Origin of the sequence: Pectobacterium artocarpous, from assembly GCF_046159765.1 — a bacterium.
In the GTDB taxonomy this organism is placed as follows: Bacteria; Pseudomonadota; Gammaproteobacteria; order Enterobacterales; family Enterobacteriaceae; genus Pectobacterium.
Window position 1 is genome coordinate 1 of record NZ_JBJXVK010000031.1, and the last position, 45,071, is coordinate 45,071.

Consider the following 45,071-nt stretch of genomic DNA (forward strand, 5'->3'; position numbering starts at 1 on the left):
AATCAGTAGATCATAAAACTCTATGCCTGTCTTGTTTTCTGGGGATTCCTCAGCCCGCAGGGGCCGCTGCAAGCAGCGTTCAGATCTGCCCTGGGAAGATTTGCCAGTCACCCGAATCACTTACCTGAGTATGCTCATCGGGATTCCCTCGCTTGCCTCCTTCCTGAAACTCGAATTATTTAGGGTATAGATAAAATTAATATTGCGGATAAAACGAATAGTGAATGTCGCCGTTTGTCTGATGTGTGCCAGACAAACGGGACGAGCGTTATTGTTATTGCTTGATGAAAGGACGGGTCAGCAGACCAATCGGGCCGCTGACATACCAGCGTTTGTTGCCCTTGCTGCGGCGATCGCGTCCCAGAGACTGAGTCAGACGGTCAAGAATAATCGCCAGAATGACGATCCCGACACCGCCGACGGCAGCCAGACCCATATCCAGACGGCCAATACCGCGCAATACCATCTGACCCAGACCACCCACGGCGATCATCGAGGCAATCACCACCATCGACAGGGCTAACATCAGCGTCTGGTTAACCCCGGCCATGATGGTTGGCATGGCCAGCGGAAGCTGAACCTTAAACAACATTTGGCGCGGGCTGGCACCGAAGGATTCTGCGGCTTCGATCAAATCTGCGGGAACCTGACGAATCCCCAGAATGGTTAAGCGAATAATCGGCGGCAGGGCAAAGATAATGGTCACCACCACCCCCGGCACATTACCGATACCGAATAGCATGACGATAGGCACCAGATAGACGAACGCGGGCGTGGTCTGCATAGCATCCAGCAGCGGGCGAATAAACTTCGCGGCCCGTTCGCTACGCGCTAGCCAGATTCCTATCGGTAGACCGATGAGCACGCAGAAGAACAGTGCGGTGAGCACCAGAGCCAGCGTGATCATGGCCTGCGACCAGGCACCTATCGCACCAATGGCGATCAGCGACAGCAGAGTGGCGACACCCATGCCGAGGCTGGATATCTGCCAGGCAAGCAGCGAAAACACCAGAATGGCAATGGGGGCTGGCATCCCTAGCAGAAACTGTTGGAAGCCGCCCAGAATAAAGTCGACCGGAACGCGCACGCCCTGAAAAACAGGCCTGAAGTGCAGCACAAGCCAGTCGATACCGTGGGTGACCCAGTTGTCCAATGGGATCAGCGTGTCCTTAAACGGATCGAGCAGGTTGAAATGCTCGGGTGTCGCAGGGGCCGAATTGTTCAGCCAGTCACTACCTGATTGCGCAGCCTGATGGGCGGCATCGGCCGAACCATCAGGCGTCGGCGCGTTGCTCCAGGCATCAGCGCCATTAGTCGGTGTGTCCTGAGCAGGAGCGCTGGTGGACCACGGATCGCTCTGCGTGGTGCTGTCTGGCATCGCGCCGTCGTTCACCGATGTAGAATCAACTGGGGCATTCTGTGTACTGGTCGCCCACGGATCGTTTGGCGCAGCGCTAGTGCCTTGTTCAGTGGTCGTGCCTTGAGCGGCAGGCTGATTTTGTGTTGTGGTGGTGTCCCACAGATTTGAGGTTGATTTACTCATTGGTCACTCCTTCCTTATCCAGTGCCTGTAGCAACATTCCTTTGGAAATGATGCCAATGTACTCATGATTTTCGCCGATGACAGGGACGGCACAGGGAGCCTGTGCGACCTGAGAAATCAGCTCGTTGAGTGACATATCTGCGGGCACGGGAGCAGGTTCGGACAGTAACGCTTGTTCCAGCGGATGCTGTTCTTTCAGCGCCTGCTTCAGTGAATCAATCGAGACGACGCCAATAAAGCGTTTCCCACCTTCCAACACGTAACCGTAGTCACGGTCTTCATCCTGAAGGATTTTCAGCGCGGAACGCGGGCCCACGCCAGGCGTTTTACGAATCAAGGTGACCGGGCGACGACGGGCGATATCTTTGGCGCTAAACACGTGGCTGATATCGACACCGCGGAAAAAGGTGCGCACATAGTCATTGGCTGGGTTATTCAGAATTTCATCGGGGGTACCGACCTGAATCACTTCACCGCCGTGCATGATGGCAATTCGGTCACCGATGCGCATCGCTTCATCCAGATCGTGAGAGATAAAGACGATAGTGCGTTGATGACGGGACTGGAGTTTGATCAGCTCATCCTGCATTTCAGTACGGATCAGCGGATCAAGTGCGGAAAACGCCTCATCCATCAACAGGATATCGGGGTCGTTCGCTAAGGCGCGAGCTAGACCGACACGTTGGCGCATCCCGCCGGATAACTCATCCGGGTAAGAGGCGGCGTAGGCTTCAAGACCGACCTGCTGCAAAGCATCTAGGGCTTTTTGCTCACGTTCCGCTTTCGGCACGCCTGCGAGTTCCATGCCAAATGCGGTATTGCTGAGAATGTTCAGGTGCGGCATCAACGCAAAGGACTGGAACACCATACTGATCTTCTTGCGGCGTACGTCGCGCAGCGCGGTATCGGATATTTTAGAGATATCCTCACCGTCGATCAGCACCTGACCCCGAGTGGGTTCTATCAGACGATTGAGAAGGCGTACCATGGTGGATTTGCCGGAACCGGATAATCCCATGATGACAAATATCTCGCCTTCTTCAATGGCCAGACTGGCATCTTTTACCCCGACAGTAAGCCCTGTTTTTTCAAATACCTGATCTTTGCTCAGGCCTTTATCAATCAGTTTAAATGCTCTGTCTGGGTGCTCGCCAAATATCTTATAAAGATTCTTTACTTCAAGTTTAATTGCCATGAAATTATTGTTTTCCTGTGTCGTTTATAATTCTATAACGTAGCCCTGATAATGATTAAACATAATCTACCCTACCATACTCAGATTCTGAGACAACCCTTTATATCCGTCATACTTCAAGTTGCATGTGCGTTGGCGGCGTTCACTCACACGAATCACTTACCTGAGTAAGCTCATCGGGATGAAATGAGAGACATTCTGTCTCTCACTGGTGGCCAGTCGTTGGCAGGTCAAATTCGTTCCCGACGAATTGGTCCTTCTCGTGCCGCCTTCCTGAAACTTGAATTATTCAGGCTATATTGCCTCAGCGGTGGTGAGTATTTCCGGTAATCATAATACGATTATTTCTTCGTTATCCTAATGATTTATTTGATGTTTATGATTTCTTGATTTAGAGGGGATTCTTTTTATAACAGTGCGTTGTCTGTTGTTGTTGGTATGTTGAATGAGTGGTTGATATAACCTTTTCTGATTGTGGATGAGGCGCTATTTATAGTGATTTTCACTACTCGAATAATGGGATAAATAAATCACGATTTTTGGCTTATAGACACTCGAATAGGCCGACGTAAGTCCATTTTTTACTTATGATAACTGTCGGTATTTTATACAGTATAGCAAAGATATAATGGGGGAAATGATAGTGTTAATTTCCACCAATAAATGAGAGTGTTCTGAATAATATATTTGTCATTTTTGCATGGATAATGCCATTTGTAATTCGATGTGTTGAATTGTTTTGATAATTGCGAGGCAATGCCAGAAAGAAAAATAAGGGCATTGTCGAAAAATGGTATTTTGGGTATCGGCTCACCTAACTTTTGCTAAAGAAAAGCTAGCCATGGTTATTTGGGAATACCATGATTTCGACGACTATGCAGGGAACGGTGAGTTGCTTATGCGCCAGTTTATCGTTGGTGGCATGGTATTATATGCCATTGGCTTCCAAAAGCTCCAATCTATGGACGAATTGCTTAACAACGGATTATGAGAAACATAACATACCTGGCATTTCAAATGCCCCTGGCAGGCCTTTGGACGCTTGCTTTTGATTAAAGTTGAGAACCAAGAGCGTTTGGACGCTCACCAGCGTGTTGAGCTCAATTCCGGGCAAATTCTAAAGGTGATTACGTCGGTTGCTAGAGCAATTTTTGACCACTGCAATGTTTCCCTATTGGTCGCTTATTATTGGTGCGCCGCTCCCGATCTTTCGGGAAAAAGGGAAATTGATCTCACGGATTTATATGATGGCTTGCTGGGGTTGGCAGGGAAAAGCAGATTTAACATTCGTATCTCTGGTATGCGGTCATTTAATCGCCTTGGTTCAGACAGGAGAGGCTATGTCATCCTCACACGATATTACGACATTACGTCTTCAGGAACAGGCATTGTTCGCCTTGGGGAAAATATTGCAAATGACGGCGTGTGATGTGATAAGCGCAAACTGGCTTCAGGTGAATATGTGCTTATAGATGGCAAATATTATCTGGCGTCAGACGCACCTAACCAAGCCGATAAACCGATGACGGGTAACTGACACAAGCACATACGGACTTTGCTTGTGTCTTTTATCGTCTTCACTCGCTCATCAGACTGACGTGGGCGGCGACAATGCGCCAGCCTTCAGGCATTTTTACCCAGGTTTGCATTTGGCGGCCGATCTTCGTGCTGCCTGCGCGGGTAAATTCCGTGCTGGCGACGGCCATATCATGTCCGTAGGTGGTGATGACCGTATTACGTAAGTCTCTGTCCAGACCAGCAGAAGGACGGGCGAGGCGAAAGGCGCGGATTTCCTCGATCCCGTACAGGTTTTCTCCTGCGCCATAGCGCACCGTTTTTTCATCGTGCCAGAACAGTTCATCCAGTACTGCAATGTCATTACCGGTTAAGGCTTTTTCGTAGCGATAGAACGCTTCGGTCACGTCAGCCAGCACATCCGGCTGGTTAATATCCTCAGGTAACATATTTTCTTTCCTCATAAGGTATAGGTGATTCCCTGCTGCTCCAGCGCCCACGCCGCCCGCAGACACAAATCTTCGCGCCACGGTGCGGCAATAATCTGTACGCCGATTGGTAGGCCGCTAGCGGTTGTAACAGGCACCGTCACGACCGGTAGCCCGACGAAGGAGATCGGTTGTGTCAGCATGCCCATGTTGGCGCGGACGGGCAGATCGGTATCATTAATGCGCATGGTTTCCTGTCCAATGAGCGTGGCGGAGCAGGGCGTTGCTGGCGCGATCAGCAGGTCTGTGTGTTCAAACAATGCCAGCACCTGTTGACGAAAATAGTGACGGAAACGCTGGGCCTGCACATACCAGGCGGAGGGAATCATCGCGCCAGCCAGCAGGCGTTCGCGAGACAGCGGCTCGAAGCGTTCAGGATGAGTTTGCAAGGCGGGTAAATACTGATTTCCTCCTTCGCTGGCTGACAGAATAAAGGCGGCGCTGCGTGCTAGCGCGGCATCGGTTAGTGTCAGGTTGTCCTGTGCGCCCAGCGACTGTGCGATCTGACGAACGGCGGCGTTGGCCTCCTCGTTGGCCCACGTGGAGAAATAGCCATCCAGCACCGCGTAGCGCAATCCGTCGCTGCCTGCTTCTAATTGTGTGGTCGTCTGCTGCGTTTCGCGTTCGGCCTGAAAATGGTCTTTCTCATCGTAACCTTGTAATGCATCAAACACTAACGCCAGGTCGTCTACGCGGCGCGCCAAGGGGCCGATGTGGTCGAGGCTGGCGACAAACGGGTGGCTACCGTGGCGCGATAAACGGCCAAACGTCGGCTTTAGCCCGAAAATACCGCATAGCGATGATGGTACGCGGATTGAACCGTTGGTGTCGCTACCCAGCGTGAAGTTAACCAGTCCCGCCGCTACCGCGGCCGCCGATCCCCCAGACGACCCTCCGGCAATACGTTGTGTATCACGCGGGTTGTGCGTGGGGCCGTAATGGCTGTTTTCGGTGGTAAAGCCATAGGCATAGGCATCCATGTTTAACATGCCGGATAGCAGCGCGCCCTGACTGGCAAGCTGGCGGATGGCAAAAGCATCCTGTCCGGCGGGTGGGCGTTGACTGAAAAGCTCGGCGCCTGCCAGCGTGGTTTCACCGCTAACGTCAAACAGATTCTTTACGGCGTAAGGCACGCCGGCCAGCGCCGGTAAGGTTTCACCGCGTTGGCGGCACGCGTCGATGTGCTCAGCCTCTGCCAACATGCGTTCGCCGGTGACATGGGTGTAGGCATTGATGGTGGAGTTAGCCTGCTCAATTGCGTCCAGCGCCTGTTGTGCAAGCTCTCTGGCGGAGAGCGTGCCAGCCTGTAAACCTTGCTGAATCTGCCGGATAGATAGCGATGAGGACGCATGTGTGGCGTATAAACTCATAACGTATACACCCCGGCGATTTCCTGATGCTCATCAAGAGGAAAAGCCATCAGCGGTTGCGCCATGGCGTGGATGCGGCTGAACTGCACTAACAGCTCCTGATGTCGTTCCTGACTCAGTTGCAGCGCCAGCAACGCTTCCATGTGCTGAAGATAGGCGGCCAGCGTGTCGCTATCGATAGAGGTTGTCGTCATGGGGTGCTCTCCCGGTTGATTTATGATTAGAAGCCTGCCGCACTGCCGTTGCTGCGTGGATCGAAAGCACCTTCCAGCATGCCGTTGGTGTGCCGCACGATGGCACCGGCGTGGCCGACCGTTTCACTAAAGCTGCCCAATAGCTCGACGTCGTGGCCCAGTTGGCGCAGGGCATCGACGGTGGCGGGTTTAAAACGATCTTCGATCTTCAGGGTATCTGAGGCTTGTCCCCAGGTTCGGCCCAGCAGCCAGCGCGGGGCGGTAATCGCCTGTTGCAGCGGCAGTCCCTGCTGGACATGGCGGATAAAGAGGGCCGCCTGCGTCTGTGGCTGCCCATCTCCTCCCATAGAACCGTAGACCATCGTCCGGCCATCGGACAGACGTGCGGCGGCGGGGTTTAACGTATGAAAAGGCTGTTTACCTGGCTCCAATGCCAACAGGTGCGTGGGATCGAGGCTGAATGACGCACCGCGGTTCTGCCAGAGCACGCCGGTTCCCGGCAATACCACGCCGCTGCCAAATTCGTGGTAAATACTTTGAATGAAAGAGACGCACAGGCCGCTGCTATCGCATACCCCCATCCAGACGGTATCGCCGGGGCCCTTGCCTTCGCCCCACGGCGCGGCCTGGCGGGTATCGATCTGCCGCGCGAGTGCACCGAGCGCATCGTTTTCCAGCAGCGCCTGAACATCCTGCGTCATCATTCTGGGATCGGTAATGAAGCGGTCACGCAAACCAAACGCCAGCTTGGTCGACTCGACAATGCGGTGGATCGTCTGGCTATCGTTCAGATCTTCCATTTCTAAATGATCGGTCAGTCCGAGGATGGCGAGCGATACCAGACCTTGTGTTGGGGGCGCGAGATTATAGATATCGCCTTTACTGTGTTTCAGCACCAGCGGCGTTGTCCGTTTGGCGCGGTAATTCGCCAGATCATCAGCCGTTAGCGGCATACCGATCAGTGCCATCTGTGCCGACAACTGGGCGGCGACGGAACCGCGATAAAAACTGTCCAGCCCTTCAATGCTGAGCGTCGTCAGGGTATCGGCTAAATCCGGCTGCGTGAAGCGGCTGCCCGCGCGCGGGACATTCCCTTGTGGCATAAAGAGCTGGCTAAACGCTGGGAAATCGCTCAGTTCGTGATAGCGCTGGGTGAGCGCATCTTCCTGCGATTGCGTGACGGGAATACCGTCAGCCGCGTAGCGAATGGCGTCAGAAAGGAGACGAGCGAGCGGCAGCGGGGTACCGTCCATTTCTTGTGAATAGGTCAATTCTTGTGAATAGGCTAACGCTTCTTGCCAGCCGCCGACGGTGCCCGCGACCGTCAATGCGGCTTTAGGACCGCGATGCGGGATGCGCTTTTCACCTTGATAATATTCACGGCAGGCCAGCGACCCCGCTGCCCCGCTGGCATCAATGGCGACAGGTTCGCCGTGTGGCGGCACAATCAGCCAAAAGCCGTCGCCACCGATGCCATTCATATGGGGGTATACCACCGCAATCGTCGCTGCCGCCGCGACCATGGCTTCAATGGCATTTCCGCCTTCACGCAGAACTGCCAATGCGCTGGCGCTGGCTAAATGATGAGGTGCCACCGCCATGCCCAATGGGGCGGTATTGCTTTGCATCATTTTAAGATTCCTTTTTGTGTAAGGTAAGTGTGAGTTGCTCCATTAACCCTAGCTATAAGCAAACGGCGTTCCAGTTTTTCGGTGCGGTTAAAAGTCGGTATGCGTGGTCGGAGGGGGATCTGTATCATCCTGACAATCCTGTGCTATGTTCTGCGATATGAAACAAACGTTACAGCAAGCGCAATGGGTGAGAGACGATGATGCAAATAGATGAACGATTACGGGATCGCTACGGCGAACTTTCACCGCAGGAGCAGCGCGTCGCGGATTTCATTTTCGATCACTTTAACGACCTGATTAGCTATAACAGCGCCGAGCTGGCCCGGCTGAGCGGTGTCTCTAAAGCGACCGTCAGCCGTTTGTTCAAACGGTTGGGCTATCCCAGCTATCGTGATATGCGGGATGAACTCAGAACGCTGCGCCAGAGCGGGATGCCGCTGGCGGATAATCGTGATGCCGTGCAGGGTAATACACTGCTGGCGCGGCATTACAAACAGGAAATGGCAAACCTGACGCAGTGGATAAACCAGATCGACCCCGTGCAGTTCGGTGCCGTGATTCAGGCGTTGATGCAGGCGCAGCGCTTGTGTCTGATTGGCTTACGCAACAGTTATCCCGTAGCGCTGCACCTGCGCCAACAGTTGCTCCAGATCCGTCAACAGGTCACGCTGCTGGCGCAGCCCGGTCAGACGCTTTCCGAAGAACTGGTGGATCTCACTGCTCAGGATGTCGTGATTGTGGTGGCCTTTCGCCGCCGCCCTCGCCTGATTCAGCCTCTGCTGGCGCAGTTGCAAAAACGCGGTGTGCCTGTGCTGCTATTGTGTGAACCACAGGTCAGCGCGCTAATACCGTTGGTCAGTTGGTCATTATGCGTTCCGTTGGACAGCGTCTCAGCCTTCGACAGCTACGCGTCTGCCATGAGCCTGGTGAACGTGATCAGCAACGCACTACTGCATGAAATGCTGCGTGAAGGACGCCAGCGCATCCACCACATCGCGGAACTTTATGGTGAACTGGATGAGCTTGAGCAACGCTAATGGTGCGTCAGTGTGGTGCTTTTGCACTGTTGTGGTGCGCATTAATTGGTTGCTATATAGCCATGCAGATCGTTTCGGGCGTGATAGCACCGGATTATTTTTGTGACCTAGCGCCACGCCCGACATAGGGCAGCTCAAACGCCGTTTGCCCTATGAACCCAGGCTTTTTGCGAGGAATCACGTCGCTTCGCGGTACCTTCGGCGTTCATGCCCGCAACCCGGACCGCCAGCGACGCGCTCCCGACGCGGCGCTGACTTTCGCGGCGTCCATGCCGCTCATCCGGCGGTCATGCTCACCTCAGCGTAATTCTTGACGCGAATAACGTATAAAGACCATAAGGTTCAGCCCTGAGTATTACGCGCGATATTTTTCACCGATATCGCATATCCATCCCATGGTTTAAAAAACGCTCAGATTCCTCATCATCAATAGCACAAAAAGCGCAAATATAATCTGGCATGCTCCTTGCTTAATTTCTGTAACGATAGTTTCAATGATTGCTTTTAAAGAATCTTTCGTTTCAATTACACTAACCGGGGGCAGAGACGATGTTGATCAATAAACTGGGTATCAAAAAAGGGTTACTGGCGATGATGGGCGCGGCAATGTTACTGGTGCAGGCCAGTAGTGTGATGGCCGATCAATTGCAGGATATCGAGAAACGCGGCGTGCTGCGTGTCGCGGTGCCGCAGGATTTCCCGCCGTTTGGATCGGTAGGCACGGATCTGCAACCACAGGGGTATGACATCGACATCGCTCGCTATCTGGCGAAAGAGATGAAACTAAAGTTGCAACTGGTGCCCGTAACCAGTGCTAACCGTGTGCCGTATCTGCAAACCAATAAGGTCGATCTGGTAATTTCCAGTCTGGGCAAAAACGCCGAGCGTGAAAAAGTGATTGATTTCAGCCGTGCTTATGCGCCGTTCTTTCTGGGCGTATTCGGGCCGAAGGAGAGCACGCTGACCTCATCAGATGCGCTGGGCGGTAAAAGCATTGGCGTGACGCGTGGTGCGGTAGAAGACATGGTGCTGACGGATATCGCGCCGAAGGCTGCACAGATTAAGCGCTATGAAGATAACAACACGACGCTGTCGGCATACCTGTCCGGGCAGGTGGAATATGTTGCCACCGGTAACCTGGTGGTTGCCGCCATCGCTGAGCAGAACCCGACGAAAGCGCCAGTGGCGAAGTTTATGCTGAAAGACTCGCCGTGCTACATCGGACTGAAGAAAGACGAGCCTGCGCTGAAAGCAAAAGTCGATGCGCTGATCGAGCAGGCGTTGAAAGACGACACGCTCAATGGCCTGTCGGAAAAATGGCTGAAAGCGCCGCTGCCAGCCAGCATCAAAGCGTAACGGGAGCCTGCCATGACCTATCAGCTTAATTTTTCCGCCCTGTTGCCATTCTGGCCTGAACTGTTGGCGGGGTTGTGGGTCACCATTGAGCTGACGGTAATGGCAACCCTTGGCGGCATTGCTATCGGTATCTGTGGTGCGGCCTTGCGTAGCGGCAAACCCACCCTGCTGAGTCGGCTGTGGGGAGTCTACGTTGAGCTGATCCGCAATACGCCGTTTGTGGTTCAACTGTTCTTTATCGTCTTCGGCTTACCGAGCCTGGGCTGGAAGCTCACTGCCGGGCAGGCTGCGCTGTTGGCGATGTTGATTAACCTTGGCGCGTACAGCACGGAGATTATCCGGGCGGGGATTCAGGTGACGCCAAAAGGCCAGTGGGAAGCTGCCCGTGTGCTGGGACTGACGCGTGTGCAGACATTTCTGCGCGTGATTTTGCCACCTGCGCTCCAGCGGATTTATCCGGCGCTGGTCAGCCAGTGCATCATCGTCATGTTGGGGTCGTCGGTGGTATCGCAAGTGTCTTACGAGGAGCTGACGTTTGCCGCCAACCTGATTCAGTCCCGTACTTTTCTGAGTTTTGAAGTGTATCTGGCGACCACGCTGTGTTATCTGGCGCTGTCTGTCCTGATGCGGCAACTCTTGCTGCTGGCGGGACGGCGTTTCTTAGGGAGTCAGTCATAATGGCATTTACCGACTGGGATATTGTGCGCAACCTGCTGCTGGCGGCTCGCTGGACGCTGCTGCTGTCGCTGACGGCCTTCATCGGCGGCGCGTTGGTGACGTTTCCGCTCATGCTGTTGCGGTTGACCAAACGCAAGTGGCCGACGCGCTTTGTTCAGCTGTATTCCGAACTGTTTCAGGGAACACCACTGCTGATGCAGCTGTTCCTCGCCTTTTTCGGGCTGGCGCTGTTCGGTATTGATGTCAGCCCGTGGACGGCAGCCGCACTGGCGCTGACGCTATTCACCAGCGCTTTTCTGGTGGATATCTGGTGCGGCAGTGTGGAAGCGTTGCCGAAGGGACAATGGGAAGCCTCGCGCTGCCTCGGGCTGGATTTCGGCCAGACGCTCTATCGGGTGATTGCGCCGCAGGCAATGCGTATCGCCATCGCCCCTACAGTAGGATTTTCCGTACAGGTGATTAAAGGCACCGCGCTGGCGTCGATCATCGGGTTTGTTGAGCTGACCAAAGCGGGAACCATGCTGAATAACGTGACCTATCAGCCGTTTAAAGTGTTTGGATTGGTGGCGCTGGGCTACTTCCTGATGTGCTATCCGCTCTCTTACTACAGCCGCTATCTGGAGAAGAAATTCAATGCCGCTCATCACCATTAATCAGGTTCAAAAATATTACGGCCAGAACCATGTCCTGAAAGGGGTGGATCTGGATATCGAAATGGGCGAAGTCATTTCGATCATCGGGCGCAGTGGCTCCGGTAAGAGCACGCTCCTGCGCTGCATGAACGGTCTGGAAGGGTATCAGGACGGCAGTATCAAGCTGGGCGGGATGACTGTCACCGACAGGGATTCACAGGCGCGGGAAATCAGCCGCTCGGTCGGCATGGTGTTCCAGAACTTCAATCTGTTTCCGCATATGACGGCGCTGGAAAACGTGATGCTGGCACCGCGCCGCGTGCTGGGTAAAAGCGCGGCGGAATGTCAGGCGTTAGGCGAGCAGATGCTCAACAAGGTTGGGCTGGGAGAACGCCTTCACTACTATCCCGCGAATCTATCGGGCGGTCAGCAGCAGCGTGTCGCGATTGCTCGTGCACTGGCGATGAACCCGAAAGTCCTGCTGTGTGACGAAATTACCTCGGCACTCGATCCTGAATTGGTCGGCGAAGTGCTGAAAGTACTGGAACAGCTGGCCGCAGAGGGGATGACGCTGATTCTGGTGACGCATGAAATGAATTTTGCCCGTGAAGTGGGTGACCGCGTGGTGTTTATGCACCAGGGCACCATCTGGGAACAGGGCGACAGCAAAACGCTGTTTGCTAACCCGCAAACGCCGGAATTAAAACAGTTTATTGCCTCGGTTCGAGGACTGTCAGAAGCGTAATGAGCCTCTTTGAAAGGGGATGAGAAACAAGAATTTGGAGCCTATAACCATGAACAGCGAACTGTACGCGCAAATTAATCCTCCTCACCGCTTACTGATGGGGCCGGGGCCGATCAATGCTGATCCGCGCGTATTACGGGCAATGGCCAGCCAGTTGGTTGGCCAGTATGACCCCGCAATGACGAACTACATGAATCAGGTCATGGCGCTCTACCGTCAGCTTTTCCGCACGGCAAACCGCTGGACGATGCTGGTGGACGGCACCTCGCGTGCGGGGATCGAAGCGATTCTACTGTCGGCGATCCGCCCCGGTGACAAGGTGCTGGTGCCGGTGTTTGGTCGTTTCGGTCATCTGCTGTGTGAGATTGCCCGCCGCTGTCGGGCTGAGGTTCATACCATTGAGGTCCCTTGGGGCGACGTGTTCTCGCCAGACCAGATCGAAGAGGCGATCAAGGCGGTGCGCCCGCGTCTGTTGCTGACGGTACAGGGTGATACCTCGACCACCATGCTGCAACCGCTGGAAGAACTGGGCGAGATTTGCCGCCGTCACGGCGTGTTGTTTTATACCGATGCCACCGCCTCTTTCGGTGGTAACCCGCTGGAAACGGATCAATGGGGACTGGATGCGGTTTCCGCAGGGTTGCAGAAATGCCTCGGCGGGCCGTCCGGCAGTTCACCGATCACGCTGAGTCCGCAGATGGAGGCGATAATCCGCCGTCGTAAATGCATCGAACAGGGGATCCGAACGGATTCGCATCAGGACGGCGACGACGAAATGATCTATTCCAACTATTTCGATCTGGGCATGGTGATGGATTACTGGGGGCCGGAGCGCCTGAACCACCATACGGAAGCGACGAGTATGTTGTTCGCCGCACGTGAGTGCGCGCGGGTGATCCTTGAAGAAGGACTGGATCGCAGCATTGCCCGCCATGCGCTGCACGGTAATGCACTGGTGGCAGGGATTCAGGGAATGGGACTGGAAACTTTTGGCAATCTTAAACACAAAATGAATAACGTGCTGGGCGTAGTGATTCCTGACGGTGTTCACGGCGAGCAGGTACGTAAGCTGCTGCTGGAAGATTTCGCCATTGAGATCGGCACCTCGTTTGGCCCGCTTCAGGGCAAAATCTGGCGCATCGGTACGATGGGTTACAACGCGCGTAAAGACTGTGTGATGCAAACGCTGACGGCGCTGGAGGCGGTGCTGAATCGTCTGGGCTTCCGCACGGTACAGGGCGAGGCCTTACAGGCCGCGTGGAACAGCTACGCGGCAAATGAGGAGCGTGCATGAGTGAACCTCTACTCTCACCTGTTGCGGCACGAGCGGCGGCTGAACAGATTATGTTGCGCTGTGATGCGCTGGCAGAAATCAGCGAAACGCCCGGACAGTTGACCCGTGTTTATCTGTCGCTGGAGCACCTGCGTGCTAATGCGCTGGTAGGGGAATGGATGCGCGAAGCGGGCATGGCAGTCTGGCTGGATAGCGTGGGTAATATTTGTGGTCGCTATGATGGGCTGATACCGGATGCGCCAGCGCTGCTGCTTGGTTCACATCTGGATACGGTGCGCAATGCCGGACGATATGACGGCATGCTGGGCGTACTGACGGCGATTGAAGTGGTGCGTACGTTTCATCAGCAGGGTATCCGTTTGCCTGTCGCGCTGGAAATTATCGGTTTCGGCGATGAAGAAGGCACACGTTTCGGTATTACCCTGTTGGGGAGCCGAGGCTTGACCGGCACCTGGCCTGAAAGCTGGCTGGCGTGTCAGGATGCCGAAGGCACCAGCGTGGCGCAGGCGCTGACTATCGCTGGGCTTGACCCGCTTCAAATAGCGGAAGCGGCGCGCCCGGTGAGCGACATCGTCGCCTATCTGGAATTGCACATCGAACAGGGGCCGTGTCTGGAACAGCAGGATCTGGCGTTGGGGGTGGTTACCGCGATCAACGGTGCGCGGCGGCTCAACTGTACCTTCCTCGGTCTGGCAGGACATGCCGGCACGGTGCCGATGACGCAGCGACAGGATGCGCTGGCGGCGGCGGCGGACTGGATGGCGCAGGCTGAGCGGGTCACGCGGGAAAGCGATCCTCATCTGGTCGCGACGTTTGGCACGTTGCAGTGTTTACCGGGCGCGGCGAATGTCATTCCCGGTGAGGTGAGGATGACGCTGGATATTCGCGGGCCGGAGGATGCGCCGCTGGATGCGCTGCTGGAAAAACTCCTGACGTTAGGGCAGGCTGTTGCGCACCAGCGCGGCTGCCAATTCAGTGCCGAAGAATATTATCGTATCGCGGCAACCCGTTGCGATCCCACATTGCAGTCGGCATTAAACGATGCGGTCACGCAGGTTCAGGGGAAAACGCTGCTGCTACCCAGTGGCGCGGGCCACGATGCGATAGCCATCGCTGAACGTTGGCCGGTGGCGATGCTGTTTGTTCGCTGTCGCGGCGGCATCAGCCACCATCCCGATGAGTCCGTTACTACGGCGGATGTGGCGCTGGCGCTACAGGCATTCTGTCAGGCTGTACGCCAGCACGCGTCGGTACAGTAACAAATTCGCTACAACGTAAAGCGGTCAGCGTCGCGCCAGGCGGGGAAGGATTCCCGGTAGCTTTGTAGCACTTCCAGCGACAGTTCGGCGTCCAGACAGGCGGGCTGGTTGGGGGCAGCAGAGGCAAGGATTTCCCCTTGCGCGTTAATAATCAGGCTGTCGCCACGATAGCTGTGGCCGTTGCCGTCTGTGCCGACGCGGTTACAGCCTGCAACGTAGGCTTGATTCTCAATGGCACGTGCCGCCAGCAGCGTTTGCCAGTGTGCGGCGCGTGGTGCCGGCCAGTTGGCGACATACAGCGCCAGATCGTAGTCCTGTCGATTGCGCGACCAGACGGGGAAACGCAGGTCGTAACAGATCATCGGGCAGATGCGCCAGCCGCGCCACTCAAGAATGACGCGCTCCGTGCCCGCTTGATAGTGGTGGTGTTCATCCGCCATGCGGAACAGGTGGCGTTTATCGTAGTGATACACTTCGCCGTGCGGATCGACCAGCAGAAAACGGTTTACCGCGCCTTTTGGCGTGTTTACCGCGACGCTGCCGCCGATTAGCGCATTGGTTTTTTGCGCCCACTGGTGCAGCCATGTCTCTACTACTGCCTGATCCAGGCTACCTTTGGCGGCTTCCATGGCAAAGCCGGTGGTGAACATCTCCGGCAACACGATGACATCACGTCCGCTCATCTCCGCCAATAAAGTGTCGAAGTGGCGCAAATTGGCTTCCCCATCCCGCCAGACCAGCGGCTGTTGCAGTAATGAAATCGTTAAAGTCGACATAAACGCTCCGCAGCGGCATCCAACGTGGCTTCCTGTTTAGCAAAGCATAGTCGAATCAACGTGTGTGGAAATGGTTCGGCGCAAAAGACAGACAGGGGGATGGCGGCCACGCCAACGTGCTCGGTCAGCCAGCGGCAGAAGTTCACATCGTCCAGATCGGAAATCGCCCGATAGTCTGCCAGAAGGAAGTAGGTGCCTTCGCAGGGCAGAATCTCGAAACGGCTGCCTGCCAGCGCATTGATAAAGCGATCGCGTTTAGCGCGGTAAAAATCGGGCAGTTCACGCCAGTGTTGCGGCTGTTCACGCAGCATATCGGCGATGGCGAACTGGGCGGGCGTGTTCACGGAGAACGTCAGATACTGATGAACCTTCCGCACCTCTGCACTGATCAACGCTGGCGCGACACAGTAGCCGACTTTCCAGCCGGTCATATGGAAGGTTTTACCAAACGATGACACCGCGATAGCGCGCTGGCGCAGGGACGGATGTGCCAGCACGCTGGCGTGCCCTTCGTTGTCGAAACAGATGTGCTCGTAGACTTCATCGCTCAGCACGAAGATGTCACGCGCGGCAATCGCCTGCCACAGTTGTTCGAAATTAGCCTTCTGCCAGACGGTAGCGGACGGGTTGTGCGGCGTATTCAGAATCACCAGTCGGGTGCGATCGCTCAGCACATCGGCAAAATGTGACCAGTCCACGCGAAACGCAGGTGGCTGTAAGGCGATGCGCTTAAGTACCCCGCCCGCCAGCGTAACGGCAGGCGCATAGCTGTCATAGCTGGGATCGAAACAAATCACTTCATCGCCGGGGCGTACCAGCGCCGCAATGGCGGCAAACAGCGCTTCGGTTGCCCCCGCCGTGACGGTGACGTCGCTATCGGCATCCGGTTTCCAGCCATACAGTTCTGCGGTTTTTTCGGCAATCGCCTGACGCAGCGGTGCGACGCCGGTCATCGGTGCATATTGGTTGGCACCCTGACTGACGTGATACGCCAGCCGCTGCTGTAAATAGTCCGGGCCGTCAAAATCAGGGAAACCTTGTGATAGATTGATGGCCTGATGCTGTTGGGCCAGCGCACTCATCTGGGTAAAGATGGTGGTGCCCAGCGAAGGCAGTTTACTGTCGGGGATTAACGCGGCGCTCATGGCGGGTAGGACTCCTGCAAGCCTGTATTGCCTCGTAATATAACATGCTGCTAGTATTTGGCAATCAAGACGCTTGGACGTTTAAACGGCTAAATTCCGTTATGGACTAAGACATAACAGAATGGTCTATATCTCCAAAAATCATCCAGAAACGTTGTTAGAAAAATGGAGCAAAACAGGAAGCCTCATGACTGAAAATCAACAATTGACGGCGCTGCTTGCGGCCTGCCACTGGATAGGTGAGAAGGGCTGGTGTCCGGCAACGGGCGGTAATATGTCCGTACGCCTTGATGAAGCGCAGTGCCTGATTACCGAATCGGGTAAAGACAAGGGCAGCCTTCAGACAGAGGATTTCCTGCTGGTGGAAATTGCCACTAACCACGTGCCGAGCGGTCGCACACCGTCGGCGGAAACCGGGCTGCATACGCTGCTGTATCGCCGTGAACCGACGATTGGCGCGGTACTGCACACGCACTCGGTGAACGCCACGGTATTATCCCGTGTAGAGAAAGGCGCTGAACTGGTGTTGCACGGCTACGAAATGCAAAAGTCGCTGGCGGGGCAGACCACCCATTTGGATCGCGTAGCGATCCCAATCTTCGATAACGATCAGGATATTCCGGCGTTGGCACAGCGGGTTGCGGAGTACGCCAGCCACACGCCGTTACGTTACGGCTTTCTGGTGCGCGGCCACGGCCTTTACTGCTGGGGCGCCACGGTGAAAGAAGCACGTCGTCATCTGGAAGGGTTAGAGTTCCTGTTCCAGTGTGAATTGCAGCGTCGACTGCTGGAGGCGAAAGTATGATTAAGGCGATTGTGACCGATATTGAAGGCACCACCAGCGATATCCGTTTTGTGCACCGCGTGCTGTTTCCCTATGCGCGTGAACGTCTGGCAGACACGGTGCGGCAACACGACAGCGAGCCGGAGATCGCGCAAGCGCTGAACGCGTTGCGTCAGGAATTGGGTCAGCCGGAGGCGGGTAGCGATGCGTTGATCGCCGCGCTGAACCAGTTTATGGATGAAGATCGTAAATCCACCGCGCTGAAGCTGCTGCAAGGTATTATCTGGCGCACGGGCTACCGTAACGGTGATTTTCAGGGACATCTGTACCCTGACGTGGCCACGCAGCTTGCCGCATGGCAGCAGCAGGGAATTCGTCTGTATGTTTACTCGTCAGGTTCGGTAGAAGCGCAGCAGTTGCTGTTTGGCTACAGTAACGCGGGTGACCTGCGTCCGCTGTTCAGCGACTATTTTGATACCCGCGTCGGTATGAAGCGGGAGACCGGTTCTTATCGCACGATTGCGCAAGCCATCGGGCTGCCCGCCGAGCAACTGTTGTTCCTGTCGGATATTCGTCAGGAACTGGATGCCGCAGAGGAGGCTGGCTGGCACACCTGCCAGCTTATCCGTGATGATGCGGATAGCGTAAGCCGTCACCGTCAGGTGGCACGTTTTGACCAGATCGACTTACCGGAGTACGCACAATGAGTGGATTAACCATTTTTAGCGACAGCGATGCAGGCCAGCCGATTTGGCAAAGTCAGGATGCCGATGCGATTCAGAAACAACTGAACGAGATCGGCGTACGTTTTGAACGCTGGGAAGCCAGCCAGAAGCTGAGCGACGCGCCATCGTCTGAAGAAGTGCTGGCGGCCTACCAGCATGAAATCGATAAGCTGGTGGCAGAAAAAGGCTATCAGAGCTGGGACGTCATCAGCATGCGGTCGGATAATCCGCAGCGTGCTGAACTGCGCACCAAGTTTTTATCCGAGCATGTCCATCATGAAGACGAAGTGCGCTTTTTTGTGGAAGGCGCGGGGCTGTTTTGCCTGCACCTGAACGGCAAGATTTACCAGATCCTGTGTGAGAAGAACGATCTGCTGTCTGTACCCGCAGGCACGGCACATTGGTTTGATATGGGGCCAGAGCCGCACTTCACCGCCATCCGCCTGTTCGATAACCCAGAAGGGTGGATAGCGCATTTCACCGGCGATAAGATCGCCGATGCGTATCCGAAGCTGGAGCGGTAGCTCGTTTGTTGTAAACGAACGCTCTATGAATGAACGAGTATGTTTCGTGCGTTTCGACATTTGCCGCTGTATGTTGCATGTTACGAAACGCCCGACCCAGGGCGGCTCAATCGCCGTCGCCCTGGGAACCCTGGCTTTTGGCGAGAAATATGCCGCTGGCGCGGTCCCCTCGTCGCTAATGTTCTTCTGATGGACCGCCAGTGACGCGCTCCCGACGCGGCACTGGCTTTCGCCGCGTCCGTGCGGCTCATCCAGAAGCCCATCATCTCCTCGGCCTATTTACGCCAAGAAGAATCGCATCACTGGAACTTATTTTCCTATTTCAACGCCTCCTGAAAGATCCCTTCCTTGACGTCCTGTGGCGTGACCACGCCGGTGTCGAGTACCCAGCCGCTGATTAAGTCGGCGGGAGTGACGTCGAATGCTGGGTTGTAGACGGTGGCGTTCTGCGGTGCCCACTGGCAGTGGCCGAAGCTGCCGGAGACGCCAGTGACTTCGGCGGCGGCACGCTGTTCGATAGGGATGGCTCGACCATCTTGGCACGCGGGATCGTGCGTGGTGTGCGGTGCCGCGACGTAAAACGGAATCTGGTGATAGTGCGCCAGCACCGCGAGGCTATAGGTGCCGATCTTATTGGCGACATCGCCGTTGGCCGCAATGCGGTCTGCACCGACCCAAATTGCATCGACCTGACCCTGTGCCATCAGGCTGGCGGCCATCGAATCACAAATCAGTTGATAAGGAATACCCAGCTCGCCCAGCTCCCAGGCCGTGAGACGTCCGCCCTGCAAAAGCGGGCGTGTTTCATCGACCCACACGTGCTCGACTTTCCCCTGCTGATGTGCACGTAGCAGCACACCAATGGCGGTGCCGATGCCTGCCGTTGCTAGTCCACCTGTGTTGCAGTGGGTCAGCAAGCGGCTGTTGGGTTTCACCAGCGCAGCGCCGTGATCGGCAATGCGTTCACACAGGGCGCGATCTTCTTCTACCAGGCGCAAGGCTTCCTGCACCAACGCATCAACAAACTGTGGCTGTGCCAATGCCAGCTTCATGCGATCCAGATTGTTCATCAGGTTCACGGCGGTAGGGCGCGATGCCCGCAGCGTCTCCAGCGCCTGCGCCAGTTCGGTCTGCGATAATCCTTTCTCGGCCAACAGCGCGAGCAGCAGGCTGGCGGACAGGCCAATGAGCGGTGCGCCGCGTACCCGTAGCGTTTGGATATGTTCAACCAATGACGCGACATCTGGGCAAGGGCTCCAGCGTTTTTCTTGTGGTAGCGCCTGCTGGTCGAGGATCCACAGTTGGTTATCAACGATTTTCAGGCTAGTTGTGTTAAGTGTCTGCATAGGTCGTTAAATCCATGTTGCATCGATATTCTTATTCTGCCAAGATGCCAGATAGATGTATAGACGTCCGAACGTTTTTATGTCCGTATCTTTGGTTTTAGAATAGCTTTGATTACAGAATGGTTTTGATTTCAGAATAGCGAGGAGTTGGAATGTCTCTTTACCGCACTTTTACGGCGGATGACGCTGTTGAATATGCCCGCCAGTACGGCGGCGTCAGTCAGCCGCAAACGCTGGTAGCCGCAGAAGAGATCGGCGATGGCAATCTGAATCTGGTATTTAAAATTAAAGATGAAGCGGGCGTTAGCCGGGTGATTGTTAAACAGGCGCTGCCCTATGTGCGCTGTGTCGGGGAATCCTGGCCGCTGACGCTTGATCGCGCCCGCATTGAAGCCGAAACGCTGCTGACGCACGCGCGTTTTTGTCCGCAGCATACCGTGACCGTGCTCTATCACGATCCTGAACTGGCGGTGATGGTGCAGGAAGATCTCTCCGATCATCGTATCTGGCGTAGCGAGTTGGTTAAGGGCACGGATTATCCGCAGGCGGCGGCACAGTTGGGGGAATATCTGGCGCAGACGTTATTCCATACTTCTGATTTTCATCAGCATCCGCATGAGAAGAAAGCCGCAGTAAGTCAGTTCACCAACCCTGAGCTGTGTCAGATTACCGAAGATCTTTTCTTTACCGACCCTTATATCGATCACGAAAGAAACCAGTTTGACGCTGCGTTGACGCCGGATGTGCTGGCATTGCGTGACGATCGGGCGTTGAAACTGGCGGTTGCCGGGCTGAAACACCGCTTCCTGAGCAAGGCTGAGGCGCTGCTGCACGGTGACATTCACAGTGGATCGATCTTTGTGGCAGAAGGGCGCTTAAAGGCGATTGATGCTGAATTCGGTTTCTATGGGCCGATCGGTTTTGATGTCGGCACCGCAATCGGCAATCTGCTGCTGAATTATTGCGGTCTACCGGGGCTGCTGGCACCACGCGAGGCGGCGGCCGGGCGAGAACGGCGTTTGGAAGATATCCGTACGCTGTGGCACACCTTTTCCGCCCGTTTTCTGGCGCTGAGCGAAAATAACAGCCGCGATCCGGCGCTGGCGGAGTCGGGCTATGCCGCGCTGTTTTTACAGCGGGTCTGGCTGGATGCCGTTGGCTATTGTGGCACCGAATTGATTCGCCGCACGATTGGGCTGGCGCACGTCGCCGATCTGGACAGTATTCAGGAAACGGAAGCGCGTTTAGCGTGTCAGCGTCATGCGATTTCTCTGGGCAGAACGTTAGTGCTGGCGGCCCCGCATATTGCTGATGTGGATGCGCTGCTGGCGCGTGTGCGGCAGAGCGGTGCCTAGCTCGTTAACCGCTCCCGCCAACGAATCGGTGGGAGCGGCAAACAGACTATTTCTTCCCTTTATTCATCATGGCCTGCAAATTTGCGAAAGGATTATGGGTGGCAACGCCAACATCTTTCTGCGCATCTTCACCTGCAACGACGGTCGAACCGTACATATCCGCATCAGTATATTTTGAGTGCTCATGGTCGTGGCAGTAGAGGCACAGCATTTCCCAGTTACTGCCGTCTTCTGGATTATTGCTGTGATCGTGATCGATGTGGTGAACGGTGAGTTCACGCAGATTGGAATAGACGAATTCGCGTGAACAGCGACCACATACCCACGGGAAAAGTTTGAGCGCTTTTTCGCGGTAGCCACTTTCAAGTCTGGCATAGTTCTTGGGGATGTAAGCCATGTGTCAGGTTTCATGTAGAAGGAAAGATGATGTGGATTTTACAACTGATGTGCCTTTAAAGGAAAGAACAGGCCGGTATAACCGGCCTGATTCTGTTTATGCTGCTTCGGTTTTTCTTTCTGACTGCGCGACCGGTTTAGGTTTGTTGGCGGCCAGTGCGTCGAACGCAAAATCATCCACGTTGATTGAACGCAGGCGACTGGCTTCCGCTTTAGTCAGAATATCCGCCTCTTCTGCGGTAATCTGACCTTCGATCAGCGCCTGTTCTGCCAACTGATCCAATCGTATGAATGGCAGCGGTTTGTCGCTAGCCTTCGACAGGCGTTGGTAAATCGGCTCGGCGGCAATGATATCCAGCAATGCCTCTTCCAGCAGTCCAACTGGATTGTGCTCGCTGGCAACCAGATATTGGCCGCGTCCCAGACGGCTGCGCGTTTCCGATGGCGTTTGCAGAATCTTCGCGACCTCATGGTCGAGGCGGTCAGATGGCGCAGCGCAGCGCAGACCCAGCGGGAAGATAATAAAGGTCAGCAGCCCTGCCACGGCACGATTCGGGAAGTTACGCAGCAGATCGTCCAGTGCCTGCTCGGCCTGATGCAGACTGTCCTGAACGCCCCAGTGCACCAGCGGTAAATCTGCTTTCTGACGCCCTTCGTCCTCATAACGTTTCAGCGTTGCGGAAGCTAAATAGAGTTGGCTGAGAATATCCCCGAGACGCGCGGAGATACGCTCACGACGCTTCAGGCTGCCGCCCAATACTGCCATCGATACATCCGCTAGCAGCGCCAGGTTCGCGCTGAGTCGGTTGAGCTGTTGATAGTAGCGACGTGTTTTGTCATTGACTGGTGCACTGCTCAGGCGACCGTTAGTCAGCCCAAGCCAGAAGCTGCGCACTGTGTTGCTGCCGATGTGGCCGATGTGACCAATCAGCGAACGGTCAAAGCGTGATACGTCATTCTCCTGCGCGGCTGCCATTTCTTCCAGCACATAAGGGTGGCAGCGGATTGCACCTTGCCCGAAGATGATCATACTACGCGTCAGAATATTCGCCCCTTCCACGGTGATCGCAATCGGTGCGCCCTGATAGCTGCGCGCCAGGAAGTTGGACGGGCCAAGACAAATGCCTTTACCGCCGGCGATATCCATCGCATCCATCACGCTGCGCTGACCCCGGTGGGTACAGTGATATTTGACGATAGCGGAGAGCACCGCCGGTTTTTCACCCTGCATGATGCCGCTGGTAATCAGCGTTGCGGCGGCGTCCATGACATAAGCGTTACCCGCAATGCGTGCCAGCGGTTCTTCGATGCCTTCCATCTTACCGATGGAGATTTTGAACTGGCGGCGGATATGCGCGTAAGCACCGATGCCGAGGGCAATCGATTTTAGCCCGCCGGTAGAGTTGGAGGGCAGCGTAATGCCGCGTCCGACCGACAGGCACTCCATCAGCATACGCCAGCCCTGACCCGCCATCTTCGCGCCGCCGATGATGTAATCCAGCGGAACAAAAATGTTCTCACCTTGCGTCGGCCCGTTTTGGAACGGAACGTTCAATGGGAAATGGCGTCGGCCGATTTTAACGCCGTCGGTATCCGTCGGAATTAACGCACAGGTAATGCCCACGTCTTCTTCATTGCCTAACAGATGGTCGGGATCGTACAACTTAAAGGCTAGCCCTAGCACGGTGGCAACCGGCGCCAGCGTGATATAGCGTTTATTCCAGGTCAGGCGCATACCCAAAACCTGCTCGCCGTGCCAGTTGCCGTAGCAGACAATCCCAGTATCGGGAATCGAACCTGCATCGGAACCCGCTTCCGGACTGGTCAGCGCAAAACAAGGGACTTCCTGACCGCGTGCCAGACGTGGCAGATAGTGATCTTTTTGCGCCTCCGTACCGTAGTGTTGCAGCAGTTCGCCGGGGCCGAGCGAGTTAGGCACGCCGACGGTGATTGCCACAATACTGGAGACGCCCGCCAGTTTTTGCAGCACCTGCGCCTGTGCGTAGGCAGAGAACTCCAGCCCGCCGTATTGCTTCTTGATGATCATCGCAAAGAAGCGGTGTTCTTTTAAGTATTCCCACAGTTCCGGCGGAATATCGGCGCGTTCATGGGTGATTTCAAAGTCATTTGCCATCCGGCAGGCTTCCGCCACCGGCCCGTCGATAAATGCCTGTTCTTCGGCGCTCAACTGAGGGCGCGGGTAGTTATGCAGCTTTTTCCAGTCTGGCGCGCCGCGAAACAGATCGCCTTCCCACCAGGTTGTCCCGGCGTCGATCGCCTCTTTTTCCGTGTTCGACATCGGTGGCATGACTTTCTGGAACATGTGCAGCGCAGAAGCGGAAACCAACTTTTGCCGCAGAGAGGGAACCGTAATCGGAATCAGCAGAATCACGAGTGGAATCATCAGCCAGACAGGCCACAGCAACATGGCGGACATGGCTGCAAAGTAGGCCAGCAGGATGGCGCTGCCGAGCAGCAGGCTGAGACGATGGTAAAACATCGCGCCGATGATAATCAGTAGGAGGAGGATACTGACAGCAACCATAACGTGTCTCCAGCATTGTGATCGAATGGAAGGTTTTCACTCTTCACCAAGCGTTGCGTAATGGTGGGAAAGCGAGAACCGTTTCATCAGTGAAATAAGGCGTAAGAGGTCAATGTCATAAGAGGTCTGACCTGTTGCTTATATTCGTTGTAGTTTATCTGATTATTTTTATCAATTTGTTTACATCATAATTACAACTCACTTCACAAACCGAACGGCAGTCGTGCGTTTTCTGACAGGCGTCAGCGATCCTCTCGATCCCGTGATTACACGCTTCTCGCTGTTAGTACGATCCGCTACACTGCATGGCAGAAGATGATACTGTCACCAGACAAAATGAGAGGATTCCATGTATCAGGATTTAATCCGTAGTGAACTGAAAGAAGCGGCAGAAACACTAAATAATTTCTTGAGTGATGATGCGAACGTTCAGTCGATTCAAAACGCTGCGGTACTGTTGGCTAAGGCTTTTAAAGCGGGTGGTAAAGTGATCTCCTGTGGTAACGGTGGGTCACACTGTGATGCCATGCACTTTGCTGAAGAGCTGACGGGGCGCTATCGCGAGAACCGTCCGGGCTATCCGGCCATTGCGATTTCCGATCCGAGCCACCTGTCCTGCGTCAGCAATGACTTTGGCTATGACTTTGTGTTCTCCCGCTATGTTGAATCACTGGGTCGTGAAGGCGATGTGCTGCTGGGGATTTCCACTTCGGGTAACTCTGGCAACATTATTAAAGCGATTGCCGCAGCAAAAGCGAAAGGCATGAAGGTTATTACGCTGACCGGGAAAGATGGCGGCAAAATGGCGGGGTCAGCCGATGTGGAAATTCGTGTTCCGCATTTCGGTTATGCTGACCGTATTCAGGAAATCCATATTAAAGCGATTCACATCCTGATTCAGTTGATTGAAAAAGAGATGGCGGATCAGTAATCCGCATTAATAAACCCTAAAAAGTCATAGGAAAGGGTAGGAAGTCAGATGTGTGAACTGCTGGGGATGAGCGCGAATGTACCGACGGATATCTGCTTTAGCTTTACCGGGCTGATACAACGCGGTGGGAAAACCGGGCCGCATCGGGATGGCTGGGGGATTACCTTTTACGAAGGGAACGGTTGTCGTACGTTTAAAGATCCGTTGCCAAGCTATAACTCGCCGATTGCCCGGCTGGTGCAGGATTACCCCATCAAATCGTGTGCGGTGGTTTCACATATCCGGCAAGCCAACCGCGGCGCGGTGTCGCTGGAAAATACCCATCCCTTTACACGCGAACTGTGGGGACGGAACTGGACGTACGCTCACAACGGGCAGTTGAAGGGCTACAACACCTTGAAAACGGGCATGTTTCGCCCCGTTGGTCAGACGGACAGCGAATTTGCTTTCTGCTGGCTGCTGTCCCAATTGTCCGAGCGCTACCCGCGTACGCCGGGCAACTGGCCTGCGGTATTCCGCTATATCGCCAAACAGGCGGATGTGTTGCGGGAGAAAGGCGTGTTTAACATGCTGCTGTCGGATGGGCGCTTTGTGATGGGGTACTGCTCAACCAAACTCTACTGGATCACCCGTCGCGCGCCGTTTGGTAAAGCGACGCTGTTAGATCAGGATGTGGAGATTGATTTCCAGCAGCAGACGACCCCCAATGATGTCGTCACCGTGCTGGCGACGCAGCCGCTAACGGGCAACGAAACCTGGCATCAGATCATGCCAGGTGAATTCGTTCTATTTTGTTTCGGCGAGCGCATACTTTAACGTTGGCTGACTGGTCAGCAGCGGTGGGTTAACGACGTATTGCCCGTTAAACACGGTGATGACCGGTGGCTGATTGTGCTGATTAAAATAGGCGTACCCCGGCTGAAGCTGTTTCCAGAAGCTGGCGTAGGTGGAATTACGGTGGAGCTGCATGTTCTGTTCCGTCATACGGAACGGGTAGATGGCGATATCAATCTTCGCTTGCCCGTTGCGTAACGCCGCTTCGGCATAGCGATAAATCTCATCCATATAGTTGTTGGTCATGGCATAGCAGCCAACCGACACACATTCGCCGTGGATCATTAAATAGCGGCCGGAATATCCCTGTGATTTATCATAGTCGTTGGGGAAACCGATATTGATCGCGCGGTAATAGTGGCTGTCTGGCTTAAGCTGACTCAGATCGACCTGATAGAAACCTTCCGGACTTTTTAAATCGCCTTCAACGCGTTTTGGCCCTAATCCACCTGAATATTTACAGATTGGATAGTGTTCCAATAAACGGTATTCGTTGCCGACTTTCGCATAAAGTTCGAATATTCGCTCTTCTTTAAAGATCTGAATATAGATCGGAGAGCCTAATAATTGCTGTTTTAATTCTTTTGCTATCGGCGCGAGCGGCGGTGCGGTCTCGCTGGCTGCGCTGGTAACAACAAGAGAAGGCAAAAAAAACAACATCGCAAACGACAGCGCGATTTTTTGCATTATGGTTCCTGATAATAAAATTGCCTGCTACACGCGGCATCCGCGTCGCGCTACTGGTGTTTTAGCGAAAGCGTTGGGACAGCCGTTATCGGTATCAATTTCGTCGCCGAATAAATAATGACGAAAACGAAATCACATTATCATTGGTTTCATATTAATCAAGCGTTGAAAAGCGCTAAAAAATAACATTTACAAAAAACAGCCCGAATGGATACGAGCTGATCAGTGTGAGGTTATTAATGGTAGGAGAAAGCGGGTCAGGCGCGGGTGGCTTCTATCATCATAATGTCGGTGACAAAGGAGCCGTCTACCTGTACGTCAAAATGCTGTACCACCTCGTGCGCCAACGTTTTTTGCAGTTCGCGAATCGCGGTAGCGAAATGTTCTGGCGTACGCATACGGGCAATCCAACTGCTGAATTCCAGCGTCAGCCTATCGCTGGTGACGTTACGCACGATAAACCCGGCTTCCGTAAACAGACTCAGCCACTCGCCCGGTGCGTAATTACGCACGTGTGAAGTGTCGCGCTGCTTGTCTATACTGACTTTTATCTGTATTTTTATACAGTATTGTGAGAGGACCAGTATGCGCAAAATCATTCATGTTGATATGGACTGCTTCTACGCAGCAATTGAGATGCGTGATAACCCGCGCCTGCGCGATATTCCTCTGGCGATTGGCGGGAACGCCGATCGTCGTGGCGTCATCAGCACCGCTAACTATCCTGCCCGATGTTACGGCGTCCGCAGCGCGATGGCGACGGCAACGGCCTTGCGTCTGTGTCCTCACCTCACCTTGTTGCCTGGGCGTATGGAGGTGTATAAGTCCACCTCGTGCCAAATCCGCGATATCTTCGCCCGCTACACGTCGCTTATCGAACCGCTTTCTCTGGATGAAGCCTATCTGGATGTCACCGATAGCCCGCACTGCAACGGTTCGGCGACGCGCATCGCCGAAGAAATCCGTCGAACCATCGCGGATGAACTGAATCTGACCGCCTCGGCGGGGATTGCGCCGATCAAGTTTCTGGCGAAGATCGCGTCTGAGTTAAATAAGCCGAATGGACAATATGTGATTACACCCGAGCAGGTGGATGATTTCCTGCTGGCGCTGCCGCTGGAGAAAATCCCTGGCGTCGGGAAAGTGACGGCGAAACGACTGGAAGAACGCGGCCTGTACACCTGTGCGGATGTGCGCGGATATGCACTGGCGGACCTGCTTAAAGAATTCGGCAAGTTTGGCCGCGTGTTGTGGGAGCGATGTCAGGGGATCGATGAGCGACGAATTTCACCGGATCGGTTGAGGAAGTCAGTCGGCGTGGAGAAGACGCTGGCGCAGGATATCCACGACTGGGAACAGTGTGAATGTCTGATAGAACAGCTTTATCAGGAGCTGGAAGTCCGCCTGAAACGGGTTAAGCCCGATCTGCATATTGCGCGTCAGGGGGTAAAGCTCAAGTTTGATGATTTCCAGCAAACGACGCAGGAGCATGTGTGGCCGATATTGAATAAACAGGATCTGTTGAAGATCGCACAACAAACCTGGCAGGAGCGGCGTAAATCCAGAGGCGTCCGGCTGGTGGGGCTACATGTGACGCTGCTCGACCCGCAAATTGAGCGACAACTGGTGTTTGATTGGGGATAAAGAGGTGTGGTTGAGGATAAAAAAGGCGACATCTCTCTGTCGCCCTGTGTTTTACTCGTGTGCGTTTTATTCGTGATCGATCAGGCGCGTGGCGGAATCGCTTTCAGCAGTTCTGTCAGCAATTTCCAGTACAGGTCCACGCTGCCGATATGAACTTGTTCATCCGGCGAGTGCGGCCCGGTGATGGTTGGCCCGATAGAAACCATATCCATCTCTGGATAGGGCTTCTTGAACAGACCACACTCGAGACCGGCGTGAATCACCATGATGTTCGGCGTCTTGTTGAACAGTTTCTGATACGTTTCGCGCACCAGCGCCATAACTGGCGAATGCGCATCCGGCTGCCAGCCTGGGTAGCCGCCTTTCGGTGACGTTTTCGCGCCAGCCAACTGGCCCAGCGACGTTAGTGTGCCGACGACGGCGTCTTTACCGCTGTCGATCAGCGAACGAATCAGGCAGATAATTTCCGCGTGGTCGTCTTCCATCGTCACAACGCCCAGATTCAGTGACGTTTCCACCACACCTTTGACTTCGTCGCTCATGCGGATCACGCCGTTTGGCGTGGCATTGAGCAGCGCCAGCAGGCGATCGCGGCTGTCCTGCGTCAGCGGGTGTTCATTGCTGTCGCAGGCTTCCACTAGCACGGTCAGGTTTTTCTCAACGGCGGATAGTTCATTTTTCAGCACCGCCAGATAGTCCTGGCTCAGCGTTTTCAACTGCTCGACGTTAGCGGCTGGCAGTGACAGCGTAGCGAAGGCTTCACGAGGAATGGCGTTACGCAGCGTCCCGCCGTTCAGGCCGAGAATGCGGATATCCAGCGCTTTCGCCTGCTCGAACAGGAAACGTGCCAGCAGCTTGTTGGCATTGCCCAGTCCTAGATGGATATCGCAGCCGGAGTGGCCGCCTTTCAGCCCTTTAATCGTTAGTTTCAGCGTTTGGTGACCGGCTGATGGCATTTCGCGCTTGAGCGGCAGACGGGTAATGAAATCAATACCACCGGCGCAACCCATGTAGATCTCGCCTTCTTCTTCCGAATCGGTATTGATCAGGATTTCGCCCTGAAGCCAGTTTGGTTGCAGGCCAAACGCGCCATCCATTCCGGCTTCTTCCGTCATCGTCAGCAGCACTTCCAGTGGGCCGTGCTCGACGTTCTGATCGACCAGCACTGCCAGCGCAGAGGCCATACCAATGCCGTTATCCGCGCCCAGCGTGGTGCCGCGTGCTTTCAGCCATTCACCGTCAACATAAGGCTGGATCGGATCGGTAGTGAAATCGTGTACGGTGTCGTTGTTTTTCTGCGGCACCATGTCCAGATGCGCCTGCAACACGACAGGTTTGCGATTTTCCATACCTGCGGTTGCCGCTTTGCGCAGCAGAATATTGCCAACTTGATCGCGCTCGGCATGAATGCCTTTCTCTTTAGCCCATTCCAGAATGTGTGCGGCCAGCGCTTCTTCATGATAAGACGGATGCGGAATGGAACAGATCTTGGCGAAAATATCCCACAGCGGCTGGGGGGAAAGTTGAGACAATTCAGACACTATTTCAGTCTCCTTTTTAGCGGCAAGCCTTCGCGTTCTGGCGGGCAGGGCTATAGGTTAAAAGTTAATCGCGGTTAGCCACATAACATGGCGTGTCACAACAGAATATCATTTTCCATCAAAGCAGGGGAATTGCCGTCGGCCCTGCTTGATTTTTCCTGCTGCAATATGAATCACCGGGCTTAGCAAGGCATCGGTTGACGGGAAAAACTCGGTTCTCACGTTGAGAAAAACTGGTTTTTATGTTGTTGGCTATCTATAATCTCGCGCAACCTTTTTCCCCCCCTCAGACTCAAATTAAGCCGATTTTTATCCGGCTGGGATATATTTTATGAGCGAAAAGTACGTCGTAACCTGGGATATGTTGCAAATCCATGCCCGCAAACTGGCACAGCGTTTACTGCCTGCCGATCAATGGAAAGGCATCATTGCCGTAAGCCGCGGTGGTCTGGTTCCTGGCGCGCTGCTGGCGCGTGAGCTGGGCATTCGTCACGTTGATACCGTTTGCATCTCCAGTTATGACCATGACAACCAGCGCGAAATGAAAGTGCTGAAGCGCGCCGAGGGAGATGGCGAAGGGTTTATCGTGGTTGACGATTTGGTTGACACAGGCGGTACGGCGAAGGCGATTCGTGATATGTATCCGAAAGCGCACTTCGTGACCATTTTCGCCAAGCCAGCCGGTAAGCCGCTGGTTGACGACTACGTGATCGATATCCCGCAGGATACCTGGATTGAACAGCCGTGGGACATGGGCGTGGTGTTTGTTCCGCCGTTGTCTGGCCGCTAATCGATTTCCACCAATGCCCGGTTTAGCCGGGCATTGTTGTTTTTGATAATTATTATTTTTATCGATAGCGGTTTCTCATCCGCATCATTTCTGCCGCAGGCTTTGATCCGATCGTGTGTTTCTGCCGTTGGTATTTGTCTTCTCTGGCCTGAGTTCGTTACACTTTAGCGGGTGACGAAGAAGTCGTCTGATGTCCGCTAACAGCGGTTTACATTAATGGAGGCTGCTGTGGCGCAAGCTAACCTGTCTGAAACGCTATTCAAACCATCCTTTAAACATCCAGAAACCTCGACGTTGGTCAGACGTACGCGGAATAGTCAGGATGTGCAGGGGCTGCATTCTACGCTGGAAGGGGAGAAGACCCGCAGCTGGTATCGGATGATTAACCGGCTGATGTGGATTTGGCGTGGCGTCGACCCGTGGGAAATTGAAGATGTGCTGTCGCGCATCGCAGCCAGCAAGGCTGATAGAAGCAACGAGCAACTGCTTGATACGGTGATCGGCTACCGCAGCGGTAACTGGATTTATGAATGGGCGAAGCAGGGCGCGGACTGGCAGCAGCGAGCAACAGAGAGCGGCGATGACGCGCAGACCGGTCAGTGCTGGCTGAAGGCCGCCAACCTCTACAGTATTGCCGCGTATCCGCATATTAAAGGCGATGAGCTGGCAGAGCAGGCGCAAACGCTGGCAAACCGCGCCTATGAAGAAGCCGCCAAATACCTACCTTATGAACTCAAAGAACTGACCTTCCCGATTACGGGCGGTGGCACATTGACCGGTTTTCTGCATATGCCATCGCAAGCGAAAGCGCCTTTCCCTACCATTCTGATGTGCGGAAGTCTGGAAATGTTGCAGAGCGATTATCATCGCCTGTTTCAGGACTATTTTGCGCCAGCGGGCATGGCGATGCTGACGATTGATGTCCCCTCTGTTGGATTTTCTTCCCGCTGGAAGCTGACTCAGGATTCCAGTTTTTTGCATCAGCAGGTCTTGCGTGCACTGCCGGAGGTCCCGTGGGTCGATCACTCCCGCGTTGTCGCGTTTGGCTTCCGTTTTGGGGCCAATATCGCCGTTCGGCTAGCGTATCTGGAATCGCAGCGCCTGCGCGGTGTGGCCTGTCTCGGCCCCGTGGTGCACCACCTGTTAAGCGAGCCGACTCGCCAACAGCAGGTACCGGATATGTTTATGGATGTGCTGGCGAGCCGGCTGGGTATGCCGTTCTCGACGGATACTTCGCTGAAAACCGAACTGGGGCGCTATTCGCTGAAAACGCAGGGGCTGTTAGGACGCCGCTGCCCGACGCCGATGCTGGCCGGTTACTGGGAAAACGATCCGCTATGCCCGAAAGAAGAGGCGAGTCTGATTGTGAACTCATCCTCACAAGGAAAACTGCTGCCGGTTAATTTCTCGCCGGTGTACCAGAATTTCCACCGCGCACTACAGCAAATTAGCGCATGGTTGCAGGATAAAGTGTGTTGAACATGATGTATCGATGGCAGGCATAGAATCTGCCACTTTTTACCTATTTTGGGATCGTTGAAGGATGCAATGATGTGGGGAATGTTGTCCCGTCAGCAGCAAAGCCTGCATGACATCTGTGGTTCAGAACTACCGCTGGAAAAGAAAAAACGACAAATCGACCGCTTTCTGTCGCAGGGCGGCAACATCAATGAAAGGCAGCCCCATAGCGCTAATGTACTCGGTTTGCTAACGGTAAGTACTGAAGCACCGGATACGGAGCTGGTTCGTTATCTGCTGGATAAAGGCGCTTTTATTGAACAGCCCGGAGGATTCAGCGCATTGCATAATGCGATCGAGTTTTTCCACCTGGAGCTGGCCGAGCTCTATCTTCAGTACGGCGCTGATGTGCACTACCTCAATTTTTTCAGCAATTCATGGCTGAATTATTTGTATTGTCCGCAGGAGCGTTATACCTATACCGACGATCAGCGTAAGCAAATGCTGAATCTATTGTTGCGCTATGGTTTGGATCTGAATCGTGAAACCATTTTCTGGACATCGCTGGAAACCAGCTTTCCGATCGAGGTCGTACTCTGTGAGAAAGATGTGAGCCTGCTGGAGCACATCTTTCGGCTCGATATCCCGATTCATTTCGCCGAAACCGGCATTTTTGAACGCCTCTTTAACTATAAAAGCGAGTGGCTTCCACTGCCGCTTTTTCAGCAGATCGTGAAACGGGCCGGGGGATCGGCCTATCGTGAACCCGGTGTCATTCTTTCCGAAGACAAGAAAATCCGTACCGATGGATCGCTCTTAGAAATGGCTATTTTTTACGCTGCGGACGAACGCCTCTGTGAATGCTTGCTCGATACCTGCCCTGATATCCGCTGTGACCTAAGCAACTATAGCTTCGTTCTGGATGCTTTGCTTAATCGCTATTCGCTCGACCTGGTGGAGCGGATTATGCAGAAAACGGCTGATATCGATCGTCCGTATTCCCTGTTTATTTCTTCTGGCCGGAAAAAACACGACGGATGGGAGGCGGATGCCTACCCTGACGTTGGTAGCTCGGCCATGATGCAGTTTGTGGACAACCGTCTGATCAAGGCGCTGAGTGAGCCTGATTATTACCCCTATTTTTACGATGCCATGAACCTGTTGCTGCAATACGGCGCATCGCCTCTGGTCGATAAGATGAGCGGAGGACACAGCTATGAAATGCGGAATTGGTCATTGCTTTACCTCGTCTGCGTTGAAATGGTGTCGCAGAATAACTTTCGCCCCGACCTGCTGGATTTACTGGTGGCGCATGGTGCGAACTTCAACGTGAAGAAAAGTGCGGTCAGCGAACCGCTCTGCATTACGCTGCTTCAGCGTGGCTATCGTTCGACACATGAAGAGGTGCTGCTTCAGGTGATGAACTACCTCTACGAACACGGTATGGATTTGCAGGCGACCAATGCCTACCTGATCAACGCGGCGGCGGCGGCGGGAATAGGCTCACGGCCACAGGTTTTACAATGGCTTATTGCGCACGGTGTGGATATTCACACCCTAAGTGGATTCGACAATTCCCCCGTTCTGCATAAAACCATCAGCCTGTATAGCGATGAAGCACTGACGCCGGAGCGGCGTGCTGAAACCGTCGCGGTGCTGCTGGATAACGGCGCGAATATTGATGAGTTCTCGATTGATGAACAATTCACGCCGCTCATGTGCGCGGCTTACTATGGTGAAGCGAAGTGTGCCGAGGTGTTGTTGGCGCGCGGAGCCAATCCGCATGCCCGCAGTGCCAACGGCATGACGCCCCTGCGCTGTGCGCTACACCGCGCCGATGCGGCGGCGGCGCGAACAGTGACCCTGCTTCATCAATATGGCGTGACGGTCGCGCGGGTGGACGAAGAGGGGAACGATCTGCTGGTCCGCTGTATTCGCAATAAACACGAAGCGATGTTTAAAGCACTACTGGAAATACTGTCTCCCAGCCTGGACGACATGCATCGATTGCTGGACTGGTTGGCGCAGGGCAACCGCTACTGCTATTTCTCCGATCAGCTACGCCAAAAGATTGGGCGACTAAGCGCCGCCGGGTCGTCTTCCCATCATTCGTTGCCACGATAAGGACATCGTATATGTTCGGTTCATCTTCCAAAACGGACGCTTTAGAGACGATTTGCTTCTCTGATATCTCTATTAGCAAGAAGCGCAAACAGATCGATCGCTATCTGGCGGCGAAAGGCGACATCAACGCGCTGAGCGATGGGCAAACCGTTCTGCATCAATTGAGTCAGGATCGTGACACAGACGTCGATCTTGTCCGCTATCTGCTGGAAAAAGGCGCGGTTATCGAAACGCCTGAAGGCGAAAGCGCGCTCTTTACCGCTATCACCGCTTATGCTCCTGAGCTTGCTGCGCTGCTTTTACAGCACGGTGCTCGGCTGGATTTTTATGATAATCAGGGACGCGGTTGGTTACACTGCTTTTTTGATCTGCCCGAAAGTCCGGTCTATACCCATGCTCAGCGCAGTACGATGCTGGAGGTGTTGCTGGCAAACGGGTTGGATATCAATCAGCCCGTTCTGTTTCACCCCGAGGCTGAGACATGCCATCCCGTCGATGTTCTGCTGGAAAAGCAGGATCGTTTCTTGTTAATGCGGCTGTTTCAGGCGGATAGCCCGGTGCGCCTGACGGGGACGTCGATACTGGAAACGGTATTTCGGCAGGCCGGCTCATGGATGACGCTGGATGTGTTTCAGTTGATCGTGGCACAGGCCGTCCGCGAAGGGATGTTGGAGTCGGGCTTTACGCTGTCGCTTAATCCCGCCCAGAAAAATCAGGAACAGAAAACCTCGGTGACCTGGCTGGAAATGGCGCTGCACTGCGGCTTACCTGCGCCGTTTTGTTCGTTCTTATTGGATACCTTTCCGGATATGCGCTGCGATGTGCCAGCGTATAGCGTTCTGCTGGATGCGCTGGAAAAGTCGTATCCTCCGGCACTGATAGCGTGTATTACGCAACGGACCACCGACCTCGATCGTCGTTACCCGCTGCGTTTTGAGCAAAACGAACTGGATTATGATGGGGATGAGCATTACGCAGATCACGAGCACTATGCCAGTCAGGGCACGGCGCTGGCGCAATATCTTGTGCTGCGAGCCAAAGCAGCCGTGACAGACAGTCGCGCCCATCGCGTGTTTTCTTCCTCTCTCGCATACCTACTGGAATCAGGCGCTTCTCCCAATATTGGCTATACGCTATGGGAGGATGACGGCGACACGCCGACGACGTGGCCTGCGCTCTACACGCTCTGTGAGGTGATGGTTGCTACCGGACAATATCATGCTGATTTGCTCGATCTGCTGATCGCGCACGGGGCTGATTTCAATCAGCAGAATGTGCTGCAAGACAGGGGGGCGCTTCCGCTGGGGGTGGCGCTGCTTCTGTATTTACAGTCCAGCCCGCATGAAAGCGTGCTGCTTGCACTCTTCCGGCATCTGCATGCCTGTGGGATGAACCTGCATAGCATGACACCAGACGGGATGAACATGGCCTATGCTGCCGCGACAGGGTGTCGTCCGCAGGTGCTGAACTGGCTGATACAACAAGGTGTTAGCCTGTATGTGGAAACGGCGAGTAACCTTGCGCCGCCGCTGCATCGCGTGATGGATAATGCGGCAGTGACGTTCGAAAGACGTAAAGCAACGCTCGAGGTTCTGCTGCAACAGGGCATGGAGAAAGACATCGTGTGGGGCGAGCCCGCGATGACGCCGTTGATGCTGGCGGCGAAACAGGGCGCGCAGCATTGCCTTGAGGTGCTACTGCAATATGGCGCTAATCCGAATGCGCGTGCCACAGACGGAATGACACCCGCGCTGTGTGCGATAACGAGTCGTCGCTCCATTGATTTCCCGCCTCGCCCTGAATCGGTGTCCGCCCGCATGCTGGCGATATTGCATGCCTACGGTGCGGATCTCTGCCAAAGCAATGACGATGGCGTAACGCCACTGTCGCTCGCCGTGCAGGAGGAGAAGAAAGAGATCTTTGAAGCGCTGCTCAGGCTGACGTCGTTTACAGAGGAACAGTTGCGAAGCGTGCTGGACGGCAAGCATTCGGTTCACGCTTATTTTGCTGAGCGTCTGCAAACGCTGCTGGCACTGCCTGCGCCACATGCTGAAACAGGGCTTTCACGCTTTGCCGTGCAGCGTCAACCCGCCGCATAGGAGCACGTCGGTGTAGAAGCAGAAAAACCGGGCGTCGGGCACCTGACGCCAGGTGGTTGATAAATTGCCATTCTCTGCTAAAAAGAAGGTTCAACCAAAGGAGATCGTAGATGATATTACCGAGTGGACACTCCAAAAGCCGGCTTATAAAAAATTTTACGGCACTGGGACCTTATATACGCGAAGCGCAGTGCGAGAATACTGGGTTCTTCTTTGATTGCCTGGCAGTCTGCGTCAACATCAAGCCCGCACCGGAAAATCGCGAGTTCTGGGGCTGGTGGTTGAATTTGGAAGATACCGGCGAAAATTTTACTTATGACTATCACTACGGTCTGTTTGATAAACAGGGCAACTGGCGTGAGGAGAAAATCAAGGACAAAGCCGTGATGGAACAGGTGGAAAATGCCAAACAGGCTTTCCATGTCCGACTGGAGAAACTGCTGCACTCGCTGGAACCCGCCTGTACCCTCGTCGAACGACCGTGATGCTTCCCTAACGATCCCCGATTTATTCGCAGGTTTTCGCGTTGTGCCTGTTGGCATAACGCGTCTGTCCTGCTACAACATTTTCCTTATTCTTATTTTTTGACATCCAACGGCAGAGAAATTATGAGCGGCAGCCAGACTTTGGTTGTGAAACTGGGCACCAGCGTGCTAACCGGCGGTTCGCGCCGTCTTAACCGCGCCCACATTGTTGAACTGGTGCGGCAGTGCGCGCAGCAACATGCGGCAGGGCATCGGATTGTTATTGTCACCTCAGGGGCGATTGCCGCTGGTCGTGAACATTTGGGTTACCCCGAACTCCCGGCCACGATGGCGACCAAACAACTGCTGGCCGCCGTGGGTCAAAGCCGCCTGATTCAACTGTGGGAACAGTTGTTTTCTATCTACGGCATCCACGTCGGGCAGATGCTGCTAACGCGTGCGGATATGGAGGATCGTGAGCGTTTTCTCAACGCGCGCGACACCATGAGGGCGCTGCTGGATAACAATATTGTTCCAGTGATTAATGAAAACGACGCCGTTGCCACCGCCGAAATCAAAGTGGGTGATAACGACAACCTGTCTGCGCTGGCGGCGATTCTGGCCGATGCGGATAAGCTGCTGCTGCTAACCGATCAGGCCGGGCTATTCACCGCCGATCCGCGCAATAATCCGGATGCGGAGTTGATCCGTGAAGTGACCGGCATCAACGATGCGCTGCGCAGCATTGCCGGTGACAGCGTATCTGGTCTCGGAACGGGCGGTATGTCGACCAAATTGCAGGCTGCCGATGTGGCCTGCCGCGCGGGGATCGACGTGGTGATCGCTGCAGGCAGCAAGCCAGGCGTTATCGGCGATGTGATTGAGGATATCTCCGTCGGAACGCGTTTTCATGCGCTGGATGCGCCGCTGGAAAGCCGCAAACACTGGATTTTCGGCGCACCGCCAGCGGGGGAAATCACCGTCGACGATGGCGCGCTTTCGGCGATTCTCGAACGCGGCAGTTCGCTGCTGCCGAAAGGCATTCGCAGCGTGGAAGGAAATTTCTCTCGCGGTGAAGTGATCCGCGTGCGTAGTTTGGTTGGGCGCGATGTGGCGCATGCCGTGACGCGTTATAACAGCGATGCGCTGCGTATGATTGCCGGACACCACTCTCAACAAATTGCCGAGATTCTTGGCTACGAATATGGTCCGGTGGCTATCCATCGCGACGATATGATTATTAATTAAGGAGTTCGCGATGCTTGAACAAATGGGTAAAGCGGCAAAAGCGGCCTCTTATCAGTTGGCGGTTTTGAGCACGGCTCAGAAAGATCGTGCGTTGCTGACGATTGCGGATTTGCTGGAAGCCGAGAGTGCGGTGATTCTGGCGGCTAACGCGCTGGATTTAGCTGATGCGCGCCAAAATGGCATGAGTGACGCATTGCAGGATCGTCTGCTGTTGACGCAGGAACGGCTGAGTGCGATCGCCAGCGATGTGCGTCAGGTATGCCGCCTGACCGATCCGGTAGGGCAGGTGATTGACGGTAGCATGCTGGATAACGGCCTGAAGCTGGAACGTCGCCGCGTGCCGCTGGGCGTGGTTGGTGTGATTTATGAAGCGCGCCCGAACGTCACCATTGACGTTGCATCCCTGTGCCTGAAAACGGGTAACGCGGTGATTCTGCGCGGTGGCAAAGAGACGTACCGCACTAATGCGGCGACGGTAAAAGTGATTCAGCAGGCGTTGTCGCAGTGCGGCCTGCCTGCTACGTCGGTGCAGGCGATTGAAAGCCCGGATCGTGACTTGGTTAACCAACTGCTGAAGCTGGATCGCTACGTGGATATGCTGATTCCGCGCGGTGGCGCAGGCCTGCATAAGCTGTGCCGTGAACAATCGACGATTCCGGTCATTACCGGGGGCATTGGCGTTTGCCACATCTATGCTGACGACAGCATCGATTTCGAAAATGCGCTGACCGTCATTGAAAGTGCCAAGGTGCAGCGTCCTAGTGCCTGCAATAGCCTGGAAACGCTGCTGGTCAACCAACGTATTGCTGACCGCTTTCTGCCTGAGCTGAGCAAGAAAATGGCGGCGGCAGGTGTGACGCTCCATGTCAGTCCTTCAGCGATGCCTTACCTGACTGGTGGCCCGGCAAGCGTCGTTGCGGTGGAAGAGGCCAACTACAACGATGAATGGCTCTCTAACGACCTGAACGTTACGCTGGTGGACGATCTCGATGCGGCGGTTGCCCATATTCGCGAACATGGTACGCAGCACTCTGATGCGATTCTGACGCGTTCATTGAGCAATGCAGAACGCTTCGTGCGTGAGGTGGATTCTTCAGCGGTGTATGTCAACGCGAGTACGCGCTTCACCGACGGCGGCCAGTTTGGTCTGGGCGCAGAAGTGGCGGTCAGTACCCAGAAGCTGCATGCACGCGGCCCAATGGGGCTGGAAGCGCTGACCACCTATAAGTGGATTGGTTATGGCGACGATTTGATTCGCGCCTAATCGATTAACGGCTGCGCATGTCAAAAAAGATATGCGCAGCGTTATTTTCACGCCATTTTTTACTTCAGTCTTTTTTGTCTGAATAAGAAATATCATTACAACTGTAATTTTTTTCTGTGTTGTATGTACTCAAATTAAAATGTAATACAACAATAGATACGCAATAAATAAAGTCACCATATTATAAGAATATCCTCCAATAGTAACAGGTCATGCTTTGTGCGACGTTTCACAAACACATAACCTGTCTTACCATCGGAGGATAAAGGGTAGTAATTTATCTTCTGTTACAATGAGGCGTTATTGACTATTAACGCTGGTGCTTCTCTGCCGCGTTGTGGATTGAATCAGCGGTTTCGCTGGCCTGTTTTTCCGCACGACTATTAAAATTATCCGCTTTAGTTTTGGCGTCAGACCAGCCTTTTTCGGTATCTTTTCTGGTTTCAGCTTCTCTGGATTTCACATCGGTTTTGACTTTGTCTGCCTTTTCTCTGGCTTCTGGCTCCCTTGACTTGAGATCCGCTTTGAAATTATTCGCTTTTTCCCTTGCCTGGGATTCATGTTCATGCGTCTTAGTTCGTGCTTCTGATGCTTTCTCTCTTGCTTCAGCACGATCGTGGCTAAGAGCTGATTCCGCTGACGCCCGGGCGGAATCCAGGTCATTTGCTGCCGCCATGCCAATGTAACTGGTTCCTAGTAATAAGCCTAAAAACAGTGGTTTCATATTCATGGTCTATTTCCTCTTACCGCTCGTATGACTACGCTAATAACAGTCTTGTCGTCGACAATGTATTATTGAAAGCTTCACGTCAAGACAGCCTCCTTGTTGTCCTGACTGTTTAAGTAGAGCAAAATAGAAAATAAAAAGAATAGGAGTTTATCTTAAATAGTACATATGTATTTTGTTATGTATTGCATTTATAGTGGAAAGGTAAAAAGATATTTTTATTGTAAATATCACTTTCTATAAAAAGGAATATTTACCTCAAAGCGAGACGGCGTTTTCCTCTCATGAGGAACAGCCTTTCTGGTACTTCATACGAAGAAGATGGTGGATTAGGATACGTGGCGCACAGCGCGTTCGTTAAGCCGAAAAGCTATAGCGTATGGTGTTATTAGTACGGAAAATTATCAGAATTGCCGTATCAACGTAAGGGTGATGATAAAATCGGCAGACGATCGCCAAACGCTTGACTTGACGTACCATTGTCACTAATTTGTCACCCCGTAGTTCACGTCTGGTTCTCGCCACGACGATCCCAAAGCCGATATAGCTCAGTTGGTAGAGCAGCGCATTCGTAATGCGAAGGTCGTAGGTTCGACTCCTATTATCGGCACCATAAAATCAATGAGTTACGAAATCCTCTTTCATAAAATCTTCCCGTTTTCCCTCTCGCGTACTTACTGGCGTACTTATTTAGCACGGTATAGCCCTTTACCATAATATCCCCCCTGAAAGCATTAGCCTTTGACCGTTGGCTGAAATCTGGTTGTTGCATATAGTGGTGTAACGACATAAAAACCGGGCAACATAATGACAAAAACAGAAAAAATGCTGACGTTGCGAAAGTGGTTCAACCCAGATAACTATGACGCCTTGCTGGATCTTACCGTGGAAGAGCTGCGCCAGGAGTTCAGGTACAGGCAGAACATGTTTTACTCTCTGGAAACGGCTATCGAGAGGCAACGCGAGAATCTCAACTATAAAGAGGAAGAACTGATTTTCTCTGGTCAGCCTGTCCTTACCGCTTCGCTAGGTGAAAATAAACTCTCTGTTGGCGAACATAACCTTGAAAGCGATCAACATGTCAGACTTTTCCCTGTCGGGTGGCTTTACCAGCTTATGGATGTGATACGCAGAAGCAAAATCGTTCCTTTGGATGAGTTCGGGCGTCCTGAATCTGATTCACCCTACAACCGCTATCCGGCCTCGTGGTTCTGGGGAAAACTGCACGAATCACAGAAAGGACGAATGATATTCCATATCAACCTGCGAGGTTCAACGGATGATGAAATCCTGGAATCCATGCGTTACCTGTTACCAAAGTGGCGTAAAGCAACCGGGGTGAAGCTAATCGACGGAAAGCTGGCGCTTAATTTTGGTGAGGTGATGATTAAGAAGCTGGTGGATTTTCGCATAATCCCCTTGCTTGATTTGCTGTACTGGTCAGGGCGTAACGAGATAAAACTGAGTGATGCCGAGCTATCTGCACTCATATACCGGGTAGGGATCGATGTGGTTCGTGGTGACTCCCAGATCAAGGAAACCGATAAACCGATGGCCCTTAAAGCCAAAACATACCATTTTGATAATCAGTTTATGGCTTTTTTGTATAAAAACAGATACATGATGGATATGAAAGTATCCGCTATCGTGGATAAGCTCAATCAGGAACAGGAAGAACGAGAAGAAAAGAGAAAGTCAAGGGATAAGGAATAAAAAATATTTCCTGGTAAAACTTGAAGGAGAGCGTTTCAGACGCCCTCCTTTTTTTTGGTCCATTTTTTAGCATGGCTATTCGCAATATCATTCTTCACATCAAAACAACAAAGGAGAAAAAAATGAACCAAAACTATGAAAGTTTTATTCGTCTGTCAGAAGTAATAAAAAGAACAGGTATAAGCCGATCAAGCATTTATCGTCTGGTAAACAAAAATAAGTTTCCTGCACCAGTAAAAATAAGTGAAAAGACCATTGCCTTCATCGAGAGAGAAGTAAATGACTGGATTGAAAACCTGATCAATTCTTCACGCAATAAGGCAGCATAATTTAAATTAACATAAAAAAAAGAGGTATCTATGAGTACACTAATTAAAAAAGCAACAAGAGAAATGGATAAACTGGACTGGGGTTATTTAGATATATTAGCAGAGTATTTATACACACCGCACTGGATAGCCGATTTTGACGATAAAAAGAGCAAGTTTTACAATATAATCATAATCTATCGTGATCTTGATCGCTTTGGTCAGGAATCACTGAAAAGCTATCTGGCGTATAGAAAAAATAAAATCATTTCAGAGCGTTAATAATATAACAGCAGATTTTAAAAATGGTGAGTAAACGCCATATGGCTGGCGTTTGCCTGAAATAAAAATTGGAGAGACAAAGATGAAAACATTTTATATAAGAAGCTTATGTTTTAAAATTGAAGTAAATGTTTTAGATGAATTTTATGAAGAGGAACTAAGACGTGCAGTAAAGCGAGGTTTGGATAAATGGATTGCGGATACAGGGATCTGGAAACGGACAAACAAACAGAAAAAAGCATCTGACAAGATAGCTTTACAGGATTATTTAAATAAATATGCGATCAAGGAATCGCATGTTAACGCAGTAGAGGTTAAAGTAAAGATCGTGTGGGAAATGCCGTGGGCTAGGCAATAGTGTGGAACAGCCCGAAATGGGCTTTCTTACGGTTTCTATACCAAAAAGTGCTACTGAATCTGTTGTATCTGTCGCTTCTCACTTAAGAGGTCAGCCTCAACATTTGGCAGGAGTGTGGCATAACCGCTTTGTAGTTTGTTATTGGCTGATGATACTGATGTATTAGACAGGTTATTCCGTCCACATCATTATATTCGTTTAATATGGCTGTTATTACTTTATTTAGCATTATGATTTTCCTTATTGTTATGTAGAAGGCAACTGAAATTCTGGGAGATCCCAGTCTTCCATATAAAATTCATTATTTTCTTCGTTGCCTTTATCCTCTGATCTTTTTGGAGGAGGGTTTAAAACAGGTGTGGTTGATTCAGCCTGATCATGAGAAGCGAGCTTCTCTGTTTCTGACTGGCTCTCATTAATATCGTTCTCTGAATGGTAAGAGTAAACATTATGAAAAACCGGGTTGTCGTCAACATTGAATACTTGTGCTTTCTGAACGTTAGGGCGCTGTTTTTCGTTAATTGTATGATACTGACCTTTGAGAAAAATATTTGAGTTCATGAAAAGATCTCCGTCTTTGTCAATGATAATAGCTTTGCTTTTGAGCTTTTTGAAAATAATAGACATGTTGAATTTATTTACTTAAAGTGGACGGTTCTCCACTTTTGGTAACTCAGAAAAACGATTTTCTTAATTGTATTATTTAGAACCCTGCACAACATAAGGTTGTGCCTGTGGGGTTCATGGAAAATTAAGGTTTCCTTTATTCAGTAACAAACAACATAACAGTGCATTTGCTTCTTTGCCTTTGATGGCAGTCAGCAATGCCTGTATGGGCGGATTGCTATTGGTAACGTTCTTCTGAGCTACGTGCTCGCTTGCTCACACTACGCGAAAATTAAAACCTTGGATAAATGGCTGGTCTTGATTGAGCTAATGCGCTCAATCGCTAAAACCTGGCTCTCGCCCTTTTGATTTAAATTGTGAGAATGTTTTTCTTCACCTGATGAAGAAAATGGTTTCAACAGAAAATCTATGCTATTTAAGTCGTCAGTGCGCGTGAGCGCATAGCGGTTTTGCTGACAGAGGAAGCAAAATCAAGACAGCTTCCTTTATCAAAGGGTTTTGATTTTAAAGCAGCACATGAGCAAGCGAATGTGCTGCACAGAAAAACTAATTAAATAACAAACCATCAGTCCCTGGCCTGCTGGTTGCCCCTAAAAGGCAAAGAAGCAGAGGCCAAAGGTTTTGTGTTCTGATTGTAAAAGAAAGAAGAAGCAAGAAAAGTGAACCCCAATGACACGGCAAAACAGCCGTGTAGGGTTACTTAAAATAAAAGAAAATCGTTAGATTTTTTTATCTCGTAAAAACAATACAGTTCATCTCTTGCTTCGCTCTATATAAATAATGAAGAAGAAAACTGCCCTCAGACCGCTTTAAATAAGGATCGTTACTGTCAGGACTTGCGGATTGAACTGTCAGGATCGGTAATGTAAGCTGTCATTATTTTACTGTTTTCTGATAGTTAAAAAATAAACTGTCAAGAATACTATTCGCATTGGAACTTTAAGTATCGATAAATAAAACTTGAAATGGCAAAAATAAATTTGATTTTGACACTTGACATATTTTATTCTGATGTTAACACGTAACTTATCAATCAAATAAAAATAATAAAGGAGATAAATATGGAAGATTGTGATGACAATTTTGCTACTGCCAAAGGTAATGAGACATTGAGTTTAAGAAAATCAAGGCGAGGATTACCACGATATACAAAGAATCCTTTCTTGCAAACAACAAGTAATAATACAAAGAGTGGATCTCGCAGGATTACAACAGGAAGCGATCGTTTGTTGGTTATTAATGAAGATACAGGAGAACAGTTAGCAGGTGCTGGTTTTTTTCAGTGGCAGGAGGTTGATAAAACACAGTTTTTAAAACTCTATATAAACGGAGTAAAAGCGTTAACAGAACTCACGGGTGCGGGAACAAAGGTTTTTGAAATTCTATAGGCTTTGTTGAATAAATCGAACTTTTGCTCAATCTCAGGATCAGATCACGCA

The 45,071-nt window shown here is 52.7% G+C and carries 42 protein-coding genes, 1 tRNA gene and 2 pseudogenes; 29 read left to right on the forward strand and 16 right to left on the reverse strand.

The features are described from left to right. Window positions 1–274: 274 nt before the first annotated feature. Window positions 275–1,543: a glycine betaine/L-proline ABC transporter permease ProW gene (proW, locus tag ACKQAD_RS17990; protein WP_409161374.1), complete on the reverse strand. Its 1,269-nt coding sequence runs from the start codon at window positions 1,541–1,543 to the stop codon at window positions 275–277. After that, window positions 1,536–2,738: a glycine betaine/L-proline ABC transporter ATP-binding protein ProV gene (proV, locus tag ACKQAD_RS17995; RefSeq protein WP_409161375.1), complete on the reverse strand. Its 1,203-nt coding sequence runs from the start codon at window positions 2,736–2,738 to the stop codon at window positions 1,536–1,538. Before proV ends, proW begins: the two co-directional genes overlap by 8 nt. A 790-nt stretch (window positions 2,739–3,528) precedes the next feature. Here proV and ACKQAD_RS18000 point away from each other — a divergent pair. Beyond that, a complete protein-coding gene (locus tag ACKQAD_RS18000; RefSeq protein ID WP_409161376.1) occupies window positions 3,529–3,729 on the forward strand; it encodes a hypothetical protein in 201 nt (66 codons plus the stop codon). Window positions 3,730–3,780: 51 nt separating this feature from the next. Further along, window positions 3,781–4,167, forward strand: a complete 387-nt coding sequence (locus ACKQAD_RS18005) for a hypothetical protein (RefSeq protein WP_409161377.1) — start codon at window positions 3,781–3,783, stop codon at window positions 4,165–4,167. 148 nt (window positions 4,168–4,315) lie between these two features. Here the strand turns inward: ACKQAD_RS18005 and hpxZ are convergent, their stop codons facing one another. From hpxZ to ACKQAD_RS18025, 4 genes are read right to left on the reverse strand one after another with little or no spacing between them, the layout of a single operon-like run. Next, window positions 4,316–4,702 (reverse strand): oxalurate catabolism protein HpxZ, encoded by a 387-nt coding sequence (gene hpxZ / locus ACKQAD_RS18010; protein ID WP_409161378.1) that lies wholly within the window; start codon window positions 4,700–4,702, stop codon window positions 4,316–4,318. Window positions 4,703–4,713: 11 nt separating this feature from the next. After that, entirely contained in the window at window positions 4,714–6,111 is a 1,398-nt protein-coding gene (locus ACKQAD_RS18015) for an AtzE family amidohydrolase (protein ID WP_409161379.1), read from the reverse strand. Continuing rightward, window positions 6,108–6,305 (reverse strand): oxalurate catabolism protein HpxX, encoded by a 198-nt coding sequence (hpxX, locus tag ACKQAD_RS18020; RefSeq protein ID WP_409161380.1) that lies wholly within the window; start codon window positions 6,303–6,305, stop codon window positions 6,108–6,110. Before hpxX ends, ACKQAD_RS18015 begins: the two co-directional genes overlap by 4 nt. A gap of 26 nt (window positions 6,306–6,331) precedes the next feature. Then, on the reverse strand, window positions 6,332–7,936 hold the full coding sequence (locus ACKQAD_RS18025; protein ID WP_409161381.1) for a gamma-glutamyltransferase family protein: 1,605 nt from the start codon (window positions 7,934–7,936) through the stop codon (window positions 6,332–6,334). A gap of 197 nt (window positions 7,937–8,133) precedes the next feature. Here ACKQAD_RS18025 and ACKQAD_RS18030 point away from each other — a divergent pair, with 197 nt between their 5' ends. From ACKQAD_RS18030 to hpxK, 7 genes are all read left to right on the forward strand, one after another. Beyond that, entirely contained in the window at window positions 8,134–8,973 is an 840-nt protein-coding gene (locus ACKQAD_RS18030; protein ID WP_409161382.1) for a MurR/RpiR family transcriptional regulator, read from the forward strand. Between the two features lie 570 nt (window positions 8,974–9,543). Beyond that, window positions 9,544–10,329 (forward strand): transporter substrate-binding domain-containing protein, encoded by a 786-nt coding sequence (locus ACKQAD_RS18035; protein ID WP_409161410.1) that lies wholly within the window; start codon window positions 9,544–9,546, stop codon window positions 10,327–10,329. A 12-nt stretch (window positions 10,330–10,341) separates the two neighbouring features. Beyond that, entirely contained in the window at window positions 10,342–11,007 is a 666-nt protein-coding gene (locus ACKQAD_RS18040; protein ID WP_180740698.1) for an amino acid ABC transporter permease, read from the forward strand. Beyond that, window positions 11,007–11,660, forward strand: coding sequence for an amino acid ABC transporter permease (locus tag ACKQAD_RS18045; protein WP_180740697.1), 654 nt, complete (start codon window positions 11,007–11,009; stop codon window positions 11,658–11,660). Before ACKQAD_RS18040 ends, ACKQAD_RS18045 begins: the two co-directional genes overlap by 1 nt. Then, a complete protein-coding gene (locus tag ACKQAD_RS18050; protein WP_409161383.1) occupies window positions 11,641–12,384 on the forward strand; it encodes an amino acid ABC transporter ATP-binding protein in 744 nt (247 codons plus the stop codon). The genes ACKQAD_RS18045 and ACKQAD_RS18050 overlap by 20 nt, the downstream gene beginning before the upstream one ends. 49 nt (window positions 12,385–12,433) lie before the next feature. Next, window positions 12,434–13,678 (forward strand): pyridoxal-phosphate-dependent aminotransferase family protein, encoded by a 1,245-nt coding sequence (locus ACKQAD_RS18055; RefSeq protein ID WP_409161384.1) that lies wholly within the window; start codon window positions 12,434–12,436, stop codon window positions 13,676–13,678. Continuing rightward, complete coding sequence (hpxK, locus tag ACKQAD_RS18060; protein WP_409161385.1) at window positions 13,675–14,937, forward strand: allantoate amidohydrolase; 1,263 nt, start codon at window positions 13,675–13,677, stop codon at window positions 14,935–14,937. Before ACKQAD_RS18055 ends, hpxK begins: the two co-directional genes overlap by 4 nt. An 8-nt stretch (window positions 14,938–14,945) precedes the next feature. On the opposite strand, the gene ACKQAD_RS18065 is transcribed toward hpxK, so the two are convergent. After that, on the reverse strand, window positions 14,946–15,713 hold the full coding sequence (locus ACKQAD_RS18065) for an amidohydrolase (RefSeq protein WP_409161386.1): 768 nt from the start codon (window positions 15,711–15,713) through the stop codon (window positions 14,946–14,948). After that, the gene (locus ACKQAD_RS18070) at window positions 15,701–16,858 is read right to left on the reverse strand and encodes a pyridoxal phosphate-dependent aminotransferase (RefSeq protein WP_409161387.1); all 1,158 of its coding nucleotides are present in this window, start codon (window positions 16,856–16,858) and stop codon (window positions 15,701–15,703) included. The genes ACKQAD_RS18065 and ACKQAD_RS18070 overlap by 13 nt, the downstream gene beginning before the upstream one ends. Window positions 16,859–17,045: 187 nt before the next feature. On the opposite strand from ACKQAD_RS18070, the gene ACKQAD_RS18075 reads away from it, so the two are divergent. Genes ACKQAD_RS18075 through ACKQAD_RS18085 form a run of 3 tightly spaced genes read left to right on the forward strand, consistent with a single transcriptional unit; the run spans window position 17,046 to window position 18,891 of the window. Further along, on the forward strand, window positions 17,046–17,663 hold the full coding sequence (locus tag ACKQAD_RS18075; protein ID WP_409161388.1) for a methylthioribulose 1-phosphate dehydratase: 618 nt from the start codon (window positions 17,046–17,048) through the stop codon (window positions 17,661–17,663). Then, window positions 17,660–18,349 carry an acireductone synthase gene (gene mtnC, locus ACKQAD_RS18080; protein WP_409161389.1) on the forward strand — a complete coding sequence of 230 codons (690 nt, stop codon included), beginning with the start codon at window positions 17,660–17,662 and terminating at the stop codon, window positions 18,347–18,349. Before ACKQAD_RS18075 ends, mtnC begins: the two co-directional genes overlap by 4 nt. Continuing rightward, window positions 18,346–18,891 carry a 1,2-dihydroxy-3-keto-5-methylthiopentene dioxygenase gene (locus ACKQAD_RS18085; RefSeq protein WP_151241520.1) on the forward strand — a complete coding sequence of 182 codons (546 nt, stop codon included), beginning with the start codon at window positions 18,346–18,348 and terminating at the stop codon, window positions 18,889–18,891. Before mtnC ends, ACKQAD_RS18085 begins: the two co-directional genes overlap by 4 nt. A gap of 317 nt (window positions 18,892–19,208) precedes the next feature. Here ACKQAD_RS18085 and mtnA read toward each other — a convergent pair whose 3' ends face one another. Next, complete coding sequence (gene mtnA, locus ACKQAD_RS18090; protein WP_409161390.1) at window positions 19,209–20,237, reverse strand: S-methyl-5-thioribose-1-phosphate isomerase; 1,029 nt, start codon at window positions 20,235–20,237, stop codon at window positions 19,209–19,211. A gap of 152 nt (window positions 20,238–20,389) precedes the next feature. Between mtnA and mtnK the strand changes: the two genes are divergently transcribed. Beyond that, a complete protein-coding gene (mtnK, locus tag ACKQAD_RS18095; protein ID WP_409161391.1) occupies window positions 20,390–21,592 on the forward strand; it encodes an S-methyl-5-thioribose kinase in 1,203 nt (400 codons plus the stop codon). A gap of 46 nt (window positions 21,593–21,638) precedes the next feature. On the opposite strand, the gene yajD is transcribed toward mtnK, so the two are convergent. Further along, on the reverse strand, window positions 21,639–21,989 hold the full coding sequence (gene yajD, locus ACKQAD_RS18100; protein WP_010282592.1) for an HNH nuclease YajD: 351 nt from the start codon (window positions 21,987–21,989) through the stop codon (window positions 21,639–21,641). 96 nt (window positions 21,990–22,085) lie between these two features. Then, window positions 22,086–24,533, reverse strand: a complete 2,448-nt coding sequence (fadE, locus tag ACKQAD_RS18105) for an acyl-CoA dehydrogenase FadE (RefSeq protein ID WP_409161392.1) — start codon at window positions 24,531–24,533, stop codon at window positions 22,086–22,088. Between the two features lie 349 nt (window positions 24,534–24,882). Between fadE and lpcA the strand changes: the two genes are divergently transcribed. Both lpcA and ACKQAD_RS18115 read left to right on the forward strand, forming a co-directional pair. Beyond that, window positions 24,883–25,464, forward strand: coding sequence for a D-sedoheptulose 7-phosphate isomerase (lpcA, locus tag ACKQAD_RS18110; RefSeq protein WP_409161393.1), 582 nt, complete (start codon window positions 24,883–24,885; stop codon window positions 25,462–25,464). Window positions 25,465–25,512: 48 nt separating this feature from the next. Then, the gene (locus ACKQAD_RS18115; RefSeq protein ID WP_409161394.1) at window positions 25,513–26,280 is read left to right on the forward strand and encodes a class II glutamine amidotransferase; all 768 of its coding nucleotides are present in this window, start codon (window positions 25,513–25,515) and stop codon (window positions 26,278–26,280) included. Here ACKQAD_RS18115 and dpaA read toward each other — a convergent pair. Together dpaA and ACKQAD_RS18125 are read right to left on the reverse strand one after the other, a co-directional pair. Further along, a complete protein-coding gene (gene dpaA, locus ACKQAD_RS18120; protein WP_409161395.1) occupies window positions 26,251–26,985 on the reverse strand; it encodes a peptidoglycan meso-diaminopimelic acid protein amidase in 735 nt (244 codons plus the stop codon). The two genes, ACKQAD_RS18115 and dpaA, sit on opposite strands and share 30 nt — an antisense overlap. Before the next feature lie 257 nt (window positions 26,986–27,242). Then, a pseudogene (locus ACKQAD_RS18125) lies at window positions 27,243–27,515 on the reverse strand (SAM-dependent methyltransferase); the annotation flags it as partial. 55 nt (window positions 27,516–27,570) lie between these two features. Here ACKQAD_RS18125 and dinB point away from each other — a divergent pair. Beyond that, window positions 27,571–28,629: a DNA polymerase IV gene (gene dinB / locus ACKQAD_RS18130; RefSeq protein ID WP_409161396.1), complete on the forward strand. Its 1,059-nt coding sequence runs from the start codon at window positions 27,571–27,573 to the stop codon at window positions 28,627–28,629. An 80-nt stretch (window positions 28,630–28,709) separates the two neighbouring features. Here dinB and pepD read toward each other — a convergent pair whose 3' ends face one another. After that, window positions 28,710–30,170, reverse strand: a complete 1,461-nt coding sequence (gene pepD / locus ACKQAD_RS18135; RefSeq protein WP_409161397.1) for a beta-Ala-His dipeptidase — start codon at window positions 30,168–30,170, stop codon at window positions 28,710–28,712. A 331-nt stretch (window positions 30,171–30,501) separates the two neighbouring features. Here pepD and gpt point away from each other — a divergent pair, with 331 nt between their 5' ends. The 7 genes from gpt to proA all read left to right on the forward strand — a co-directional run bounded on the left by gpt (window position 30,502) and on the right by proA (window position 39,617). Beyond that, on the forward strand, window positions 30,502–30,960 hold the full coding sequence (gene gpt, locus ACKQAD_RS18140; RefSeq protein ID WP_409161398.1) for a xanthine phosphoribosyltransferase: 459 nt from the start codon (window positions 30,502–30,504) through the stop codon (window positions 30,958–30,960). A gap of 228 nt (window positions 30,961–31,188) precedes the next feature. After that, window positions 31,189–32,439: an esterase FrsA gene (gene frsA / locus ACKQAD_RS18145; RefSeq protein WP_409161399.1), complete on the forward strand. Its 1,251-nt coding sequence runs from the start codon at window positions 31,189–31,191 to the stop codon at window positions 32,437–32,439. Window positions 32,440–32,508: 69 nt separating this feature from the next. Beyond that, window positions 32,509–34,542 carry an ankyrin repeat domain-containing protein gene (locus ACKQAD_RS18150; protein WP_409161400.1) on the forward strand — a complete coding sequence of 678 codons (2,034 nt, stop codon included), beginning with the start codon at window positions 32,509–32,511 and terminating at the stop codon, window positions 34,540–34,542. A gap of 11 nt (window positions 34,543–34,553) precedes the next feature. Then, window positions 34,554–36,641, forward strand: coding sequence for an ankyrin repeat domain-containing protein (locus ACKQAD_RS18155; RefSeq protein WP_409161401.1), 2,088 nt, complete (start codon window positions 34,554–34,556; stop codon window positions 36,639–36,641). A 110-nt stretch (window positions 36,642–36,751) separates the two neighbouring features. Next, window positions 36,752–37,126 (forward strand): sigma factor-binding protein Crl, encoded by a 375-nt coding sequence (gene crl / locus ACKQAD_RS18160; RefSeq protein ID WP_409161402.1) that lies wholly within the window; start codon window positions 36,752–36,754, stop codon window positions 37,124–37,126. Window positions 37,127–37,249: 123 nt separating this feature from the next. After that, entirely contained in the window at window positions 37,250–38,353 is a 1,104-nt protein-coding gene (gene proB / locus ACKQAD_RS18165) for a glutamate 5-kinase (RefSeq protein ID WP_409161403.1), read from the forward strand. Between the two features lie 10 nt (window positions 38,354–38,363). Continuing rightward, window positions 38,364–39,617, forward strand: a complete 1,254-nt coding sequence (proA, locus tag ACKQAD_RS18170; protein WP_409161404.1) for a glutamate-5-semialdehyde dehydrogenase — start codon at window positions 38,364–38,366, stop codon at window positions 39,615–39,617. A gap of 310 nt (window positions 39,618–39,927) precedes the next feature. Here the strand turns inward: proA and ACKQAD_RS18175 are convergent, their stop codons facing one another. Further along, a complete protein-coding gene (locus ACKQAD_RS18175) occupies window positions 39,928–40,347 on the reverse strand; it encodes a hypothetical protein (RefSeq protein ID WP_409161405.1) in 420 nt (139 codons plus the stop codon). Window positions 40,348–40,881: 534 nt separating this feature from the next. On the opposite strand from ACKQAD_RS18175, the gene ACKQAD_RS18180 reads away from it, so the two are divergent. From ACKQAD_RS18180 to ACKQAD_RS18200, 5 genes are all read left to right on the forward strand, one after another. Continuing rightward, window positions 40,882–40,957 (forward strand) — tRNA-Thr (locus ACKQAD_RS18180). Window positions 40,958–41,151: 194 nt separating this feature from the next. Further along, window positions 41,152–42,057, forward strand: a complete 906-nt coding sequence (locus tag ACKQAD_RS18185; protein ID WP_409161406.1) for a DUF6387 family protein — start codon at window positions 41,152–41,154, stop codon at window positions 42,055–42,057. A 122-nt stretch (window positions 42,058–42,179) separates the two neighbouring features. After that, window positions 42,180–42,386 (forward strand): helix-turn-helix transcriptional regulator, encoded by a 207-nt coding sequence (locus ACKQAD_RS18190; RefSeq protein WP_409161407.1) that lies wholly within the window; start codon window positions 42,180–42,182, stop codon window positions 42,384–42,386. 30 nt (window positions 42,387–42,416) lie between these two features. Continuing rightward, window positions 42,417–42,647 (forward strand): hypothetical protein, encoded by a 231-nt coding sequence (locus tag ACKQAD_RS18195; protein WP_127353487.1) that lies wholly within the window; start codon window positions 42,417–42,419, stop codon window positions 42,645–42,647. 82 nt (window positions 42,648–42,729) lie between these two features. Further along, a complete protein-coding gene (locus ACKQAD_RS18200; RefSeq protein WP_409161408.1) occupies window positions 42,730–43,005 on the forward strand; it encodes a hypothetical protein in 276 nt (91 codons plus the stop codon). A 246-nt stretch (window positions 43,006–43,251) separates the two neighbouring features. On the opposite strand, the gene ACKQAD_RS18205 is transcribed toward ACKQAD_RS18200, so the two are convergent. Further along, the gene (locus tag ACKQAD_RS18205; RefSeq protein WP_409161409.1) at window positions 43,252–43,632 is read right to left on the reverse strand and encodes a hypothetical protein; all 381 of its coding nucleotides are present in this window, start codon (window positions 43,630–43,632) and stop codon (window positions 43,252–43,254) included. A 1,061-nt stretch (window positions 43,633–44,693) separates the two neighbouring features. Here ACKQAD_RS18205 and ACKQAD_RS18210 point away from each other — a divergent pair. Beyond that, a pseudogene (locus tag ACKQAD_RS18210) lies at window positions 44,694–45,017 on the forward strand (hypothetical protein); the annotation flags it as partial. Window positions 45,018–45,071 lie beyond the last annotated feature (54 nt).

Excerpts from the sequence above, each read along its gene's own strand:
- ACKQAD_RS18200 (WP_409161408.1), top strand. The coding sequence starts at position 42,730 with ATGAAAACATTTTATATAAGAAGCTTATGTTTTAAAATTGAAGTAAAT.
- crl (WP_409161402.1), top strand. The coding sequence starts at position 36,752 with ATGATATTACCGAGTGGACACTCCAAAAGCCGGCTTATAAAAAATTTT.
- proA (WP_409161404.1), top strand. The coding sequence starts at position 38,364 with ATGCTTGAACAAATGGGTAAAGCGGCAAAAGCGGCCTCTTATCAGTTG.
- proV (WP_409161375.1), bottom strand. The coding sequence starts at position 2,738 with ATGGCAATTAAACTTGAAGTAAAGAATCTTTATAAGATATTTGGCGAG.
- dpaA (WP_409161395.1), bottom strand. The coding sequence starts at position 26,985 with ATGCAAAAAATCGCGCTGTCGTTTGCGATGTTGTTTTTTTTGCCTTCT.
- fadE (WP_409161392.1), bottom strand. The coding sequence starts at position 24,533 with ATGGTTGCTGTCAGTATCCTCCTCCTACTGATTATCATCGGCGCGATG.
- proB (WP_409161403.1), top strand. The coding sequence starts at position 37,250 with ATGAGCGGCAGCCAGACTTTGGTTGTGAAACTGGGCACCAGCGTGCTA.
- dinB (WP_409161396.1), top strand. The coding sequence starts at position 27,571 with ATGCGCAAAATCATTCATGTTGATATGGACTGCTTCTACGCAGCAATT.
- hpxZ (WP_409161378.1), bottom strand. The coding sequence starts at position 4,702 with ATGTTACCTGAGGATATTAACCAGCCGGATGTGCTGGCTGACGTGACC.
- ACKQAD_RS18190 (WP_409161407.1), top strand. The coding sequence starts at position 42,180 with ATGAACCAAAACTATGAAAGTTTTATTCGTCTGTCAGAAGTAATAAAA.
- ACKQAD_RS18115 (WP_409161394.1), top strand. The coding sequence starts at position 25,513 with ATGTGTGAACTGCTGGGGATGAGCGCGAATGTACCGACGGATATCTGC.
- ACKQAD_RS18000 (WP_409161376.1), top strand. The coding sequence starts at position 3,529 with ATGGTATTTTGGGTATCGGCTCACCTAACTTTTGCTAAAGAAAAGCTA.
- hpxK (WP_409161385.1), top strand. The coding sequence starts at position 13,675 with ATGAGTGAACCTCTACTCTCACCTGTTGCGGCACGAGCGGCGGCTGAA.
- mtnK (WP_409161391.1), top strand. The coding sequence starts at position 20,390 with ATGTCTCTTTACCGCACTTTTACGGCGGATGACGCTGTTGAATATGCC.
- ACKQAD_RS18155 (WP_409161401.1), top strand. The coding sequence starts at position 34,554 with ATGTTCGGTTCATCTTCCAAAACGGACGCTTTAGAGACGATTTGCTTC.
- ACKQAD_RS18065 (WP_409161386.1), bottom strand. The coding sequence starts at position 15,713 with ATGTCGACTTTAACGATTTCATTACTGCAACAGCCGCTGGTCTGGCGG.
- lpcA (WP_409161393.1), top strand. The coding sequence starts at position 24,883 with ATGTATCAGGATTTAATCCGTAGTGAACTGAAAGAAGCGGCAGAAACA.
- yajD (WP_010282592.1), bottom strand. The coding sequence starts at position 21,989 with ATGGCTTACATCCCCAAGAACTATGCCAGACTTGAAAGTGGCTACCGC.
- ACKQAD_RS18030 (WP_409161382.1), top strand. The coding sequence starts at position 8,134 with ATGATGCAAATAGATGAACGATTACGGGATCGCTACGGCGAACTTTCA.
- mtnC (WP_409161389.1), top strand. The coding sequence starts at position 17,660 with ATGATTAAGGCGATTGTGACCGATATTGAAGGCACCACCAGCGATATC.
- hpxX (WP_409161380.1), bottom strand. The coding sequence starts at position 6,305 with ATGACGACAACCTCTATCGATAGCGACACGCTGGCCGCCTATCTTCAG.
- mtnA (WP_409161390.1), bottom strand. The coding sequence starts at position 20,237 with ATGCAGACACTTAACACAACTAGCCTGAAAATCGTTGATAACCAACTG.
- ACKQAD_RS18045 (WP_180740697.1), top strand. The coding sequence starts at position 11,007 with ATGGCATTTACCGACTGGGATATTGTGCGCAACCTGCTGCTGGCGGCT.
- ACKQAD_RS18025 (WP_409161381.1), bottom strand. The coding sequence starts at position 7,936 with ATGATGCAAAGCAATACCGCCCCATTGGGCATGGCGGTGGCACCTCAT.
- ACKQAD_RS18055 (WP_409161384.1), top strand. The coding sequence starts at position 12,434 with ATGAACAGCGAACTGTACGCGCAAATTAATCCTCCTCACCGCTTACTG.
- ACKQAD_RS18195 (WP_127353487.1), top strand. The coding sequence starts at position 42,417 with ATGAGTACACTAATTAAAAAAGCAACAAGAGAAATGGATAAACTGGAC.
- ACKQAD_RS18205 (WP_409161409.1), bottom strand. The coding sequence starts at position 43,632 with ATGTCTATTATTTTCAAAAAGCTCAAAAGCAAAGCTATTATCATTGAC.
- ACKQAD_RS18070 (WP_409161387.1), bottom strand. The coding sequence starts at position 16,858 with ATGAGCGCCGCGTTAATCCCCGACAGTAAACTGCCTTCGCTGGGCACC.
- ACKQAD_RS18150 (WP_409161400.1), top strand. The coding sequence starts at position 32,509 with ATGATGTGGGGAATGTTGTCCCGTCAGCAGCAAAGCCTGCATGACATC.
- ACKQAD_RS18040 (WP_180740698.1), top strand. The coding sequence starts at position 10,342 with ATGACCTATCAGCTTAATTTTTCCGCCCTGTTGCCATTCTGGCCTGAA.
- ACKQAD_RS18075 (WP_409161388.1), top strand. The coding sequence starts at position 17,046 with ATGACTGAAAATCAACAATTGACGGCGCTGCTTGCGGCCTGCCACTGG.
- ACKQAD_RS18175 (WP_409161405.1), bottom strand. The coding sequence starts at position 40,347 with ATGAATATGAAACCACTGTTTTTAGGCTTATTACTAGGAACCAGTTAC.
- ACKQAD_RS18050 (WP_409161383.1), top strand. The coding sequence starts at position 11,641 with ATGCCGCTCATCACCATTAATCAGGTTCAAAAATATTACGGCCAGAAC.
- ACKQAD_RS18015 (WP_409161379.1), bottom strand. The coding sequence starts at position 6,111 with ATGAGTTTATACGCCACACATGCGTCCTCATCGCTATCTATCCGGCAG.
- ACKQAD_RS18085 (WP_151241520.1), top strand. The coding sequence starts at position 18,346 with ATGAGTGGATTAACCATTTTTAGCGACAGCGATGCAGGCCAGCCGATT.
- proW (WP_409161374.1), bottom strand. The coding sequence starts at position 1,543 with ATGAGTAAATCAACCTCAAATCTGTGGGACACCACCACAACACAAAAT.
- ACKQAD_RS18185 (WP_409161406.1), top strand. The coding sequence starts at position 41,152 with ATGACAAAAACAGAAAAAATGCTGACGTTGCGAAAGTGGTTCAACCCA.
- gpt (WP_409161398.1), top strand. The coding sequence starts at position 30,502 with ATGAGCGAAAAGTACGTCGTAACCTGGGATATGTTGCAAATCCATGCC.